Source organism: Marinobacter sp. CH_CUG1437-1 (genome assembly GCF_037029655.1).
Lineage (GTDB): Bacteria > Pseudomonadota > Gammaproteobacteria > Pseudomonadales > Oleiphilaceae > Marinobacter > Marinobacter salsuginis.
In genome coordinates this window covers 1-55,412 of the sequence record NZ_JAYMEW010000005.1, presented here as the reverse complement: position 1 = coordinate 55,412, position 55,412 = coordinate 1, and the positions used below count along the sequence as shown (strand labels likewise).

General features: G+C 56.9%; 57 protein-coding genes (1 of these 57 running past the window's edge). 36 read left to right on the top strand and 21 right to left on the bottom strand.

What is annotated here, in order from left to right:
- The 5 genes from WA411_RS13885 to WA411_RS13865 all read right to left on the bottom strand — a co-directional run.
- Positions 1–273, bottom strand: the 5' portion of a protein-coding gene (locus WA411_RS13885; RefSeq protein WP_291909616.1) for a glutamine amidotransferase. Its footprint begins 474 nt before the window's first position; the window shows 273 of its 747 coding nt (coding positions 1–273); it begins with the start codon at positions 271–273; its stop codon lies off the left edge, out of view.
- Positions 274–309: 36 nt separating this feature from the next.
- Positions 310–1,035, bottom strand: a complete 726-nt coding sequence (locus WA411_RS13880) for a YebC/PmpR family DNA-binding transcriptional regulator (protein WP_209398551.1) — start codon at positions 1,033–1,035, stop codon at positions 310–312.
- Positions 1,036–1,122: 87 nt separating this feature from the next.
- Positions 1,123–1,923, bottom strand: a complete 801-nt coding sequence (locus WA411_RS13875) for an MBL fold metallo-hydrolase (protein ID WP_291909611.1) — start codon at positions 1,921–1,923, stop codon at positions 1,123–1,125.
- Between the two features lie 147 nt (positions 1,924–2,070).
- Positions 2,071–2,499 carry an SRPBCC family protein gene (locus WA411_RS13870; protein ID WP_069184223.1) on the bottom strand — a complete coding sequence of 143 codons (429 nt, stop codon included), beginning with the start codon at positions 2,497–2,499 and terminating at the stop codon, positions 2,071–2,073.
- Positions 2,500–2,602: 103 nt separating this feature from the next.
- Positions 2,603–3,478: an AraC family transcriptional regulator gene (locus WA411_RS13865; RefSeq protein ID WP_136631625.1), complete on the bottom strand. Its 876-nt coding sequence runs from the start codon at positions 3,476–3,478 to the stop codon at positions 2,603–2,605.
- A 161-nt stretch (positions 3,479–3,639) separates the two neighbouring features.
- On the opposite strand from WA411_RS13865, the gene WA411_RS13860 reads away from it, so the two are divergent.
- From WA411_RS13860 to WA411_RS13825, 8 genes are all read left to right on the top strand, one after another.
- A complete protein-coding gene (locus WA411_RS13860) occupies positions 3,640–5,133 on the top strand; it encodes a CoA-acylating methylmalonate-semialdehyde dehydrogenase (RefSeq protein ID WP_069184225.1) in 1,494 nt (497 codons plus the stop codon).
- 93 nt (positions 5,134–5,226) lie between these two features.
- Entirely contained in the window at positions 5,227–6,393 is a 1,167-nt protein-coding gene (locus WA411_RS13855) for an acyl-CoA dehydrogenase family protein (RefSeq protein ID WP_291909602.1), read from the top strand.
- A gap of 62 nt (positions 6,394–6,455) precedes the next feature.
- A complete protein-coding gene (locus WA411_RS13850) occupies positions 6,456–7,235 on the top strand; it encodes an enoyl-CoA hydratase (protein ID WP_069184227.1) in 780 nt (259 codons plus the stop codon).
- A 34-nt stretch (positions 7,236–7,269) separates the two neighbouring features.
- Positions 7,270–8,340: an enoyl-CoA hydratase/isomerase family protein gene (locus WA411_RS13845; RefSeq protein ID WP_136631622.1), complete on the top strand. Its 1,071-nt coding sequence runs from the start codon at positions 7,270–7,272 to the stop codon at positions 8,338–8,340.
- Between the two features lie 27 nt (positions 8,341–8,367).
- Complete coding sequence (mmsB, locus tag WA411_RS13840) at positions 8,368–9,255, top strand: 3-hydroxyisobutyrate dehydrogenase (protein WP_136631621.1); 888 nt, start codon at positions 8,368–8,370, stop codon at positions 9,253–9,255.
- 237 nt (positions 9,256–9,492) lie between these two features.
- Positions 9,493–11,607, top strand: a complete 2,115-nt coding sequence (locus WA411_RS13835) for a type VI secretion system Vgr family protein (RefSeq protein WP_291909589.1) — start codon at positions 9,493–9,495, stop codon at positions 11,605–11,607.
- Positions 11,576–12,436, top strand: coding sequence for a DUF4123 domain-containing protein (locus tag WA411_RS13830; protein ID WP_291909586.1), 861 nt, complete (start codon positions 11,576–11,578; stop codon positions 12,434–12,436). The genes WA411_RS13835 and WA411_RS13830 overlap by 32 nt, the downstream gene beginning before the upstream one ends.
- Entirely contained in the window at positions 12,423–15,092 is a 2,670-nt protein-coding gene (locus WA411_RS13825) for a LysM peptidoglycan-binding domain-containing protein (RefSeq protein WP_291909583.1), read from the top strand. The genes WA411_RS13830 and WA411_RS13825 overlap by 14 nt, the downstream gene beginning before the upstream one ends.
- Here WA411_RS13825 and WA411_RS13820 read toward each other — a convergent pair.
- Positions 15,089–15,940: a formylglycine-generating enzyme family protein gene (locus WA411_RS13820; protein ID WP_291909580.1), complete on the bottom strand. Its 852-nt coding sequence runs from the start codon at positions 15,938–15,940 to the stop codon at positions 15,089–15,091. The two genes, WA411_RS13825 and WA411_RS13820, sit on opposite strands and share 4 nt — an antisense overlap.
- Before the next feature lie 212 nt (positions 15,941–16,152).
- On the opposite strand from WA411_RS13820, the gene WA411_RS13815 reads away from it, so the two are divergent.
- The 12 genes from WA411_RS13815 to WA411_RS13760 all read left to right on the top strand — a co-directional run bounded on the left by WA411_RS13815 (position 16,153) and on the right by WA411_RS13760 (position 28,320).
- The gene (locus WA411_RS13815) at positions 16,153–16,851 is read left to right on the top strand and encodes a DUF3592 domain-containing protein (protein ID WP_291909577.1); all 699 of its coding nucleotides are present in this window, start codon (positions 16,153–16,155) and stop codon (positions 16,849–16,851) included.
- A gap of 141 nt (positions 16,852–16,992) precedes the next feature.
- Positions 16,993–18,096 (top strand): AI-2E family transporter, encoded by a 1,104-nt coding sequence (locus WA411_RS13810; protein WP_291909574.1) that lies wholly within the window; start codon positions 16,993–16,995, stop codon positions 18,094–18,096.
- Positions 18,097–18,196: 100 nt separating this feature from the next.
- The gene (locus WA411_RS13805; RefSeq protein ID WP_291909571.1) at positions 18,197–19,339 is read left to right on the top strand and encodes a zinc-binding dehydrogenase; all 1,143 of its coding nucleotides are present in this window, start codon (positions 18,197–18,199) and stop codon (positions 19,337–19,339) included.
- The gene (locus WA411_RS13800; protein WP_291909568.1) at positions 19,339–20,379 is read left to right on the top strand and encodes a proline racemase family protein; all 1,041 of its coding nucleotides are present in this window, start codon (positions 19,339–19,341) and stop codon (positions 20,377–20,379) included. The genes WA411_RS13805 and WA411_RS13800 overlap by 1 nt, the downstream gene beginning before the upstream one ends.
- 194 nt (positions 20,380–20,573) lie before the next feature.
- On the top strand, positions 20,574–22,223 hold the full coding sequence (locus WA411_RS13795; protein ID WP_288944621.1) for an AMP-binding protein: 1,650 nt from the start codon (positions 20,574–20,576) through the stop codon (positions 22,221–22,223).
- Positions 22,220–22,636, top strand: coding sequence for a PaaI family thioesterase (locus tag WA411_RS13790; RefSeq protein ID WP_136631801.1), 417 nt, complete (start codon positions 22,220–22,222; stop codon positions 22,634–22,636). Before WA411_RS13795 ends, WA411_RS13790 begins: the two co-directional genes overlap by 4 nt.
- Positions 22,637–22,640: 4 nt before the next feature.
- Complete coding sequence (locus WA411_RS13785; protein WP_291909559.1) at positions 22,641–23,444, top strand: alpha/beta fold hydrolase; 804 nt, start codon at positions 22,641–22,643, stop codon at positions 23,442–23,444.
- Between the two features lie 78 nt (positions 23,445–23,522).
- Positions 23,523–24,326 carry an ABC transporter ATP-binding protein gene (locus WA411_RS13780; protein WP_222466346.1) on the top strand — a complete coding sequence of 268 codons (804 nt, stop codon included), beginning with the start codon at positions 23,523–23,525 and terminating at the stop codon, positions 24,324–24,326.
- A complete protein-coding gene (locus WA411_RS13775; protein ID WP_069184245.1) occupies positions 24,323–25,045 on the top strand; it encodes an ABC transporter ATP-binding protein in 723 nt (240 codons plus the stop codon). The genes WA411_RS13780 and WA411_RS13775 overlap by 4 nt, the downstream gene beginning before the upstream one ends.
- Before the next feature lie 72 nt (positions 25,046–25,117).
- A complete protein-coding gene (locus tag WA411_RS13770) occupies positions 25,118–26,329 on the top strand; it encodes an ABC transporter substrate-binding protein (protein ID WP_069184246.1) in 1,212 nt (403 codons plus the stop codon).
- 105 nt (positions 26,330–26,434) lie between these two features.
- Positions 26,435–27,322 (top strand): branched-chain amino acid ABC transporter permease, encoded by an 888-nt coding sequence (locus WA411_RS13765; RefSeq protein ID WP_069184247.1) that lies wholly within the window; start codon positions 26,435–26,437, stop codon positions 27,320–27,322.
- Positions 27,323–27,324: 2 nt separating this feature from the next.
- Positions 27,325–28,320 carry a branched-chain amino acid ABC transporter permease gene (locus tag WA411_RS13760; RefSeq protein ID WP_136632273.1) on the top strand — a complete coding sequence of 332 codons (996 nt, stop codon included), beginning with the start codon at positions 27,325–27,327 and terminating at the stop codon, positions 28,318–28,320.
- 84 nt (positions 28,321–28,404) lie between these two features.
- On the opposite strand, the gene WA411_RS13755 is transcribed toward WA411_RS13760, so the two are convergent.
- Positions 28,405–29,178, bottom strand: a complete 774-nt coding sequence (locus WA411_RS13755; RefSeq protein ID WP_291909552.1) for a DODA-type extradiol aromatic ring-opening family dioxygenase — start codon at positions 29,176–29,178, stop codon at positions 28,405–28,407.
- A gap of 24 nt (positions 29,179–29,202) precedes the next feature.
- A complete protein-coding gene (locus WA411_RS13750; protein ID WP_291909547.1) occupies positions 29,203–29,643 on the bottom strand; it encodes a DoxX family protein in 441 nt (146 codons plus the stop codon).
- Between the two features lie 104 nt (positions 29,644–29,747).
- Between WA411_RS13750 and WA411_RS13745 the strand changes: the two genes are divergently transcribed.
- Positions 29,748–30,638, top strand: a complete 891-nt coding sequence (locus WA411_RS13745) for a LysR family transcriptional regulator (RefSeq protein ID WP_291909543.1) — start codon at positions 29,748–29,750, stop codon at positions 30,636–30,638.
- Between the two features lie 9 nt (positions 30,639–30,647).
- Here WA411_RS13745 and WA411_RS13740 read toward each other — a convergent pair whose 3' ends face one another.
- The 4 genes from WA411_RS13740 to WA411_RS13725 are packed head-to-tail and all read right to left on the bottom strand — an operon-like array spanning position 30,648 to position 34,630.
- A complete protein-coding gene (locus tag WA411_RS13740; protein ID WP_069184252.1) occupies positions 30,648–31,475 on the bottom strand; it encodes an ABC transporter permease subunit in 828 nt (275 codons plus the stop codon).
- The gene (locus WA411_RS13735) at positions 31,468–32,397 is read right to left on the bottom strand and encodes an ABC transporter permease subunit (protein WP_136631691.1); all 930 of its coding nucleotides are present in this window, start codon (positions 32,395–32,397) and stop codon (positions 31,468–31,470) included. Before WA411_RS13735 ends, WA411_RS13740 begins: the two co-directional genes overlap by 8 nt.
- A 4-nt stretch (positions 32,398–32,401) precedes the next feature.
- Entirely contained in the window at positions 32,402–33,520 is a 1,119-nt protein-coding gene (gene potA, locus WA411_RS13730) for a polyamine ABC transporter ATP-binding protein (RefSeq protein WP_069184254.1), read from the bottom strand.
- 3 nt (positions 33,521–33,523) lie between these two features.
- Entirely contained in the window at positions 33,524–34,630 is a 1,107-nt protein-coding gene (locus tag WA411_RS13725; protein ID WP_136631689.1) for a polyamine ABC transporter substrate-binding protein, read from the bottom strand.
- A gap of 345 nt (positions 34,631–34,975) precedes the next feature.
- Here WA411_RS13725 and WA411_RS13720 point away from each other — a divergent pair, with 345 nt between their 5' ends.
- Positions 34,976–36,340: a glutamine synthetase family protein gene (locus tag WA411_RS13720; protein WP_291909535.1), complete on the top strand. Its 1,365-nt coding sequence runs from the start codon at positions 34,976–34,978 to the stop codon at positions 36,338–36,340.
- A 67-nt stretch (positions 36,341–36,407) separates the two neighbouring features.
- On the opposite strand, the gene WA411_RS13715 is transcribed toward WA411_RS13720, so the two are convergent.
- Positions 36,408–37,925: an aldehyde dehydrogenase gene (locus tag WA411_RS13715; protein ID WP_291909532.1), complete on the bottom strand. Its 1,518-nt coding sequence runs from the start codon at positions 37,923–37,925 to the stop codon at positions 36,408–36,410.
- Between the two features lie 181 nt (positions 37,926–38,106).
- Between WA411_RS13715 and WA411_RS13710 the strand changes: the two genes are divergently transcribed.
- The 3 genes from WA411_RS13710 to WA411_RS13700 all read left to right on the top strand — a co-directional run bounded on the left by WA411_RS13710 (position 38,107) and on the right by WA411_RS13700 (position 41,507).
- Positions 38,107–39,390, top strand: coding sequence for an NAD(P)/FAD-dependent oxidoreductase (locus WA411_RS13710; RefSeq protein WP_291909530.1), 1,284 nt, complete (start codon positions 38,107–38,109; stop codon positions 39,388–39,390).
- A gap of 345 nt (positions 39,391–39,735) precedes the next feature.
- A complete protein-coding gene (locus WA411_RS13705) occupies positions 39,736–41,181 on the top strand; it encodes a fibronectin type III domain-containing protein (RefSeq protein ID WP_291909528.1) in 1,446 nt (481 codons plus the stop codon).
- Between the two features lie 89 nt (positions 41,182–41,270).
- On the top strand, positions 41,271–41,507 hold the full coding sequence (locus WA411_RS13700; RefSeq protein WP_136629370.1) for a hypothetical protein: 237 nt from the start codon (positions 41,271–41,273) through the stop codon (positions 41,505–41,507).
- Positions 41,508–41,575: 68 nt separating this feature from the next.
- Here WA411_RS13700 and WA411_RS13695 read toward each other — a convergent pair whose 3' ends face one another.
- The 4 genes from WA411_RS13695 to WA411_RS13680 all read right to left on the bottom strand — a co-directional run bounded on the left by WA411_RS13695 (position 41,576) and on the right by WA411_RS13680 (position 44,565).
- Complete coding sequence (locus tag WA411_RS13695) at positions 41,576–42,004, bottom strand: DUF7282 domain-containing protein (RefSeq protein WP_291909523.1); 429 nt, start codon at positions 42,002–42,004, stop codon at positions 41,576–41,578.
- A 118-nt stretch (positions 42,005–42,122) separates the two neighbouring features.
- On the bottom strand, positions 42,123–42,854 hold the full coding sequence (locus tag WA411_RS13690; RefSeq protein ID WP_291909520.1) for an anti-sigma factor: 732 nt from the start codon (positions 42,852–42,854) through the stop codon (positions 42,123–42,125).
- Entirely contained in the window at positions 42,851–43,447 is a 597-nt protein-coding gene (locus WA411_RS13685) for a sigma-70 family RNA polymerase sigma factor (RefSeq protein ID WP_291909517.1), read from the bottom strand. The genes WA411_RS13690 and WA411_RS13685 overlap by 4 nt, the downstream gene beginning before the upstream one ends.
- Positions 43,448–43,554: 107 nt before the next feature.
- Positions 43,555–44,565, bottom strand: a complete 1,011-nt coding sequence (locus WA411_RS13680) for an AraC family transcriptional regulator (protein ID WP_291909514.1) — start codon at positions 44,563–44,565, stop codon at positions 43,555–43,557.
- Positions 44,566–44,653: 88 nt separating this feature from the next.
- Here WA411_RS13680 and WA411_RS13675 point away from each other — a divergent pair, with 88 nt between their 5' ends.
- Positions 44,654–46,267 (top strand): FAD-dependent oxidoreductase, encoded by a 1,614-nt coding sequence (locus WA411_RS13675; RefSeq protein WP_291909512.1) that lies wholly within the window; start codon positions 44,654–44,656, stop codon positions 46,265–46,267.
- Positions 46,268–46,325: 58 nt separating this feature from the next.
- Complete coding sequence (locus WA411_RS13670; RefSeq protein ID WP_291909510.1) at positions 46,326–47,984, top strand: acetolactate synthase large subunit; 1,659 nt, start codon at positions 46,326–46,328, stop codon at positions 47,982–47,984.
- A gap of 15 nt (positions 47,985–47,999) precedes the next feature.
- On the opposite strand, the gene WA411_RS13665 is transcribed toward WA411_RS13670, so the two are convergent.
- From WA411_RS13665 to WA411_RS13655, 3 genes are all read right to left on the bottom strand, one after another.
- Positions 48,000–48,725, bottom strand: coding sequence for an SGNH/GDSL hydrolase family protein (locus WA411_RS13665; protein WP_286810339.1), 726 nt, complete (start codon positions 48,723–48,725; stop codon positions 48,000–48,002).
- A gap of 26 nt (positions 48,726–48,751) precedes the next feature.
- Positions 48,752–49,084, bottom strand: a complete 333-nt coding sequence (locus tag WA411_RS13660; protein WP_291909504.1) for a DMT family transporter — start codon at positions 49,082–49,084, stop codon at positions 48,752–48,754.
- A 97-nt stretch (positions 49,085–49,181) separates the two neighbouring features.
- The gene (locus WA411_RS13655; protein ID WP_291909502.1) at positions 49,182–50,207 is read right to left on the bottom strand and encodes a DUF2235 domain-containing protein; all 1,026 of its coding nucleotides are present in this window, start codon (positions 50,205–50,207) and stop codon (positions 49,182–49,184) included.
- A gap of 457 nt (positions 50,208–50,664) precedes the next feature.
- Between WA411_RS13655 and WA411_RS13650 the strand changes: the two genes are divergently transcribed.
- From WA411_RS13650 to WA411_RS13610, 9 genes are all read left to right on the top strand, one after another.
- Positions 50,665–51,024 (top strand): hypothetical protein, encoded by a 360-nt coding sequence (locus WA411_RS13650; protein WP_291909500.1) that lies wholly within the window; start codon positions 50,665–50,667, stop codon positions 51,022–51,024.
- A gap of 117 nt (positions 51,025–51,141) precedes the next feature.
- Positions 51,142–51,462, top strand: coding sequence for a hypothetical protein (locus WA411_RS13645; RefSeq protein WP_291909497.1), 321 nt, complete (start codon positions 51,142–51,144; stop codon positions 51,460–51,462).
- Positions 51,360–51,824, top strand: a complete 465-nt coding sequence (locus WA411_RS13640; RefSeq protein ID WP_336064763.1) for a DUF2314 domain-containing protein — start codon at positions 51,360–51,362, stop codon at positions 51,822–51,824. The genes WA411_RS13645 and WA411_RS13640 overlap by 103 nt, the downstream gene beginning before the upstream one ends.
- Before the next feature lie 144 nt (positions 51,825–51,968).
- The gene (locus WA411_RS13635; RefSeq protein ID WP_291909495.1) at positions 51,969–52,211 is read left to right on the top strand and encodes a type II toxin-antitoxin system Phd/YefM family antitoxin; all 243 of its coding nucleotides are present in this window, start codon (positions 51,969–51,971) and stop codon (positions 52,209–52,211) included.
- The gene (locus tag WA411_RS13630) at positions 52,208–52,471 is read left to right on the top strand and encodes a Txe/YoeB family addiction module toxin (RefSeq protein WP_072822502.1); all 264 of its coding nucleotides are present in this window, start codon (positions 52,208–52,210) and stop codon (positions 52,469–52,471) included. Before WA411_RS13635 ends, WA411_RS13630 begins: the two co-directional genes overlap by 4 nt.
- 95 nt (positions 52,472–52,566) lie before the next feature.
- Complete coding sequence (locus tag WA411_RS13625; protein ID WP_291909487.1) at positions 52,567–52,977, top strand: hypothetical protein; 411 nt, start codon at positions 52,567–52,569, stop codon at positions 52,975–52,977.
- Between the two features lie 132 nt (positions 52,978–53,109).
- A complete protein-coding gene (locus WA411_RS13620) occupies positions 53,110–53,502 on the top strand; it encodes a hypothetical protein (RefSeq protein ID WP_291909484.1) in 393 nt (130 codons plus the stop codon).
- Positions 53,503–53,616: 114 nt separating this feature from the next.
- Positions 53,617–54,255: a hypothetical protein gene (locus tag WA411_RS13615; RefSeq protein ID WP_044630829.1), complete on the top strand. Its 639-nt coding sequence runs from the start codon at positions 53,617–53,619 to the stop codon at positions 54,253–54,255.
- A 78-nt stretch (positions 54,256–54,333) separates the two neighbouring features.
- On the top strand, positions 54,334–54,855 hold the full coding sequence (locus tag WA411_RS13610) for a hypothetical protein (protein ID WP_291909481.1): 522 nt from the start codon (positions 54,334–54,336) through the stop codon (positions 54,853–54,855).
- Between the two features lie 100 nt (positions 54,856–54,955).
- Here WA411_RS13610 and WA411_RS13605 read toward each other — a convergent pair whose 3' ends face one another.
- Entirely contained in the window at positions 54,956–55,348 is a 393-nt protein-coding gene (locus WA411_RS13605) for a helix-turn-helix domain-containing protein (protein WP_291909478.1), read from the bottom strand.
- Positions 55,349–55,412: the final 64 nt, after the last annotated feature.

Here is a 55,412-nt window from a genome sequence, read left to right as displayed (position 1 = left end):
CTTTGCCAGCCAACGACCCGCGTTTTCGCTCCATTCGGCCCGGTCGCTGACCATGGCAGGCGAGCCTGTCACCACAATGCCGTCCCAGTCCTCCGGGTTGCCCGGCAGTTCGCCGGCTTCGGCGTTGGCTACAGTGATCTCCAGCTCCTTTGAAAGCCCCCGCAGGAACCATTCGTCAAAATCGCCAAACTCTGCCCGAAGGTCCGGGTAGGTGGTTCCTGTTTTCAGGACCACTATACGCGCTTTGCGGATTGCGGGAGCGTTCTTCTGCATGGTGTTATCTTCCTGCATGGCCGGAGGCCGGGCTGTTTACTGGTCTGGCAGCTCGGCATTGTGGAATACGTTCTGTACGTCGTCCAGCTCGTTCAACATGTCCAGGAATTTCTCGAACAGGGGGATATCATCACCTTCCACCAGCGTGGTGGTTTTGGGCAGGAACTGGATTTCATCCACCTCAAAATCGATGTCTTCAATGGCGTCCACCAGCGCCTGACGGGCTTTAGCGTATTCGGTGTTCGGCGTGAACACGGTGATCAGACCGTCTTCATTTTCGATGTCGGTGACATCCACATCCGCTTCCATCAGCGCCTCGAGAACGGCCTCTTCATCCTCGCCCTTGAACGCAAAGATAGCGCTGTGGTCGAACATGTGAGACACCGCACCGGGCGTTCCGATCTTGCACTTGGTTTTGGTGAAGGCCAGACGCACATCGCCAAAAGTGCGGTTCGGGTTATCGGTCAGGCAGTCGACAATTACCATGCAGTTGCCCGGTCCATAGCCTTCGTAGCGAGCGGGGGAATAGTCCTCGCCAGCGCCACCCTTGGCTTTGTCGATGGCTTTCTCGATCACGTGGGAGGGCACTTGGTCTTTCTTGGCCCGCTCGATCAACCCGCGCAGGGACAGGTTGGCCTGGGGGTCGGGGCCTCCGGACTTGGCGCTCATGTAAATCTCGCGGCCGTACTTGCTGTAGACCTTGGTTTTTGCCGCAGCCGTCTTGGCCATGGATTCTTTGCGGTTCTGGTAGGCTCTGCCCATCTGCGCTGCCTCTTGGTTCTCTGGAAAAGGCCGGATTTTACTCAACATTGCCGGTTTGGGACAGGCTTATTTGGCAACCGTTCTGGCCTAGACGTAATCAACCGGTCGGCGATAGTTATCCTGTGTCATCAGGTCGATACCGCACTCGATGTCGCTGACCCAGTTCAGGAAGCGATCAACCATTACTGGCCCTTCAAAGCGTTTGCCATGCTGGGGCACGATCATCGAAACGTCCACGTCGCGGACCATGTTGGCCCACAGTCTGCAGACCTTCTGAGACGCGATGTAGCGCCGATGGAAGCCAATCATGCTCGGTATGTGCTTGTCGAAGTCTTTCACTGGCAGATGATCGTCCTCACCACCCAGCGAAGCTCCAAGGTCGCCGGAGAAGAGGATCTTGGAGACCGGATCGTAAAACTGAAGATTGCCTACCGAATGCATGAAGTGGGCTGGCAGGCACTGCAAATAGGACTCGCCAAACTTCACATTGGCACCGGCATCCGGAATGCTGACGATGCGGTCGTACACGCTGCCACTGAGCTGATTGGTCACGTAGCTGGAAACCAGGTGCGGAAGGAACCGTGCCCATAGTTTCGAGGTGACGATTTTCGCGCGGGTATGAACAATCCAGCGGTCGATGGCGCCAATGATGTCCGGGTCCTGGTGAGAGGCGAACACGTAGTCCATATCGCGAATGTTCATATAACGAGACGCGGCCACCGACAGGGGAGTGTAGGTCAGGTCACCGCCCGGATCGATGAGCGCTTCGTGTTTTCCGTCGACAATCAGGAACTGGTTGGACTGGACGCCCTCGCCGGTCACCAGGGAATCGAACATCAGGCATTTGTGGTGTCCATTATCGAACAGGACAATCGGCTCGGCTGCCATTTCGGTCTCCCGCTGAATACAGTGTGGTCCGGCCGGAATGGCCGGATATTGCAAGCTGCGCGGAGATTACAAAATTGACAAAAGCCAACTATTGCCTCAGGTCAATTCTCTGATATTCCTCAAGTAACGATTTGTTGTTGCCGACCATCAGGCCAGCCGGGGCACCCGTTTGATCCCGCGGCGAATGCCCTGCTCCAGGGCGCTGCTGACCACCTTGCCGGTAAACGGCACGATGTCTTCGAAGGTGATGGTGTAGTTCACCCGGGTATGACCTTCAGGCGTGTCCTCGAACCGGATACGGCCAAGGTGATTGCGGATCGGACTCATGCTGGTGATGGTGTACTCGATCAGTGAATCCGGCTCGAAGTTGGTCACGGTTTCTTCCAGGCCCACCGGCCCAATGCCGATCTTGCGAACGGAACCAATCCCGTTCGGGTCGGCCTGGTCGCTGTCCTTGATGCGTTTGACGGGCGCACCCAGCAGTTTTCCAAAACGGTGGTGGTCGGCGAACAGGGCAAACACCCTTCGTCGCGGTACATCGAAGGTTTCATCAATTTCTATGGTGTACATGGCCATCAGCTCACTCTTTTTGTCGTTTGATATACCAAGCCTAAACCCTTGGCTCCTACAACAAAAGTCGTAGAAAGCGGCAGGTTTCAATCTGGCCCGGTCTGACCGTTCAGTGCCGCGCAGTATGCCGGTAGTCCCGGGGCGACTGGCCCATTACCTTTTTGAAAAGCCGTGAAAAATAGTAGGCGTCGTCGTAGCCCAGCCGTCGGCTGATGTCCGCAAAACTCAGGCTGCTGGTATCCAGCATCTGGCAAGCCCGCTCTACCTTGAGGTGCAGGAAGTGCTGGATCGGGGAGGTTCCGGTCTGCTCCCGATAGCGGGTGGCGAAATGGGCGGGGGACAGGCCGGCAAGGTCAGCCAATTGCTCCAGGCTGATACGCTCATCCAGGTGCTCCCGCATATAGTTGTGGATGGTTTCCAGCTCGGCCTGCCGTTCATGCCCGGTCTCGTCGGCGTTGATCGGAACCGCCGCTAACAGTTGCCGTAGCCGGTTGGCCGCGTGGATAAGGCCGCGGGCCCGGAAACCGGTCTGCCGCACCGACAGCAGACCATTGAAGTCAACCAGAAGCCGGGGTTGGCGGCCCAGGTGGCGAATGCGGGTCGGGCCGTCAAAACCCATATAGTGTCGGAAATCCTCAGCCAATGGTCCGGTGTAGTGCACCCAGTGAATGGTCCATGGATTGTCCGGATCGGCGGTATAGCGGTGGTTGGCGCCGGCCGGCAAAAGCAGCAGGTCGCCAGCCTCCACCGTGTAGGGCTCACCGCCGACGTTCAGGAACGCCCGGCCCTCGGTACAGTAGATCAAAAGATTGTCGTGATGGTGCTCCCGGTGCATATGGTGGCCCACGGCGCGCCGATAGTGGCCGAACGCCAGCGGGTAAAGATCCCGGGTGAGCGGATGGCTCGCCAGCAGTCGGATGATTGGTTCAGGCACGACGTAGCGAATGCTGTCTTTGGGCACCGGCCACTGTGAGGTTTGGGTCATTTCAGGTCTTTTGTTTTTAGGCTTAATCGAAAGATAGTCCATTACGGGCGAAATTTAGTCAATCACCCCTTGGTCGATCCCGTGCTAGCCTTTGGTTAAACGTGGCCGCAACCCTTTGGTTCTGGCCGGCTTCCCGCACAACAACAAACAGGGACATCAACATGAAAAATGTACCGCTGTATCTCGCAGGTGAGTTCGTCGATAGCCAAACCAGTGAATGGATCGACGTTACCAACCCCGCCACCAACGAAGTGATCGCCAAGGCGCCGTGCACCACCGATGCGGAAATGCGTAAGGCCATCGAAAGCGCTGGCGAAATGTTCAAGACCTGGAAGGAAGTGCCTGTCTCAGAGCGCGCCCGGGTTATGCTCCGTTACCAGGCTCTGCTGAAAGAGCATCATGATGAGATCGCCGAAATCCTGGCGCAGGAAACCGGCAAGACCTTTGATGATGCCAAAGGTGATGTCTGGCGTGGCATTGAAGTGGTCGAGCACGCTGCCAACGTCGCTTCAATGATGATGGGCGAAACCGTTGAAAACGTGGCCCGCGAGGTGGATACCCATTCCTGGATCCAGCCGCTGGGCGTATGCGCGGGTATCACCCCGTTCAACTTCCCGGCCATGATTCCGCTGTGGATGTTCCCGATGGCCATTGCCTGCGGCAACACCTTTATCCTGAAACCGTCCGAACAGGATCCGCTGACCCCTATGCGCCTGGCAGAGCTGTTTGAAGAAGCCGGTGCGCCCAAGGGCGTTTTGCAGGTGGTTCACGGTGGCAAGGAGCAGGTTGACGTACTGCTGACTGATCCCGCCATCAAGGCCGTTTCTTTTGTAGGTTCTGTGCCAGTCGGCCGTTACATTTACGAAACCGGCACCCGCAACATGAAGCGTGTACAGAGCTTTGCCGGCGCCAAGAACCATATGGTGATCCTGCCGGACGCTGACAAGCAGCAGGTGATCAATGCCCTGGTTGGTGCTTCAGTAGGTGCTGCCGGCCAGCGCTGCATGGCAATTTCCGTCGCCGTTTTCGTGGGCGAAGCCCAGCAGTGGATCCCCGAGCTGAAAGAAGCCATGGCTAAAGTGCGTCCCGGCGCGTGGAACGACTCCGGTGCCAGCTATGGCCCGATCATCTCCGCCAAGGCGAAGGACCGCATTGAATCTCTTATTGCGACTGGCGAAGCCCAGGGCGCCAAGCTCCTGCTGGACGGCCGTGGTTGCACAGTAGATGGTTTGCCGGACGGCAACTGGGTTGGTCCGACGCTGTTCTCCGGTGTAACCACCGACATGGACATCTACAACGAAGAGATCTTCGGCCCCGTGCTGTCCTGCGTCGAAACCGACACCCTCGGTGATGCCATCGAACTGGTCAACAAGAGCCCGTACGGCAACGGTGTGTCCATCTTTACCAGCTCCGGCGGTGCCGCACGTCGCTTCCAGCATGAAATCGATGTAGGACAGGTGGGCGTGAATATACCCATTCCGGTGCCCCTGCCGTTCTTCTCGTTCACCGGCTGGAAAGGTTCCTTCTACGGTGACCAGCATGCCTACGGCAAGCAGGCGGTTCGCTTCTACACTGAGACCAAGACGGTTACCTCCCGCTGGTTCTCCAGTGAAGCAACCAGCACCGAAGCTAACTTCTCTATCCAGTTGCGTTAATTGCGTTGAAGGTGGGGTATTTGGGCCGGAACCTGTTTCCGGCCCCTTGTTTTCCCTGCCCAATGCCAAGCCTTCTCTATCTGGAGCGTAACGATGGACTTTAACCTCACCGAAGATCAGCTGGCGTTTCGCGAAGCGGCTCGGGCGTTCGCTGAAAAATCCATGGCTCCCCATGCGGCGAAGTGGGATGACGAGCATATCTTTCCGGTCGATGTGATGAAGGAAGCCGGAGAGATGGGTTTCATGGGTATGTACACGCCCGAAGCACTCGGCGGCATGGGCCTTTCCCGTCTGGATACGTCGGTTATCGTGGAGGAACTCGCCGCTGCGTGTCCTTCAACCGCTGCGTTTATCACCATCCACAATATGGCTACCTGGATGGTCGCCAGCTTTGCGTCTGATGATCTCAAGCAGGAAATCGTGCCTAAGCTCGCCAGTGGCGAATGGCTCGCCTCCTACTGCCTGACCGAGCCGGGTGCCGGTTCAGACGCGGCCAGCCTTCGCACCAAGGCCGTGCGGGATGGCGACAGCTATGTGATCACCGGCAGCAAGGTATTTATTTCCGGCGCCGGTGCCACCGATATTCTGGTGCTGATGGCCCGGACCGGAGCGCCGGATTCTGGTTATAAAGGCATTTCCACCTTTGTGATTCCCGCAGATGCCGATGGCATTTCCTACGGCAAGAACGAAGAAAAAATGGGCTGGCACAGTCAACCGACCCGGATGATCAGCCTCGAGAATGTCCGCATTCCGGCCAGCAACCGGGTGGGTGACGAAGGTGATGGGTTTGCCATCGCCATGAAAGGCCTCGATGGCGGCCGGCTGAACATTGCTACCTGCTCCCTAGGCGGTGCTCAGGCGGCTCTTCTCCGCGCCCGAAACTACATGCATGAGCGCGAACAGTTCGGCAAACCGCTGGCGGCTTTTCAGGCCTTGCAGTTCAAGCTGGCCGACATGGCCACCAATCTGGTTGCCGCGCGGCAGATGGTTCGCCTTGGCGCGTTCAAGCTCGACAACGCCGATCCGGAAGCGACACTGCACTGTGCCATGGCCAAGCGTTTCGCCACCGATGCCTGTTTCGAGGTAGTCAACGAAGCGCTGCAGCTTCACGGCGGCTATGGCTACATTCGCGAATATCCGCTTGAGCGTTACCTGCGCGACCTGCGAGTGCACCAGATTCTGGAAGGCACCAACGAAATCATGCGTCTGATTGTTGCCCGTCGCCTACTCGATGACGGCGTGGCTGAGGCAATTCAATAATCATAGAAATGGGGCCAGATGACGATTTCGTCTGGCCCCATTTTCAGGATGAGGAATAAGAAATGAGTGACCTGATTCAGCTCGAAAAACGCGGACACATCGCGGTACTGACTATCAATAATCCACCGGCTAACACCTGGACAAAGGATTCCCTGATTGCCCTGACGAAAATCGTCAATGAACTGAACGAAGACCGGGACATCTTTGCTCTGGTGATGACCGGGCAAGGCGAGAAGTTCTATTCCGCCGGCGCCGATCTGAAAACCTTCGCCGATGGCGACAAGGCACGGGCCAATGAGATGGCTCAGTTGTTCGGCGAGGCGTTTTCCACGCTGGGCCGCTTCCGGGGTGTCTCCATCGCTGCAGTGAACGGGTATGCGATGGGTGGTGGCCTGGAATGCGCCATGGCTTGCGACATCCGCATTGCCGAAGAGCACGCCCAGATGGCGCTGCCCGAGGCCGGCGTTGGCTTGCTACCCTGCGCCGGTGGTACCCAGAACCTGCCCTGGTTGGTAGGTGAGGGCTGGGCCAAGCGGATGATTCTGTGCGGTGAGCGGGTAAAAGCTGATACCGCACTGCGGATCGGCCTGGTTGAGGAAGTGGTGCCGAGCGGACAGAGCCTTGATAAGGCGCTGGAGCTGGCGGAAATGGCGTGCCAGCAGAGCCCGTCGTCTACCGCCCGGTGCAAGACCCTGGTAATGAGCGCCCGTGATGGCCGCAGCCACGACGACGGCTGGCGCATGGAGCGGGAACTGTTTGTCGAGCTGTTCTCCACCGAAGACCAGAAAGAAGGCGTAAACGCATTTCTCGACAAGCGCAAACCGGAATGGAAAAACCGCTGAAGCCGGCTGGAAAAGGCTGGCTCAAGGACCTGTTATGAGTGATCAACCCATTGTCTTTGAAGAATGGAAAACGGGCGACGGCACGCTGATCGCCGTGGCCCGATTGAATACGCCGAAGGCGCTGAACTCGCTTTCTCTGGAGATGATCCGGTTACTGACGCCACAACTGAAGCGCTGGGCGGAAGATCCCGCAATCCAGGCTGTCTGGTTGGAATCCGAAGGCGACAAGGCGTTCTGCGCCGGTGGAGACATCGTCGCGCTGTATCGCAGCATGACTGAACCGCAGGGTGCAAGCGAGGGCGAGGCGTTCTTCAACGAGGAATATGAGCTGGATTACCTGATCCATACTTTCCAGAAACCGATCGTATGCTGGGGACATGGCATCGTGATGGGTGGCGGCATGGGCATTATGGAGGGCGCTTCCCACCGGGTGGTGACCGAAGGCTCGAAACTCGCCATGCCCGAGATCACTATCGGCCTGTACCCCGATGTCGCCGCCGGCTGGTTCCTTAACCGGACCCCCGGCCGCACAGGCCTGTTTCTGGGGCTGACCGGCGCCCGCCTCAACGGTGCCGATGCAGTTTTCACGGGGCTGGCAGATCGCTTCATCCGGCATGATCTGAAGGCCGATGTTGTTGCTGCACTCTGCAAGCGTGACTGGCAGGGCGAGGATCCTCACGCCGTGGTTGGCAGCGTGCTCCGCCAATTCGAGCGTGAGAGCATCGATGCCATGCCGGAATCACCGGTTCGTACGCATTTCGATGAGATCAACCGGGTAACCGATGCGGACTCCCTGGAAGCAACGGTTAGCCAGTTGAAAGAACTGTCCGGAGGCGACGGATGGGTGGCAAAAGCAACCCGCTCCCTGGCGAGTGCGTCACCCACATCTCTGGCTCTGGTCTGGCGGCACCTGCACGGTTGCAAACACAACAGCCTGAAAGAGGTGCTCGATAAGGAACTGGTACTTTCCACCAAGTGCCTCACCAAGGGCGAATTCGCCGAAGGTATCCGCGCGCTTCTGATCGACAAGGATCAGCAGCCCCGCTGGCGCTATGCGTCTCTTGCGGAAATGGATAGTGCGTGGATCGACGACTTTTTTAGCTGATCTATTACAAGAACAAGGAGAAAAGACATGGCAAAAATTACCTTCATCGGCCTCGGTAATATGGGCGGCCCCATGGCCAGCAACCTGGTCAAAGCCGGCCACGAGGTCACCGTATTCGATCTGTCCAAAAACGCTGTTGCCGCCCTGGTGTCCGAGGGCGCCAAAACGGCAGACACCGCCCACGAAGCAGCCAACGGCGCAGAGTGCGTCATCACCATGCTGCCGGCCGGCCAGCATGTGGAAGCGGTATACCTGGGGGACGATGGTCTGCTGGCAAAACTGCCGGCCGGCACCCTGGTGATTGATTCTTCCACCATCGCACCGGAAACAGCCCGTGGCGTTGCCGAAGTTGCACGAGCCAAGGATATCCCGTTCCTTGATGCGCCAGTCTCCGGCGGTGTTGGTGGTGCCAAGGCCGGCACCTTGACCTTCATTTGTGGCGGCTCGGAAGAGGCTTTCAACAAGGCCAAGCCGATTCTCGACGCCATGGGCAAGAACATCTTCCACGCCGGTGATCATGGTTCCGGCCAGGTGGCCAAGATCTGCAACAACATGCTGCTGGCCATCCTTATGTCCGGTACCAGCGAAGCGCTGGCATTGGGTGTGAAGAATGGGCTTGATCCGGCGGTGCTCTCGGAAATCATGAAGCAGAGCTCCGGTGGCAACTGGGCGTTGAACGTCTATAACCCCTGGCCGGGAGTGATGGAAGGTGTACCCGCGTCCCGTAACTACGAAGGCGGTTTCCTGGTGAACCTGATGACCAAGGATCTGGGTTTGGCCTTCGACAACGCTGTGAAGAACCAGGCCTCTATTCCCATGGGCTCTCTGGCCCGTAACCTGTTCCAGCTGCACGCCGGGCAGGGTAATGGCAGCCTGGATTTCTCCAGCATCCAGCGGCTTTACAAGCCTGAATAAAGATTGGGTAAGGACACGATCAAAACGCCGGACGGGCGCTACCTTGTAGTTAAGGGGCGCCTGTGGCGTTGTTCGAATCCCGGTCTTCCATAGGCAAGGGATTAACCTTCGGTCTTTTCGTTGAATAACCACGACGACGCTGTTAATGTTTCACCCGCTACGATGGAAGAGCTGCCAGGGATAGTGCAGTTTCTGTAGCAGAATCATCCGGATTGATGACTTCAAAGGATTGAAGACATGCCCCAGGCAAATGGATTGCAGTTCACCGTCCGTGTTGGCGGTCTCCCCTCTGATATTTTTTCACTTGTTGGCTTTACCCTGACCGAACGCCTGTCCGAGGTTTTTTACGGTCGGCTTGAGCTGGCCAGCACCGATCCGTCAATTCAGGCCGCGGAAATTCTTGAACAACCGGTGGATCTTGTGGTCTGGCAGGATGGCGAGCCGCTCAGGCGCTTCACCGGTGTGGTCAACGAATTCGTTCGGGGCGATGCTGGCCACCGGCGTACCCGCTATGAACTGAACATCCAGTCGCCGCTCTGGCGCCTTGGGATGATGCACAACAGCAGGATGTTCCAGACCCAGGGCTCCGACACCATTGTGCGAACTCTGCTTGAAGAACGCGGCATTATCGACACGGTTTTCGACCTGAAGCGCACGACGGAGCAGCGGGAATATTGTGTTCAGCATCGAGAAAGTGACCTGGACTTTCTTGAGCGCCTCGCCGCCGAAGAGGGCTGGCACTATCGCTATGAACACGGGAGCGTGGACGCGGACACGCAGCCGGCGCTTGTAATCGCCGACCATCATGGCGATGCGCCGAAGCTGGAACCGGCGGAATATAACGCCAAAGCCGGCGGCAACACCAAGCGCCCCTCGGTTTTTCGGTTCCGGTATGAAGAGCGGGTGCGGGTCGCTTCCGTAGCGATGAAGGATTACACCTTCCGGAACCCTGCCTATGCCCTGATGCATGAGCGGGCCAGCGGCGATTTGAAACACCGGGAAGACTACCAGCACTACGATTACCCCGGCCGCTTCAAGGCCGACGCCAGTGGCCAGCCGTTTACCGAAGCCAGGCTCCAGTCCCTGCGCAATGATGCCAGTACAGCATCCGGTGAGAGCAATCGCCCTGATTTCAGCGCCGGCGCCAAGGTTGAACTGAAAGAGCATGACAGCGCCGCCCTGAACCGGGAATGGCTGCTAACCGCAGTTACCCATACTGGTTCCCAGCCCCAGGCGTTGGAAGAAGAGGGCGGCAGCGAACCCACCACGTACCACAACCAGTTCAATGCCATACCTGCCGATTTGATCTGGGTACCGCAGACGCACCACCGTCCTCTTATGGACGGCCCGCAAATCGCGATTGTCACCGGCCCGGAAGGCGAGGAGATCCACTGCGACGAATATGGTCGGGTGAAAGTGAGGTTCCCCTGGGATCGCTATTCAAAGAATGGTGAGCATAGCAGTGCCTGGCTCCGAGTCAGCCAGGGCTGGGCCGGCGGCCAGTACGGTTTCATGGCCTTGCCACGAATCGGTCACGAAGTAATTGTTTCCTTCCTGGATGGCGACCCGGACCAGCCGATCATCACCGGCAGAACCCATCACATTACCAACACGACGCCCTATGGGCTGCCGGAGCACAAAACCCGCACCACCCTGAAAACCAAAACCCACAAAGGCGAGGGAAGTAATGAGTTGCGGTTTGAGGATGAGGCGGACCAGGAACAGATTTACGTTCACGCCCAGAAAGACCTTGACCTGCTCACCGAGAACAACCGCACGGAGGTGATTCGGAACGACAGTCATCGCACCGTGGAGAATCATGATTTCAGTCATGTGAAAGGCAACGAGCACCGCACGGTCGATGGCGAACAGCGCGAGTCGGTCGGAAGTGATTACAGTCTCTCCATCGGTGGCAGTCTTCACAGCAAACAGGGCAAAAGTCAGCTCGTTGAAGCTGGCACCGAGATTCACCACAAGGCGGGCATGAAAGTCGTGATTGAGGCAGGCGCCGAACTCACGCTCAAAGCCGGTGGCAGCTTTCTGAAGCTGGATCCCAGCGGTGTAACGGTCTCCGGGCCTTCGGTGCGTATGAATTCCGGTGGTGGGCCTGGGAGTGGGAGTGGGGTGGCAGATAAAGCCCCGGAGCTGCCTGCCGGCATTGTTGCTCAAGCCGGACGTTCGGGCGCTGTGCATCTGGAAGAAACCGGCCAACGTGACACAGGAAAGAGTGCTCCGCAGGTTTTGGCAGATCACTCAACATTGCTGAAGGAATCAGCCAACCAGGGAGCGCCTGTCGTTTCCGATTGTGAGTTTGATGAGAATGGACGCTGCAAACTACATCAGCACGCTTGATAGTCTGGATTTACTAGCCCAGGAACCCTCCCGCGCGAACTTTGCCGTCATTGACCTCGCGGTCGATGATCGCTTTCTCAGATTTCTGTACGAAGCTGATCAGCATGGCTCGGTCCAGTGGTGGAGCCTTCTGGAGAATACCCGATGGCAGGCCTCATGGAATCAGGGGCCTATACTCCTGGCATTTAATGGAGACACCCAGTTCCAAAAAAAGATTAAAGAGCGATTGAGCTCCTTGCCGCTTGGAATCGTTATTGATTCGCCGGAAAGCTCGACGTGTGTTTTTAATTGGGCTCAGGGATGGTTGCTAGCACCTGCAAAGTCGGATGAGCGACTGTTTCGATTTTACGATCCAAGGTCTTTTCGTCCATTACTGGCAGCTTTTGCAGGGCGAGCAAAACCGATCGTGAGTGCCGGAGTAACAATATACTGGCATAGCGGGTCGGATTGGCAAGCATACCAGTCGCCCGATAAAGCCGGAACGAGTGAACTCCGCGAACAACCCTCGTTGGTTCAGTCTGAACTCTCCGTGTTGCCGCTCTATAGATCGGCTGATCGTGCAATGGTCTATGAACAAGTCTATCGGGATTATTTGCCTGAAACCGGAGACCGAAGAGTCTGGGTTTTGGAGCAGCTTCAGAGAGCCTCGAGACTTGGTTTTGAAACTGTTTCTTTACAGGAGCGTTGGTTAAGACTTTGCATCCGCATTGGCTCTGATCCGATTGCTAGGGCAGATGTTCAGGAAGTGATTAGAAGGTCGGAGATGACGCCGGCGGACCGTTTGAATGCGATGGAGAGCATATTGGAGGGCAAGGATGCCACAGCATGAAGTTCAGTCAGGAGAGACACTCTCAGCTATTGCTTCGAAATATCAAGTCTCGTTAGATGCGATCAAAAGTGAGAACCCGATTATCAAGGATGTGAACCACATAGAGGCTGGCTGGAATCTAACTGTCCCTGAAAACTCCGCTGATCGGGGTGTACTTCCGGCAGCGCAGTCGGCTAACGATGATACAAAAGATGATCTCGAGTGCTCTCAGTGCTCGATCGAGTGCGAAGCGCTTGTTCATGTCACTGGTGAGGAGGACACGGTTTATGCGCTTAGCCGCACTCAGCTGCAGGATCTGTATAGGGAGATTGAGACTCTCAACAAGCCTTTGGCTGAGTTGAAAAGGGCCGAGGCGGGGCCTGAAGAGGATATACCTGCTGCGCGCGAAAAGGCTTGGGGCAGCCTTCGAAAGTTGGGGGCACTCCCCGAAACTGAGCAAAGTTCTACAGCAAAGGAGCTGCTCAATGACTACGAGGCCCGCTGGAAACGAGAGCGACAACGACTCGAGCATCAGCGCCGTAGAGAAAAACGGATTGAATATGAGATCAACCAGATCCGAAGCCAGATTCTGTTGCCCGCGAGTCAAGCCAACCTCACTGAAAGGAAAGATCTGCTCTCAGTAAGAGTTTTCACAACGCTCTGTGCCGAACTGGAAGCGACACTGCCCGGCGTGAAGGCAAAGGTTGAGGCCCACGAGCTAATAACCGAAGCCAGCAAGCAAGATCTGGATGAAATGGACGAGAGGCTCAGATTCCTCAGGGCGGCTTTGGAGGCTGAGCTTCAGTATCGGATGGTTCAGAACGATCAGGACGCAGATAGCCATCAAGTGCAAAGGCTCAAACATGAAACCCAGGAGCTGAAGAAATACACGCGTTGGCCGGATTTCATTGCTGAGGCTGATCTTCAGTCTTTGGTAGACAAAAAGAAGCGACTGAACGAGCTCGATGATGAGCTGATTCCCTACATGGATTACGTCAACGAATATGCAGCGAGAGTGTCCTGGGTCGTCCGGCTTTGGAACGTAATCCACCATGAAGAAGTCGAAAAGCACCGTAACGAACAGCAGGAACGAAGGGATCTTATCGTAGATATAGAGAAAACCCTTAGGCGTTTGGTGGAAACCAGTCCGCCTTCGGCCGTCGATGTTCTCGCCAAGCCGAACACCGGCTCGATGAAGTCTCGCCCACTGGTTGAACTTAAGCATACCGGTGGCGCGGGTTATCGCTACGCCCGCCAGGAGGTTCTGAATCAATTGCGCGGTAACTGGAAGGCGCTCAAGACTTCGGATGTTCGTGCAGTGATGAGTGCTTCCGACTTTGAACGAGCCTGGGACGAGGCGAAAAACGGCCTTAAGAACGACCGGTCGCTCAAGGTGAAGTTTGCAGAGTGGAAGAGCAAAGAGGACAACTTCTTTAACCAGTTGGAAATTGAATTACTTAAAAAAGAAGCTTCAACCGAAGATGGTCGTTTCGCCGCAAGTGCCGAAGCCCAGATGTTCCGGTTTGCGGCTCAGTGCAGTCTGGAGTCTCGCTACGATCCACAAAAGGGTGAGGTTTACGTCGGTACCCAGATGCAGAGCGCATACAGCCTGCTGCAGGGTGAAGCGACCTTTGCCGCCCGGATTCCTGATGAGACCGGAGCCAAGATTGTTCTTGAGTACGAGAACCACGAGGGTGATCCGATACGGGTTCATTGTGGTTACTTCAGGGCAGATGCAGAGTATCGGATTCAGGGCTTTGCGGGTGCCTGTCTTTCTCTCGCCTCAAACGCGAAGTTATCCAGCGCACCCGGGAATGTTGGTATCTCTGGAGAGGCAAATGGTGAAGCTTTCGCTGGCGCAACTGTAAGTAATGAAGCCAGATTTGGGATTAAGTGGAAGGCTGTCTATAGGGGAGTTGATGAAGCCACTGATGACCTAACAAGAGGGGATTCCGAGTTTGAATTGCTGGCTGAGGTAAAGCCAGAAATTGCGGTTTCATCCGGAATCGGTTTAGGTTTTGACTACAAAATTGAGCTTGTTGAAGGCAGGCTCGTTGCCTACTTCAAGGGGAGTTTGGTTCTTGGCCCCGGTGGGAGCGGTGGCATTGCTGCTGAGCTGAATGCTGGGCAGGTGTGGGAGCTGATTAAGTTCATTAGGTGGTCGCTCGAGCAGAGCGATTTTCGCTTTTTAGACTGGATTTCTGAAGAGGCCTTCGACAGTTTATCTCGCCTCTTGAGTATATTTGCTTGCAGTGAGGAGGCTTTTTCGGCGTTAGTTGCGAAGGGAGCAGATACTTTATTGGAACTCTGGCGCTCGCTTTACCGAGCAGATGAAGAGGTACGAAAGGTTGCGGAGGGGGTGCTGAAAAATAATCGACTGAGGTTACTGACTCCGTCTGCCAAAGCGCAATTGCTGACGATAATGGTTCGGGATAGTGGGCCGATTCTGGGTCGAGGAGATCCGCATCGTGACATCGCAACGAAAGCTATGATTGAAGTTTTTGAAACAATTCGCAGCCATCGAGAACTCATAGAAGTTCTGAAAAGAATTGGGAATGATTCAGGGAAGGGCTCGCTCCAAGATTTAATGAGCAACTATTACAAGCTCTTCCCGCGTCGATTGTTCCAATCGACGCAATCTGAAAGGGTTGAGAATTGGCTTTCTTCAGTAGTTTAATCTTCTGAGAAGGAACAACGAAAGCCAGTGGATTCGTTTGTTACCCGCTCTATGGCTTTGCGCCTTGTGACGGTTGTGTTGCCAGAGAAATCTCTAAAATCGCCGCCTCGGAGGACTCGGAATGGCTCGTTGCTCCAGCTTTCTATGATTGGAGTCTCGGGTCCCTCTGGGTTATTGATCGGGGAGCGCTCATAGTAATCGGCGCGATAATAATCGCTCACCCATTCAGCGGCATTGCCCGACATGTCGTAAAGGCCAAGTGGGTTCGCCGGGAAGGTTCCTGGCGGCTTTGGGAGCGTTTTTTTCTGCTCTCGATACTGAGATGGGCGTGGCGCCATGGTTATGCCTTCTTCCGCATTTCCGTTCTCTGTTGCATAGCGCAACATTTTCCCTCCGCTTCGGGCCGCATATTCCCACTGCGCCTCGGTTGGAAGTTGAATACTCGTATCAGTTTGAGACCCTAGCCACCTGCAAAACTCCGATGCATCCGTCCACGACACCACCGCTGGTAGGTTCGGCTGGAAACGTTCTGGATGTTTTTCCCTGAGAATTTCATAAGAGTTGTTCGAGTGTTTGTAGTTAGTCACATCCATGAACAACTCGAAATCCCCTTGTGTCACTTCGTATTTCTGAATATAAAAATCATCAACGATGACACGATGAGCCGGGATGGTGTCGCTACGAACACTCCACCCCCCAGGATTCCCCATCATAAACTCCCCACCTTCGACAAAAACCATGGCGTCCATCTGGCGCTGAACCATGTCTTTTGCCTGGGATTCGTAGTAGAGGCTGCATCCGGAAAGGGCAGAAGTGACAACAAGTGAAGAAAAAACGAGGTAACGCATGCTTGCTCCGTGCAATGGGGTTAACACTCCATGTGTTAGCAGCATTCTATCAACTTGCTTGAAGCAACAGAATTACCAGAGAGACAGTTTGTGCCCATTGGCGGAACCGCGTCTCATCTCATGACTTCCAAGCCCTGTTGAATCAAGTATAATTTCGACGTTCGAAAACAGGGTGTTTTCGAAATAAGGAAGCAAACTTCAAAGGAACTGATATGAAAACCTTCAATACGCTGCGGGTGATCTTTGCACTCGTGGGTGTCGGCATGCTTGTCGGCGCCTTTTTCTCTTTCCAGAGCACTTCCACGTTTCTTGAAACCGCGACAGCCAAACCGGGTGTTGTAACCGACCTGATTCGATCACGATCCAGTGATTCCAATGCCTACTATCCTCTCGTCCGTTTTGAAGACGAAAAAGGCAGGCTTACAGAGTTCCTCTCATCCAGCGGCAGCAACCCTCCGAGTTATAGTCGCGGTGAGACGGTTCGTGTGTTGTTCATGCCCGGCAATGCTGAGTCTGCCAGAATCGATGGATTCTTTTCGCTGTGGGGAGTAACCCTGATCGTAGGCGGTTTGGGCGGCGTTTTCTTTATGGTTGGAGCCGGTATGTTTGTTGTGCCGGCTGTCAGGAACAGTGGGGCTTCCAAACTTCGCAAAACCGGGCAACGGGTTCAGGGTATGTTTCAGGGTGTCGAAAAGAACCAGATGATCGTCATGAACGGCAAGAGCCCCTATCAGATCGTCTGCCAGTGGCAAAATCCAGTCACTTCCGATGTCCATGTCTTCAGGAGTGGCAACCTCTGGTTCGATCCCTCCGACCATATCCAGAGCGAGTCAATTCCCGTTTACATCAACCCCACGAACCCCAAGCGGTACTGGGTGGATACCTCCTTTTTGCCAAAGATGGCGAGCTAATCGCGCTGAAATACGACTCATGTGAACCTCACGTAACTCTCTCTTGGGTGCGCCCGGTCAATGGTGAATGTAGACTGACCGTTTTTAACGCTGGCCTGGATTTACCAGGCCAGCTTTTTTCCACGGTATACAGGGTTCACCATGGACGACCAATCCACAGATAAGGAACCGGTTGGCGAGAACAAGCGCCCGCTGATTTCATCAGATCTCGCCACGCCAATTTACGGGTTGTTTGGCCTGGGCATCCTGTACACCCTGTACGTCGCTCACCAGATCGTCCTGCCCATCATTCTCGCGGTGATGACGAGCCTTCTACTCTCGCCTCTGGTCAAGAAGGCTTACGTTAAGTGGCGGATTCCCCGGATGATCAGCTCTCTGGTTCTGGTCCTGTTGGTACTGGCCGGAATCGTTGGCATAACTTTGGCCGTGGCAACTCCGGCGCTGAAGTGGGCGGAAGAGGTCCCGCAGGGCATCTCGCGCTTGCTGGTCGGTGAAAGTGAAATCAGTCGCCAGATCGCCCGGGTTACCGAATCTGCTGAGCAAGTTGAAAAGTCGGTGGAGGAGCTCTCAGAGTCAGAACAGCAACAGCCAACGGCGGTGGTTCTGCAAACGGACTCCTGGCGCAGCCAGTTGATGACCAAGGCTCGAAACGGCATTGCCGGCCTGGCATTGGCACTGGCATTGACCTATTTCCTGTTGGTCAGTGGAGATAGTCTGATCAAGAACTTTGTCCGTCAGCTCCCGATTGATCAGCGAAAAACCGTACTTCGGATTACTCACGATTCCCAGCATCAGATTGCCCAGTACCTGGGCGTTCTCGGCCTGAGTAATCTGGCCGTCGGCACCACAACGGGGCTGATCTGCTGGGCCGTCGGGCTGCCGGATCCAGCTGTGTGGGGGTTGGTCGCCGGGCTTGCCCGGTTTATTCCCTATCTGGGCGTTATTCTCTCTATCTCTATGTTGACGATTGTCTCTGCCATCAGCCTAGATGAATTCTGGATGATGGCCATTGCGCCGCTGGGGTTCCTCGGCCTGACCACGCTGGTGGGGTTCTTTATCGAACCCTGGATTCACGGCTTTCGTATGGCGATCAATCCGGTGATCATCTTCGTCTCGATCTTCTTCTGGGGCTGGCTCTGGGGGCCGGTGGGTGTGCTTCTGGCAGTGCCTTTGATGACCGTGATTCAGGTGGTTCTCAAGCAGATTCCCAAGCTGCGACCAGTCTATAAAGTGATTGCGAGGTAGTCTGGTAATGGATACCCGCAACACGCACTGACACGCCCGGTAAACTCACCTATCCTCTTTGAATACCCGAAATTCAGCAAACAGGGAGGATCGTCAGCCCATGATCCCGAACACCATGAAAGCCATGGTTCTTACCGGTCACGGTGATGTGGATAAACTGGAGTATCAGGACGTGTCTGTTCCTGCTCCCGGGCCGGGAGAGGTGCTTGTCCGGGTCACAGCCACGGCGAAGAACAACACCGATCGCAAGGCGCGGGAAGGGCTTTATCCCACCAAAAAAGGCGAAATGACATCCTTTCAGATGGGCGGTAAGCCCACGCTGACGTTTCCCCGGATTCAGGGGGCGGATATCGCCGGGCGTGTCGCCGCCGTTGGCGAAGGAGTGGATGAGTCCCGAATCGGTGAACGGGGCCTGCTGGATTTCAACATCTACGCCAATGATCGGCGGGACATCAACCTCACGCCCGATTACTTTGGTCACGGCGCCGACGGCGGCTATGCGGAATATGTAGCGCTCCCGTCGGACCAGTTTCATCACATACCCAATGCCGAATTCTCAGATGCCGAAGTGGCGTCCATGGGGATGTGTTCCTATCAGACTGCCATGCACATGCTTACCTCGGCCAATATCAAGGCCGGGGAACGGGTTTTGGTCACGGGTGCTAGCGGTGGAGTTGGCACCGCGCTGATCCAGCTGTGCCGGATCATGGGGGCTATTCCCTATGCCCTCAGCAAACAGGACAAGGCGGTGGCGCTGCTGGAACTGGGTGCCGAGGCGGTGCTGGATCGCTCGGATATGGACAGCTTCGTGGATCGGGTGAAAGCGGAAACCGGCGGCAAACCCATTGATGCGGTGATGGATCTGGTCGGCGGTGAGATGACCGATGTCTTCATCGACACCATGATCTTTGATATGAACGCCCGCAGCACCTATCCGCGACTCAGTATTGCTGGCGCCAGCGGCGGCAATATCAGCGAAATTCTGTGGACCCGGATCTACCTCTACCAGGTACAGATCTTCGGGGTGTCCCACGGCACCCGGGAGGAGGCCGAACAGTTGATGGCCTGGATCCGGGGAGGGCAGCTGAAACCGGTTCTGCACGGTGCCTTCAGGCTCTCTGATCTGCATCGGGCAGAAGAATACTTTGTGAACCGGGGTAGCAATTATCTCGGCAAGATCGTGATCGTTCCCGACTCACAATGGGAAGAACACGGCCAACCCTGGTCACTGGAGAGTGCCTGATGAAACCCGAGCTAACCATTCAATTGATGGATACCCATGCCGGCGGTGATGTCAGCCGGATCGTGACCGGTGGCATTGATCAATTGCCCGGCGATACGGTTCGTGCGCAGATGGAATACCTGCGCGATGATGCCGATGGCCTGCGTCGGCTTTTGTTGGAAGAGCCATATGGCGTGCCCGAAATGTCCGTGGATTTGCTGGTGCCGCCGACGGATCCCCGAGCGGCAGCCGGTTACATCATCATGGAAGTCATGGGTTATCCGATTTACTCCGGCTCCAACACCATTTGCACGGCCACCGCGGTGCTGGAATCAGGTATCGTGCCGAAGCAGGAAGGCAAACAGAACTTTCTCCTGGAATCTCCTGCTGGCCTGGTTCAGATCGAGGCGACCGTTCAGGACGGCGTGGTGGAAGCCATCACCTGTGAAGGGTTGCCCAGTTATATTCATACCTACAAGGCCAGCATCGACGTGCCCTCGTTGGGTGAGATTACCTACAGCGTGGCCTACAGCGGTGGTTTTTATGCGCTGGTGGATGCGTCCAGTCTGGGCTTTGATCTGACCCTGGATGAAGAGCGCAAGCTGTCAGAAACCGCCCATGTCATTGTTGAGGCCATCCAGGCCGAACGGGGCTTTTCCCATTACACCCTTGGCGACGTCGGGCCACTGCCGTTCCTTCACTTCATGGGCCCAGTGGAGCATGTGGCCGAGGGCTATTACCGCTCCCGGTCTGCAACCTATGTGCATCCGGGTGTGATTTGCCGGAGCACCACCGGCACTGGCACCTCCGCCCGCCTGGCGTTGATGAACTACGAAGGCAGCATTAAGCCGGGCGACAAGCTCGAAACCGTTTCCCTGAGAGAGACCGGCTTTATCGGAGAATTTACCTCTGTTGAAGAGGAGGGTGAATACCAGGTGATCAAGAACAGCATCACCGGTAAGGGTTATGTCATCGCCCGCTCCGACATTGTGGTCAACTGTGACGACCCCATGGTTGAGTGCGGATCCCTCCACCACATCCTGTCCAGCCGCCATTCCTGAAAAACTCCCCCTCAATCCTGGGGGCTGTTCGGGAACTCTTTTCCTGGCGCGGCATGCCCGCCGCGCCTGGTTTTCCACCTCATAAAACCACGCAGATTTCTTCCTTTTTGGTCTAAAGTTTACCTTTACGTAAAGTGAAGCCTGTGCTAAACCTTGACCCGTGCTTTCAATGATAAAAACAACAGGAGTTGAGAATGAGCCTTCCGGAATATACCGACGTTTACAACAACTTCGATCCTGCTGCTCTGGAAGCGGACATCCTGGATGGACGTCTGGATAGCGGGCTCAACGTATGTCACGAAATCTGCGACAAGTGGGCGGATGATCCCAGTCGCGTTGCCCTTTACTACGAAACCGAGGATGGCGGTGACGGCACCCTGACTTTCGCCGAACTGAAAGAGGCCTCCGCGCGTTTTGCCAATTATCTGAAATCCAAAGGCATCGGGAAGGGCGACCGGGTGGCTGCACTCCTGCCGCGCACGCCTGAGCTGCTGATCGTTATCGCCGGAACCCTGCGTGCCGGCGCCGTGTATCAGCCACTGTTCACTGCCTTCGGTTCCGGGGCCATCGAATACCGTTTTGAACGAGCCAGTACCAAGCTGGTAGTGACCAACCCTGAAAACTACCCCAAGCTGAACGACGTCAAGGTGTGCCCGCCAGTTGTTGGCGTCAACGCCAGTGAGATTGGTGCGGACATTCCCGATTTCGAACAAACTCTGGCCGCCCAGTCCAGCGAGTTTGAGCCAGTCATGATCAAGGGCGATGATCCGTTCCTTCAGATGTTCACCTCCGGAACCGTCGGTAAATCCAAGGGCGTCGCGGTTCCCGCCAAAGCACTGCTGGCGTTCTACGTCTACATGAAGTATGCCATTGATCTGCAGGACGGCGACAAGTTCTGGAACGTGGCCGATCCTGGCTGGGCCTACGGTCTTTACTACGCGGTGGTAGGGCCCCTGCTGATGGGCCACGCGACCCATTTCAACCCGGGCGGTTTCACGCCGGAATCCACCTACGACATGATCCGCAAATACAAGATCACCAACCTGGCAGCGGCGCCTACGGCTTACCGCCTGCTCAAGGCCAACGATCACGTTCTGCCGGAAGGCGAAAACCTGGGCCTGCGGGTTGCCAGCAGTGCCGGTGAACCTCTGAACCCGGAAGTGGTGAACTGGATTCGCAATCGCCACTTCTGCCCCGTGAAAGACCACTACGGCCAGACCGAAACCGGCATGACCTGTTGCAACTTCCACGGTCTTGCGCATCCGGTCCGCGAAGGTTCCATGGGCTATGCGTCCCCGGGCCACAAGGTGGTTGCCCTGAATGAGAAGAACGAAGTTGTGGGCGAGGGCGAAGTCGGGCAGCTGGCTGTCGACGTGAAGGCCTCCCCGCTCTTCCATTTCGACGGTTACACCTGGGGTGAGAAAGATCCGTTTGTGAACGGTTACTACCTCACCGGCGACATGGTCATCAATCACGGCAACGGCAACTTCTCCTTCAGCGGCCGGGACGATGACATCATCACCACCGCCGGCTACCGCGTGGGCCCCGCCGACGTGGAAAGCACCTTGCTGGAGCACGCCGCTGTGGCGGAGTCAGGTGTTGTCGGCAAGCCCGATGAGAAGCGCGGCTCCATTATCAAGGCCTATGTGGTGATCAAGGGCGATTATGCCGTCGGAGATGAACAGGCCCTGAAAGATGAGCTTCAGGAACTGGTGCGTCGCAGACTCTCCACCCACGCCTTCCCCCGGGAAATCGAGTTTGTTGATGAACTGCCCAAGACGCCCAGTGGCAAAATCCAGCGGTTCGTTCTGCGTAATCAGGCCAAGGAAGAAATCGGCGCATGATCATTACGTTTGAAGAGCTGCAGGCCTTCCTCGACGAGCAGTTTCCGCAGGGGGCCGCCTACGGCACCCTTCAGAAGCTCGGGGACGGTTGGGCAGAGATGAAGCTGGAAGTGGATGAGGAGCACCTCAGGCCCGGGGGAACTGTCTCCGGGCCGGCCATGATGGGGCTGGCGGACGTCACCCTTTATGCGGCGCTGTTGAGCAAGATTGGCCTGGTTCCCCTGGCGGTAACCACCAACCTGAACATCAACTTTCTCCGCAAGCCGGTGGCCCATCAGCCCATCTGGGCTCGGGCCACCATGCTGAAAGTCGGTCGCACCATGGGTGTGGGCGAAGTGTTCGTCTACTCCGAAGGGGCCGAAGAGCCGGTTGCACACTCCACCATGACCTATTCAATTCCTCCAAACCGGTAGCGCCATGCAGATTCGAGACACGATGGTGCCGGTGGGCGACGGTGTGGAGCTGGAGGTCAGACGAATCCAGCATAAGGAGCCGAAAGGGCCGGTGCTGGTTTTTCTGCATGAATCCCTCGGTAGCATTGCCCTGTGGCGGAAGTTTCCGGAAAAACTGGCTAAAGCCACCGGCTGTGATGCGCTAATCTACAATCGTCAGGGTTATGGCCACTCGTCTGACGAAGAGCTCCCTCGACCGTATGATTATCTGGAAGTTGCCGGTCATCGGTGGTTGCCCAGGTTACTGGACAAGCTCGCAATTCAGGATATCGTGCTGGTAGGGCACAGTGATGGTGGATCCATTGCCCTCGTGACGGCCGGTACCATGGGTGACCGCGTGAAGGCTCTGGTAACCATGGCCGCGCATATCTATGCGGATCATCTTACCCTTGCCGGCATCGGGGAGATGGCTGTTCGTTATCGTGAGACCGATATCCGGGAGCGTTTGGCACGCTATCATGGCGACCGGACTGACGACCTTTTCAACGCCTGGCAGACAATCTGGCGCGATGAAGGCTTTCAGTCAGCCATGGATTTCAGTCGCTGGCTGGCAGCCATCGAATGTCCGGCTATGATCATTCAGGGGGAAAACGACGAATACGGCGTTCCTGAGCAGGTTACAGATATCGTTGCTGGCATCGGGGAGAGCGCCCACGGCGTGATTCTGGAGGATGCGGGGCATTCTCCGCACCTGGAAAAGCAGGACCAGGTAGTAGACCTTCTATACGACTTTTTGCGTAGCGAGAGTGTACTTAAAAACTGCAATTAAGTGTTGACGTTTACGTATACGTCAATCTAATCTGGTAAACAGATAAAACGCACAACAATAACAAAGGTAGATTGGCTCATGAGTGAACAGTACGTTCTGGAGACCCGTAACCTTGTCAAAGAATTCAAGGGCTTTGTTGCGGTCGACGACGTGAACCTGAAGGTCCAGAAAGGCCATATTCACGCCCTGATCGGCCCTAACGGTGCTGGCAAGACCACGGTCTTCAATCTGCTCACCAAATTCCTGATCCCGACTCGTGGTCAGATCCTGTTCAAGGATCAGGACATCACCACCATGAAGTCCGCCGCCATCGCCCGCCAGGGCATTGTCCGCTCGTTTCAGATCTCTGCCGTATTCCCTCACATGACAGCGCTGGAGAACATCCGCGTAGCCCTGCAGACCTTCGAGGGCACCTCCTTCAGTTTCTGGAAATCCGGAAATTCCCTGCACAAGCTGAATGAGCGCTGCATGGAGCTTCTGGATGCCGTTGGCCTTGCAGAGTTTGCCAACACCACCACCGTTGAGTTGGCCTACGGGCGCAAGCGTGCACTGGAATTGGCAACCACGCTGGCCATGGAGCCGGAAATCCTGTTGCTTGACGAGCCAACCCAGGGCATGGGTTCGGAAGACGTGGATCGTGTGGTAGAGCTCGTACGCAAGGCGGCAGCGGGACGAACCGTTCTGATGGTTGAGCACAACCTCAGCGTGGTCAGCAAATTGTGCGATCGCATCACCGTGCTGGCTCAGGGCGCTGTCCTGACCGAGGGGGATTACGCCTCGGTCTCTGCAGATCCAAGGGTGCGCGAGGTATACATGGGTAGTGATGGTAGTGGAGAGCGGGGTACTACCGCTGACAGCGAGCAGTCGGAGGCGGCGCAATGACCAGTAAATCAGATCGCGAATACGAGCAGCTCCGACTCTCGGGATTACACGCATTTTACGGCGAATCCCATATCCTCCATGGCATCGACATGGTGGTGCACCGTGGTGAGCTGGTGACATTGCTGGGCCGCAATGGTGCAGGTCGGAGTACAACCCTCAAAGCCATTATGAATATGGTTGGCAGGCGCACCGGCTCAATCATGATTAACGGTGAGGAAACCATGTCTTGTGCGCCTCACCACATTGCCAGGTTGGGTGTCGGGTATTGCCCCGAACATCGGGGCATTTTTTCCTCGCTCAGTGTCCAGGAGAACCTGACGCTGCCGCCCGTCGTGCGCAGTGGCGGCATGAGCCTGGAAGAAATCTACAACATGTTCCCTAACCTGTATGAACGACGTTTCAGCCAGGGCACCAAGCTGTCCGGTGGCGAGCAGCAGATGCTGGCTATGGCGCGCATTCTGCGCACTGGCGCCAATATGCTGCTGCTGGACGAAATCACCGAGGGTTTGGCCCCGGTTATTGTAGAAAAGCTGGGTGAGGTCCTGATTGCCCTGAAAAACAAGGGGCTGACCATTGTCCTGGTTGAGCAGAATTTCCACTTCGCAGCACCGTTAGCCGACCGTCATTACGTTGTTGAGCACGGTCAGATTGTGGAAGAAATCAGCGCCAACGAACTGAGTTCCAAGCAGTCGGTGCTGGATCGCTATTTGGGGGTCTGATCCCGGATAGGACGAGAGCAAGAAAAGCAACAACAACCCGAACCAACGCAAGACAGTAGCGGAGATACAACAATGACAATGATGAAAAAGCTTCTGACATCAGCCGTTGCATCAGCCATGATGGCAAGCGGAGCCCAAGCGGCTATTTCCAACGACACGGTCAAGATCGGTTACCTGGCAGATATGTCCGGCACCTACCGTGACCTGGCAGGTCCCAACGGGCTTAAGGCCCTGGAAATGGCGATCGCTGATTTTGGTGGTCAGGTAAATGGCGCCAAGATCGAAGTGGTCAGTGCTGATGACCGTAACAGCCCCGATACTTCCTCCAGCACCGTTCGTCGCTGGGTTGAGAACGAGGATGTTGATCTGGTGGCCGGTATGGTGGCTTCTTCCGTTTCCATTGCCGTGAGCAAGATTCTGGAAGAGAACGATCGCCTGGGTATCATCTCCGGTTCAGCCGCTTCCAGTATCACCAACGAGCACTGCACCCCGAACCACATCCACTACGTTTACGACACTTATCCGCTGGCCAACGGTACCGCCAGTGCGGTGGTTAAAGAGGGCGGCAAAACCTGGTACATGCTGACTGCGGATTACGCGTTCGGCCACGCTCTGGAAGGCGACGTTACCCGCGTTGTTGAGGCTAACGGCGGTGAAGTGATCGGCACCGTGCGCCATCCGTTCCCGACCCAGGATTTCTCCTCCTTCATCCTGCAGGCCCAGGCGTCCGGCGCTGATGTAATCGGCCTGGCAAACGCCGGTGCTGACACCACCAACGCCATCACAACAGCCAGTGAGTTCGGTGTCACCCAGTCTGGCCAGACGCTCGCGGCTCTGCTGCTGTTCCTGACTGACGTGCACGCACTGGGTGCGGAAACCGCTCAGGGCATCCAGTTGACCACCGGCTGGTACTGGGACATGAACGACGAGACCCGTGAATGGTCTGATCGCTTCATGGAAGAGACCGGTGTTCGTCCGACCATGGTTCACGCCGGTATCTACTCCAGCACCATGCAGTACCTGAACGCAGTCAAGGCGACCGGGTCTGATGATGCCCAGACAGTGCGCAAACAGATGATGGATACGCCCATCAACGACATGTTTGCCAAGAACGGCAAGATCCGTGTTGATGGCCGCATGGTGCACGATATGTACCTGGCGGAAGTGAAAACCCCGGCTGAGTCCACGAATGAGTGGGATCTGTACAAGATCCTGCGGACTATTCCGGCGGAAGAATCTTACCGTCCGCTCTCCGAGAGCAAGTGCAAGCTGGTTAACAACTAAGACCGGCATCAGGGCTCACCCGGCAACAGGGCAGGGTGAGCCCGCAACTCAGAGAATTGAGTAAGAACAACAACCAACCCCTGTGCTGCTTCTGGAGTTAGCCCAATGTCCATGATTTTCGGCGTCCCTGTAGCTGTGCTCTCCGGCCAGCTCCTGATCGGAATCATCAATGGCGCCTTTTACGCCCTTCTGAGCCTTGGGCTCGCGGTCATCTTCGGTTTGCTGAAGATCATCAACTTCGCCCATGGTGCCATGTACATGCTCGGCGCCATGACCACCGTCCTGATGTTTGACTATCTGGGCGTTAATTACTGGGTCGCGCTCCTGCTGGCCCCCCTGCTGGTCGGCGCTTTCGGCGTCGTCATAGAGTATTTCCTGCTGCGCCGCATCGCGGGGCAAGATCATATTTACAGCCTGCTCCTGACTTTCGGTGTGGCGCTGATCATCACCGGCGTGCTCGTGAACTGGTTTGGTGTGTCTGGCCTTCGCTACACCATGCCCGACATGTTCAAAGGCGGTGTGAATCTCGGCTTTATGTTCATGCCGTATTACCGGGCCTGGGTTATCGTTGCGGCACTGGTCGTGTGCTTCGGAACCTGGTTTGTGATTGAAAAAACCAAGCTGGGTGCCTACCTGCGGGCCGGTACCGAGGATTCCCAGCTTATGCAGGGTTTTGGTATCAACGTGCCCCTCCTGATCAGCCTGACTTACGGCTTTGGTGTGGCGCTGGCAGCGTTTGCCGGCGTCCTGGCCGCGCCGATTTACTCGGTGACCCCGGTCATGGGGTCTGCCACCCTGATTACGGTCTTTGCGGTTGTGGTTATCGGGGGTATGGGTTCCATTGGCGGCGCTATCATCACCGGTATTCTCATGGGTGTTATTGAGGGCCTCACCAAAACCTTCTACCCGCCGGCTTCCTCGGCGGTCATCTTCCTGGTCATGGTTCTGGTTCTGATGTTCCGTCCCAGTGGCTTGTTCGGTAAGGAGGCATAAACATGAATCAGCCAGTCAATTCCGCCGATATTCACAAGTCTATCGTTCAGGAACAGGCCAACCAGGATCGCAAGAAAATGATGCTCAACGGCGTGCTGTTGCTTATCCTGCTCGCTGCGCCGTTTGTGATTTACCCGGTCTTCCTGATGAAAATCCTGTGCTTCGCACTGTTTGCGGTGGCCTTTAACCTCCTGTTCGGGTTCACCGGCCTGCTGTCATTCGGTCATGCGGCCTTCCTGGCCACGGGTGGCTATACCACCGGTTACCTGCTCAGCAATTACTCCGGGCTTACTACGGAGATGGGGATCATCGCCGGAACCCTGGCGGCCACGGCTCTGGGCACCGGCTTTGCCTTGTTGTCGATTCGTCGGCAGGGCATCTATTTCGCCATGGTCACCCTGGCCCTGGCGCAGCTGGTTTTCTTCTTCTTCGTCCAATCCGAATTCACGGGCGGCGAAGATGGTATGCACGGTATCCCCCGGGGTGAGCTGCTGGGATTCATCAATCTCGAAGATAACCTGAACATGTACTATTTCGTGCTGGCGGTGTTTATCGCCTGCTATCTGCTGGTGCAGCGCATTGTCAGTAGTCCGTACGGTCAGGTATTGAAGGCCATCAAACAGAACGAGCCCCGTGCTGTATCGCTTGGCTATAACGTGGATCGTTACAAGGTGCTGGCATTCGTCATTTCCGCAGCGCTGGCCGGTCTTGCAGGTTCCATGAAATCCGTCGTGTTCCAGCTCGCTTCCCTGAACGATGCGCACTGGCACATGTCGGGCGAGGTTATCCTGATGACTCTGGTCGGTGGTATGGGAACCCTGCTTGGCCCGGTGGTGGGTGCCACCTTCGTGGTGAATATCGAGTACAACCTGTCCCAGGGTCCCTTACGGGATTGGGTAGATCCGATTCTTGGCGGTATCTTCGTGATCACGGTTCTGGCTTTCCGAAGCGGTATCGTGGGCGAGATCCAGAAGTTCGTGAAAAAGAATCTGGGCTGACGCACTTTTTTCCCTGAAAACCAAAAGGGCCGCCTCTCGGGGTGGCCCTTTTGCATTGCTCGAGGTTGGGTGATTGTTCCGGCTTCAGGCCGGATGCCTGAAAACAAAGGCATCCATGGCCAAAACACCGTGTTCGATCCCGCCATCAATAAGCACGCCGGGTTGCTGTTCCCCAGCCGCACCGGCCGCCACTAACAGAGGCAGGAAGTGCTCTATGGTGGGGTGCGCACGTTGTGCATGCGGCGCTTTCTCCAGCGTCGCAATCAATTGTTGGTGGTCGCCTGCCGTGACCTTTGCACGCACCCAATCCGTGAATTCCCTAGCATAGCCAGAGGCGTTCTCGTCCCCCCAGCGAACCTCGTAAAGGTTGTGGGTAAGGCTACCCGACCCGACAACAAGCACACCCTCATGCTCGAGTGGCTGCAGGGTCTGGCCCAGCTGCCAGGCCGAAGCAGGGTCAAGATTGGCAGGCATTGAAACCTGAAACACCGGAACCGAGTGATCGGGGAAAAGGTGCATCAGGGGAACCCAGGCCCCGTGATCCAGGCCCCGCTTTTCGTCAGCTCGTGCCTTCCAGCCTCCTGCCTCAAGCAAGGCGAGGGTGGTATGGGCCAGTTCCGGATGCCCGGATGCCGGATATTCAAGTTCATACAGTTCGGATGGGAAGCCGCGAAAATCGTGAATGGTCTCGGGCGTTCCGGAAACGCCCACCCGGACTTCCGGCGTCATCCAGTGGGGTGACACCACCAGCACAGCTTCGGGCCTGCTAAGGCGTTTGCCCAGCTCCGTCAGGGCCGGGCCAGCGAGGCCCGGCTCCAGTGCGAAGGTGGGAGCGCCGTGGGAAACAAACAGACTCATGATGGCTCCTCCGGGTTGCGGTGGTTATCGGGCTGCAATCGCGCGATCAATGGACGCGCGGCCTGCGCCGCTGAATACCAGGGACACCGACACGGCCAGCAAGGCCAGGCCAAACTCATAGCCATTGTTACTCATGAACAGGCCGTTGCCGATATGAACACTGAAAATGGCGACTAGCATGGCAAATGCCAGTACCGCGCTGGCAGGGCGAACCAGCAGGCCGATGATCAGTGCCAGGCCGCCGAAGAATTCCGCGCCACCGGCCAGCAGTGCCATCAGGTAGCCCGGGCTCAACCCGATGGAGTCCATCCATTGCCCAGTTCCTTCCAGGCCGTAGCCGCCGAACCAGCCAAACAGTTTCTGCGCGCCGTGAGCAGCGAATATGATACCGACGGGAATCCGGAGGGCCAATGCGCCCCAGCCTGCGTCAATGCTGATCAGTTTGTTCAGGAATGCGTTGTTCATGATGAATCTCCTTGGGTGTGTTTCGAACATGGGAGTACTTTACAAATATCAATAAACGGGATAAACGTACCTTTATTAAATTAACTGTTCCGGAAATCGAAACAATGGATCGATTGTTGGAGATGCAGACGTTCTGCAACGTGGTTGAAGCCGGCAGCTTCGTCGCTGCATCAGAGAATCTGGGAATGTCCAAGGCCGCTGTCTCACGCTATGTCAGCGAACTGGAAAGTCGTCTCGGGGTTCGGTTGTTGCAGCGGACCACCCGCCGCCTGTCTCTCACGGGGGAGGGCGAGGTGTTCTATGTCCGGTGCCGGGAATTATTGGCCGGGGTTGAGGAGGCCGAAGCAGAAATTACCGCCCGTAATGATGTCGCAAGGGGCACATTACGGGTGAATGCGCCGGTCAGTTTCGGAATCAGCCACCTGGCACCTTTGTGGGGAGAATTTCACGCCCGCTATCCGGATGTCGAGTTGTCGATCGATCTCTCGGACCGGCTGGTGGACATCGTCGAGGAAGGCTTTGATCTGGCCATTCGGATTGCCACCCTGCAAAGCTCTACACTGGTCAGCCGAAGGATTACCTCCACCCGGTTAATAGCCTGCGCCTCGCCTGATTACGTCGCCACCCACGGCGCCCCCGTCAAACCGGATGATCTGGCCAGCCACAGGGTCATCGGCTATAGCAACTTCACCACGGGCAACGACTGGCCCTTTGAGGGCCCGGATGGCAAGACCAGTGTGCGGGTCCGGCCATGGATGTATGCCAACAACGGTGAAACCTGCTGTGCCGCTGCCGTGGCCGGGCAGGGCATCGTGCTGCAGCCCGGTTTTCTGGTGCACAAAGACCTGGAAGCCGGGCGGCTGGTGGAGCTGATGCCTGACTATCGCTCCACCGAACTTGGCGTTTACGCCGTCTATCCCACCCGCAAGTTCGTGACGCCCAAAGTCCGGGCGCTGGTGGATTACCTTGTCTCCGCCTTTCCCGATGCGCTCTAAAGCGGTGGGCTAGGCGTCCGGAGTCTGCAACCGCTTCCGTTCCGCCCGACGCATCAGGTACCAGGCAATGAACGCAATCAGCGAGACTGCCAGAATGATCAGCGTGGCCAGCGCGTTGATCTTCGGCGAAACCCCCATCCGCACGGAGGAAAACACCACCATCGGCAGCGTGGTCGCCCCTGGCCCGGACACGAAGCTGGCAATCACCAGGTCGTCCAGGGACAGTGTGAATGCCAGCAGCCAGCCGGACACCAGCGCCGGAGCAATCACCGGCAGGGTGATCACGAAGAAGGTCTTCAGGGGCGTACAACCCAGGTCCATGGCCGCCTCCTCTATGGAGCGATCCACTTCCTGCAACCGCGCCGATACCACCACCGCCACATAGGCACTGCAGAAGGTGGTGTGGGCAATCCAGATGGTTGCCATGCCGCGGTCAACCGGCCAGCCAATGGTCTGGGCCATCTGCACGAACAGCAGCAACAGTGACAGGCCGGTTATGACCTCGGGCATAACCAGCGGCGCGGTAATCATGCTGGACAGCAGCGTGCGCCCGCGCATCTTCTTGAACCGGGTAATCACAAACGCACACAGCGTGCCCAGGCACACCGCCATGCTGGCGGAGTAGAAGGCAATCCGCAGGCTCATCCAAACCGCCGACAGAATCTGCTCATCCCGGAACAGCTCGCCGTACCAATGGGTGGAAAATCCGGCCCAAACCGATACCAGCCGGGACGCATTGAACGAATACACGATCAGCACGAACATCGGCAGGTACAGGAACAGCAGGCCCAGAATCAGCATGACCTTTGAGAAACTGAACGAGCGTGACTTAACCATGCTTTTCCATCTCCCGGGCCTGGAACCGATGGAACAGCACAATCGGCACCAGCAGTAACAACAGCATCACGATCGCGAGGGCAGACGCCACCGGCCAGTCGCGGTTGTTGAAGAACTCCTCCCACAACACCTTGCCGATCATCAGCGTGTCCGGCCCGCCGAGCAGCTCCGGAATCACGAACTCGCCCACCGCGGGAATAAACACCAGCATCGAGCCGGCGAGGATGCCGGCCTTTGAGAGCGGCAGGGTGATGGCCCAGAAGGTGGTCAGGCTTCGGCAACCCAGGTCTGAGGCTGCTTCCAGCAGGCGCACATCCAGCTTCACCAGATTGGTGTAGATGGGCAGCACCATGAACGGCAGGTAGGCGTAGACGATACCCAGCACCACTGCGAAGTTGGTGTTCAGCATCTTGAGGGGCTGCTCAATCAAACCCAGCCACATCAGGAAACTGTTCAGCAGCCCCTGATTGCCGAGGATGCCCATCCAGGCATAGACCCGGATCAGGAACGAGGTCCAGGAGGGCAGCATCACCATCAACAGCAACACCAGTTGCCAGTGCTTGGGCGCCCTCGCCATGGCGTACGCCATCGGGTAGCCAATCAGCAGGCACACGACGGTGGCCAGGAAGGCGGTTTTCACCGATCCCCAGTAGGCCGCGAAATACAGGCTGTCGGACAGCAGGAACAGGTAGTTCCCGATATTCACCACCACCGAGAAGGTGTTGTCCACCCACCGGAATACGGGCTCGTAAGGGGGAATGGCCATCACCGCCGAGGTCAGGCTGATCTTCAGCACCAGCGCAAACGGCAGGAGGAAGAACAGCAGCAGCCACAGGAAGGGGATACCGAAAACTACCCGCCGATTGAAAAGGACTGCACGCACCCGCTCGGTCAGAGGGGCGGGTAAAAGTTTGCGTCTCATCGGCTCAGTTCCAGAGCAGGATGGGGCTGGAGGCTTCCCAGGATACGAATACCCTGTCGCCCCAGGTTGGCCGCTCACCACGACGTTCGACGTTCGCCATGGTCGCCTGCACCCGTTTGCCGCTGGCCAGCTTCACGTAGTAGGACGTGATGTCGCCCAGGTAGGCAATGTTGTCCACCGTACCGCAGCTCCAGTTGTGCTCGCCGTCCGGTTTGTCGGCGGTCAGATAGATCTTCTCCGGACGCAGGGCGATCAGGGTTTCGGTGGTTTCCGCAGGCGTGGTTACGCCACGGTCGATGAACACCGGCGCATCCAGCAGGGTGCTGGTCAGCGTGATGCTGTCGGCCTCGTCTTCGCGGATGTGCGCCTCGAAAATGTTCACCGAGCCGATGAACTCTGCCGTCATGCGGCTGTTCGGGCTCTCGTAGATATCGATGGGCGAGCCAATCTGGGCAATCCGGCCCTGGGCCATGATCGCAATACGGCTGGCCATGGTCATGGCTTCTTCCTGGTCGTGGGTCACCATCAGGCAGGTGGCGCCAACATTTTCCAGAATTTCCACCAGTTCCAGCTGCATTTCGGTACGCAGCTTCTTGTCCAGGGCACCCATGGGCTCGTCCAGCAACAGCAGCTTGGGACGTTTGGCCAGTGAGCGGGCCAGGGCAACCCGTTGTTGCTGACCACCGGAAAGCTGCTGGGGTTTGCGCCGGGCATAGGGTTCCATCTTGACCAGCTTCAGCATGGCCGCCACACGGTCGCGAATTTCGCTTTTCGGCAGCTTGTCCTGTTTCAGACCCATGGCAATGTTCTGCTCCACCGTCATGTGGGGGAACAGGGCATAGGACTGGAACATCATGTTAGTCGGGCGCAGGAACGGGGGCAGAGCCGTAACGTCCTGGCCGTCGAGCATGATGGTGCCGGCGTTGGGCGTTTCAAAACCTGCGAGCATGCGCAGCAGCGTGGACTTGCCGGAACCCGAGCCACCCAGAAGGGCAAAGATCTCGCCCTTGTGGATGTCCAGATTGACGTTGTCTACGGCCAGCGTGCCATCAAAGCTTTTGGAAATGCCCCGAATGCTGAGTAACACCTCCGCTTGCGCGGAGGTGTTGTTGCCGTTTTCCACCGCTTAACGACCAGACTTCACGTTGGTCCAAGTGCGGGTCATCAGACGCTGGGCGTCCTGAGGCCGGCCTTCCATGATGTACAGCTTCTTCATCACTTCGTCGGTGGGGTAGATGCTGGTATCGCTCAGAATCTCCGGATCAACAAACTCGTTGGCCGGCTTGTTCGGGTTGGCGTACCACACGTAGTTAGTCACATCGGCGATGATTTCCGGGCGCATCAGGAAGTTCATCAGCTTGTGGGCGTTCTCCACGTTCGGCGCACCGGCCGGAATGGTCATCATGTCGAACCACAGCACCGCGCCTTCTTTGGGAATGGTGTAGCGGATCACGTTGCCATTTTCGGCTTCCTCTGCGCGTGCGGCGGCCTGCAGGATGTCGCCGGAGTAACCGGCAGCCACGCACAGGTCACCGTTGGCCAGGTCGCCAATGTAACGGGACGAATGGAAGTAGGTGATGTTCGGACGAATGGCCTTGATCACCTCACCGCCTTTCTTGATGTCGTCGGCGTTGTTGCTGTTCGGGTCCAAGCCGATGTAGGCCATGGCCGCACGCACCATCTCTTCGCCGGAATCCAGCATGGCAATACCGCAGCCGCCGGCGGCGAGCTTGCCGGTGACTTCCGGATCGAATACCAGGGCCCAGGAATCGGTAGGAGCGCTGTCGCCCAGGATTTCCTGAATGCGGCCTTCGTTATAGCCATAACCGTTGGTACCCCAGAGGTAGGGCAGGGCAAACTGGCTACCCGGGTCAACCTTTTCCAGGTCGTCCATCAGATCGGGATTCAGATTGCTCATGTTCGGCAGTTTACTGTGGTCCAGAGCCACGAACGCGTTGGCAGATATCTGCTTGGCCACGTAGTGGTTGGAGGGGACAACAAGATCGTAGCCGGAACGACCGGAAAGTAGGGCGGCTTCAAGGATCTCGTTACTGTCGTAGACGTCATAGATGACCTTGATGCCGGTTTCTTCCGTGAACTTCGCCAGGGTGTCCTCGGCGATGTAGTCGGACCAGTTGTAGACGCGCACTTCCTCGGCGGCGAACGCGGAGGAGGCACACAGAGACAACGCAACAGAGGCGGCCAGCGCCTGTGGCTTACACAACTTCAACATTGGATGATGTCCCTCACTCAAAAGGGATTAATACAAAACGTGCAGGACGCACGCAGTGTTGTGCAGGTCTGCTGAGGGTGGCCGCAGTTGGCTGTTGTCCCGGACGGAACCCGTCGCCGCCTTTTGACTCCTTTAAGGCTTGTCCTGGAAACGGCAGTTGGGAATCCGCCGAATTCTCGCGATATGTATCATGAGATTCCGGGTTGCGCTATAAAAATTTAACTCCGGGATTTGTGGTATGTCCCTATCTTGCCAAACACCCCGGAAACCGGGATAAAGGAGTGTTGAAACTCCTGCGCCGGCTCCTCGGCACCAGGCCTGTTTGCGTTGTGGAAGGCGTTCCCTATGGCTTCTGGTTCTACGAGTGCCGACTCGTTCCTTCTGGCACACCCTGAACTGCAGTTCGTTGATCTGCTGATCCCGGATATCAATGGCATTGTTCGCGGCAAGCGGGTGGATCCGTCTGCGCTGGCGAAAGTATTTGAGCGTGGCGTTGCCATGCCGGCTTCCATCTTTGCCCTGAACATTCAGGGCACCACGGTGGAGGAAACCGGTCTGGGGCTCGACATCGGCGAGGCAGACCGCGTCTGCCTGCCCATCGAGAACACCCTCACCATGGAACCCTGGCAGAAGCGGCCCACCGCGCAACTGCTGCTGACCATGTATGAGCTGGACCGTGAGACACCGTTTTTCGCCGACCCGCGGGTGGTATTGCAGAACATTATTAAGCGGTTTGAGGAACTGGGGCTGACCCCGGTGGCTGCCTTTGAGCTGGAGTTTTACCTGATCGACCAGGAGAACCTCTCCGGTCGCCCGCAGCCGCCGAAATCGCCGCTTTCGGGTAAACGCCCGGCGGGCACCCAGGCCTACTCCATTGATGATCTGGACGAGTACGCGGAATTCCTGGCGGACGTGCTGGATGCCGCCCACGAGCAGGAGCTGCCGGCGGATGCGCTGGTGGCCGAATCGGCGCCCGGCCAGTTCGAAGTCAACCTGCATTACGTGGATGACGCAGTGCAAGCCTGCGACCACGCCACCCTGCTCAAGCGCCTGATCAAGAACATGGCCTACGACCATGAAATGGACACCACCTTCATGGCCAAGCCGTATCACAACCAGGCCGGCAGTGGCATGCACCTGCACGTGAGCCTGGTGGATAGTGAGGGCCGCAACGTATTCGCCGGCGACGCCGAGCAGCCAAACGACATGCTGCGCTGGGCCGTGGGCGGGTTGGTGGCGACCATGAACGATGCCATGGCGTTGTTCTGCCCGAACATCAATTCCTACCGTCGGTTCAGCCCGGAGTACTATGTGCCCAGTGCGGCTACCTGGGGCGTGGACAACCGTACCGCGTCACTGCGTTTGCCGGGCGGTGACCCTGAAGCTCTGCGAATTGAACACCGTGTGGCCGGCGCCGATGCCAATCCGTACTTGCTGATGGCCGCGGTGCTGGCGGGCATCCATTACGGCATCTCCAACCGGATCGAGCCGCCACCGGTTACGGTGGGTAATGCCCACGAGCAGCACGAGGCCTCATTGGTGAATAACCTGCGGGACGCCTTGCGGGAGCTGGGCCAATCCAAAGTGATGGCCGACTATCTGGGCAGCCAGTTCCTGGATGTATTCGTTGCCTGCAAGGAGCATGAGCTGAATGAGTTCGAGATGACCATCTCGGATCTTGAGTATCTCTGGTACCTGCACACGGTCTAGCGGCTTGTGAATCATAAAAAAACGGCGCCTTGAAGGCGCCGTTTTTCGTTTGCCGGACTGCGCCGAACTATTCCAGCACCAGCCAGGTGGCCTTCAGTTCCGTGTACTTGTCGAAGGCGTGGACCGACTTGTCGCGGCCGTTGCCGGACTGCTTGAAGCCACCGAAAGGCGCTGTCATGTCGCCGCCGTCATAGTGGTTGATCCACACGCTGCCGGCCCGCAGGGCCTTGGCCACCCTGTGGGCGGTATTGATATTAGAGGTCCAAACCGCAGCGGCCAGGCCGTAGATGGTATCGTTGGCAATCGCGACAGCTTCGTCTGGGGTGTCGAATCCGATCACAGAGAGCACCGGCCCGAAGATTTCCTCCGAGGCGATGCGCATCTGGTTGTTCACCCCGTTAAACACCGTGGGCTGAACGAACAGTCCGCCGGTTTCTTCCATGATCCGCTGGCCACCTTCCACCAGGCGTGCGCCCTCAGACTGGCCGATGCCAATGTAGTCGATAATACGATCCAGCTGTCCCTGGTCGACGATTGCGCCACAAGTGGTGGCCGGGTCCAGCGGGTGGCCGGGGCGCCAGGTTTTCAGGGCCTCGCGAATCAGCCCGACAAACTCGCCACGAATGCTGTTTTCCACCAGAAGGCGACTGCCGGCGGTGCACACCTCGCCCTGGTTGAAGGCAATGGCACTGGCTGCCTCGGCAGCGGCCTTTTTCAGGTCTGGCGCATCAGCGAAGACAATGTTGGGGCTCTTGCCACCGGCTTCCAGCCACACCCGTTTCATGTTGGATTGGCCGGCGTAAACCATCAGCTGCTTGGCCACATTCGTAGAGCCGGTAAACACCAGGCAATCCACGTCCATGTGCAGGGCCAAAGCCTTACCCACGGTGTGGCCATAGCCTGGAAGCACATTAAAAACGCCCGCGGGAACGCCTGCTTCTTCGGCAAGGGCGGCCAGGCGGATGGCGCTCAGGGGCGATTTCTCGGAGGGTTTGAGTATTACCGAATTGCCTGTGGCCAGGGCCGGCGCGATTTTCCAGGCCGCCATGATCATCGGAAAGTTCCAGGGCACGATGGCCGCCACCACACCCATGGGCTCCCGGGAAATCATGCCGATCTGGTTGTGGGGGGTAGGCGCAAGTTCACCGTACACCTTGTCGATGGCCTCGGCGGTCCAGCGGATTGCCCGGGCGGTGGCCGGTACGTCCACGGTCCTGGCGTGGCTGATGGGCTTGCCCATGTCCAGGGTTTCCAGCAGGGCAAGCTCGTCGCCGTGGGCTTCGATAAGATCAGCAAACCGCAGCAGAACCGCCTTGCGTTTGGCAGGGGCCAGTTGCCTCCAGATGCCCGCCTCGAAGGCGTTCCTGGCGGCTACAACGGCCTGGTCCGCATCGCGCTGGTCACAGCTGGCAACGACAGACAATTCCCGACTGTCAATCGGACTGATTGAAGCAAACGTTCCACCATCAACGGCCCACTGATAGGCGCCGTTCAGGTAAGCGCGGCCCTCGATTGTGAGGTTGTCTGCCAGTGCTTGCCATTCGGACTGGCTGGTAGGAGTAGAAGAGCTGACGGATTGATTCATGGGCGCCTCGCAGGCTTTAGAGTTGAGCAATCATAGCAGCACTTTCATGCCCGGGCGCCGCCCTCGATATAGGTATAAGAACGTGTCTTTCCGAACGCCCGGCGCTGGCATAGACTTTCTGCGGCGCGCAGCATCGCCGCCGGCTTCTGAACGTCTCTTTAACTCTCTCTGGCGTCACATCATGATCGAGTATCCCCCGGTTCTCTCGTATTACGCAGCTTCAGCCAACCCGGCCCCTGTGCGCCCGGCTCTGCGCGGGTCCTGCGAGGCGGATGTGTGTGTCGTAGGTGCCGGTTATACCGGCCTGTCCACGGCACTGTTCCTGGCAGAGGCCGGGTTCAGGGTGGTGGTTCTGGAGGCCGCAACCGTTGGCTGGGGTGCGTCGGGTCGCAATGGCGGGCAGATAGTCAACAGCTTCAGCCGCGACCTGGACAGCATCGAGCGCCAGACCTCTAAAGAGCACCTGGGTTTGCTGGCTGAAATGGCCTTCGAGGGCAGTCAGATTATCCGCCAGAGGGTGAAGAGCTACGGCATACACTGCGACCTGAAAGAGGGCGGTATCTTTGCCGCGCTCAACTCAAAGCAGCTTAAGCATCTGGAATCCCAGCAGGCGCTGTGGCGCCGGTACGGGTATGACCAGCTGGAATTGCTGGATCGCAACGCTATCCGTTCCCGGGTTGGTACAGAACGGTATGTCGGCGGCGCTATTGATCATACCGGCGGGCACATTCATCCCCTAAACCTGGCTCTTGGCGAAGCCGCGGCCCTCGAGTCGCGTGGCGGCGTGATTCACGAGCACTCAACGGTAATGAGCATCGTCCCCGGTAAAACCGTAACCGTAAAAACCGACATTGGAGAAGTGAAGGCCCAGGCTGTCGTACTGGCGGGCAACGCCTATCTTGGTGGCCTGGTGCCGGAACTCGGGGCCAAATCCATGCCATGCGGCTCGCAGATCATTGCCACCGAGCCGTTGGATGAAGCCGTTGCCAGAGAATTGCTTCCTAAGGACAACTGCGTTGAGGACTGCAACTATCTGCTGGACTATTTCCGGCTGTCTGGCGACAAGCGTCTGATCTATGGCGGGGGCGTGGTCTACGGCGCCCGCGATCCGGCTAATATCGAGCGGCTGATCCGCCCCAATATGCTGAAGACCTTCCCGCAACTGGCGAAAGTGAAGATTGATTACGCCTGGACCGGGAATTTTCTCCTCACCCTGTCGCGCCTGCCCCAGCTCGGCCGGTTGCACGAGAACGTGTTCTATTCCCAGGGCTGCTCTGGCCATGGGGTCACTTTCACACATGTGGCTGGGAAGGCATTGGCACTGGCAATCCAGGACCAGGCGGAAAGGTTTGATGCCTTCGCCAGCCTGCCGCATTACCCGTTCCCGGGTGGCCGTGCCTTCCGGGTGCCTTTGACGGCAATGGGCGCCTGGTATTACGCGTTGCGCGACAGGTTGGGCGTTTGATTCTCCGGAAAACTGTGAAATCGCTCTCGTTCTGTCAACGTTTAAATTTGTAATCGGGGAGTCCGCCGATCCTTATAAGCTCAAAGCCTGAAAAAGAGCGTCGCACACAAAATCACGATTAAACAACACCTTATGTATCCTGATTCGGGCGCCAGGCTGTAACCTTCCATCACAACGTGTATCCCTCCGTAACCGCCAAATTCCTGACGGACTTGCCCCGGTAAATCCGGAACTGCGCCGCATATAACCGAAAAGTGCCGCTGTAAGATTCGCTCAAATTCGTCAATTAATTGGTGTGAAACGATGTCATATTGCGGCAAAAAACTAACGAAGCAAGGACTGCTGATGTTACCTGCGGCGGTCTTGCTATCGGGCTGCGGTCTGGACATTTCCAGTGAAGACGACAATGCCTCGACACAGGCTTCGGTCGCGGCCGAGCCAACGGTCCAGATTGCTGGCGCAGCGATGAAAGGTGTCATCCAGCAGGGGCTGGTTGTTGCCAACCGTCTGATTGCGGACAAAGATGGCTATTACGCCCCCCAGCGCCAGGCAGCAAAACCGGTGTTGACGGCAGACGACGGCAGTTACGAGTGGCAGCTTCGCGGTAAGGCCGAAGGCTGGGCCCTGGTTGAACTGACGGCTGATGGCGGCACCCGTATGATCTGCGATGTGGTGCCCCAGTGTGATCAGGCGGGTAGTGCGCCGGTGGCATTTGGTCAGCCCATGCCGCTGGATAGCAGTTTCAGCCTCCTTGGTGCCGGCGATCTGCGCATGGAAACCGTCAACCTTACTCCGCTGACCCACTTGGCCGTGAAATTGGCCGAGCGCAGCGGCGACGGCCTTTCACCGGTTGCCATTTCCAATGCCTATTCCACGGTCGAAAACTGGTTCGGGCTCCCGGCCGGCGCTCTTCGCCTGACCCCGCCGGATCTGACCAGCCTGGATGAAATGACTGACGTATCCGCTGACGCCATTCAGGTGGCGATTGCCAACGCGGCTTTTCTGGCTCTGGTTAACGACAACACCCAGTGGGATTCGATCTCTGATGTGCTGGCGGATGTTACCTCACAGGTCAGTGCCAGCGGCCAGATCAGCGTGATGGGTGACGGCACCAATGTGGCGCTGGCGGATCTAGTCAGTGCCGCTGCCCTGCAGTCATCTGAGCTTCAGAATATGGTGGATTCGAGCGTCATCAGCCAGAAGCTGGTGGTTGTCGAGTACCGCAACGTGCAGCGTTTTAAAACCATTGCCGATGTAAACGAAGAGACTGACACCGGTGTTGCCGACTCGGGCGAGACCACCACTGACACCTCAACGGATACCAGTACGGATACCTCTACCGATACCTCGACTGGTTCAACAGACGAGCAGGTTGCCGGTACAACCGAGCCCGATACGTCAGGCGATGTCACCTCAGGCGGTGATACAACCACTGATACCACGACTGACGAAACCGTCGCAGATACCGGGACAGACACTGAAACCAGTGGGCCAGTCACCGAACCCACGCCCGAGGAAACCGTCCCGGTAAATACAGCACTGCTGAGCTGGACCGCGCCGCTGACCCGGGAGAATGGCGAGAGCCTGGCCATGGGCGAAATCGCAGGCTTCGAGGTGGTTTACGGCACCAGCGCTGAAAACCTGGACCAGAGCCTGGCCATTGGTGATGCCTCTGTGGATGAGTTGCTGGTAAACGAGCTGACTGAGGGCACCTGGTACTTCGCTATCCGCACCCTGGATACCGATGGCAACCGCAGCCGGCTGTCTGAGGTGGTCTTCAAACAGATCTGATAAGGCACGAAAAGGCAGCGCTGTCCTCTGTGGGCTTCGCTGCCGGCCTGCTACCATATACTGGAACGAGGCCCCATTCCGAGTACATGATGGAATTTTCAGACGATCATCAAGCCCTCCTTGAAGTCATCCCCGATGTGCGCGATGGCCTGACGCGTACCGAGCGAATCATTCTTTACGTTCTGCAGGAAACACAGCGCGAGCTGGAAGGCCGCAACGTGCCGACTGCCATGCTGTATGGCCGGGTGCTCGAATACGTGGATATGAGCGAGGCGGAGCTTCATCTGTATCTGGACAGGTTGGGCGTGAAGGGAGATGGCAGGTAGGTTTGTTTGCGGTTCGTGTTGCCGGCCGCTTTCGCCAGTCAGCCTAGCAGCCGGCAATTCCGCAGCGATTATTTCGCGGTAATGGTCGACATCACCAGCTTTCCGTCCCGCTTGATCGGGCCGTCTTCCTTGGCACCCAGGGTGTACTCGAAAATTCCGGTTTTCATGCCACCGTCTTCGCTGTGAACCATCAGCATCAGCATGTCACCGGATTGCACCTCTTCGGTCAGGATAGCCGCGACATCCATGTTCATGCCTTTGCGCAATGGTGCATGGGCAACGACAGGGCCGGGCTTCATGGATTCGTCGGTGCGGTGAACCACCAGCCAGCCATTCTGTTCGGCAACCACTTTCCTGGCGGATACTACACCGTTGGCAACGGACTGATCATTGGTCCAGACTCCCGCTTTGTGCTCAGCGGCCAGTGCCGAGCCGGTTGCGAATGCGCCGGAAACCAGGGCTGCCAGAAGTGTGGATGTTTTTGCGTGCTTGGTCATTGCGTTCTCCTTAGTCTCAGTATTTCCCGCCCGTTGGGTTGTTGTTGGGCGGGTTAACTGCAGCTACGGGAGCGGATGCGCAAAGTTTCAGGCACCGGTGATTTTTTTGTGATGCTGACTAAGGATTGTTCCCATCGGTGGGGTAGAGGTAGCCATGAATCGCCGGCCCGGTGGGTTGACCTGTCGGTGAGCCGCCCTCGGGCTCGACACTGATGCCAAACGTGGCTTCCTTGAGAAGGGCCGGTTCGTAACCGCTCAATGCTCCCTCATCAAGCCTGAAATCGTTGCCCAGAACGCCCACTGAACGCGGGTTTGGTCCCAGCTCGTCCGCCTTGATCCACAACTGATAGGATTTTCCGGGCCTTGGCTCGGCGGTCACCGGCCGGATATTGAGCCGTTGCGCCTCCAGGTCCACTGTAAGCAGGAAGGCCGGCTGTTCATCATTATGCTGGAACACCGCCACGAACGACTGAGTTTGTGGCGTGGGTTGTGGCTGGAATAACAGAATGGACACCAACACCAGGGCCGCCGCCGAAGCAATCGCCGTACTCCAGCGCCAGCGGTTCAGCTGGCTGCGCAAAGCAACCACTTTGAGGGTTTCGGAAGGCTGCCGGGGTGTCGATTCGATGCGGTCCAGCGCCTTCTCGATTTTTGCAAACAGCGCAGGCGAGGGCTGAACGGGCTCGGCTTCATCTGCCAGCCTGCCCAGTCGCTCTTCCCACTGCAGGATTAGAGTTTCTACCTTGGGATCCTCGCGGCGTCGGGTTTCAACATACTCCCGCTCCGGGGCCGGCAAGGTGCCCAGAACGTACTCTGCAACCAGCATGTCCAGGTCGTCGCGTTCCGTCATGATTCCAGGCACCTTTTGATCTGTTTCAGGGCGCGGTGCAGCCAGGTCTTTATGGTATTTACTGGCTGCTCGAACTGGCTTGCCAGTTCTTCCCGGGACCAGCCGTTGAGGTAGGCCAGGCGTACCATGTCCTGTCGGTCTTTCTCCAGTTGGTCGATGCAGTGATTCAGTTTATTTGCCGCCCGCTGGTCTTCCAACTGTTCCTGGGCCGTTGACTGTCTTCCCGGCATCTCGTCCAGCTCATCGCTGTTCGTGGTGCGACCGGCAGGGTGTTTGCGCAGCTCATCAATTGCGCTGTTACGGGCGATCGAAACCAGCCAGGTGATGGGCGAGGATTTGCCGTCCTGAAACTGTTCGGCCCTTTGCCAGATCTTGAGGTAAGTGTCCTGGATAACATCGTCTGCCCATGCCCTGTCTCTGAGGATACGCAACACGGTGCCCAGAAGTTTCGGGGCCGTTGCCTTGTAGAGGAGGGCGAAAGCCTGGCGGTCTTTCTGAGCCACATGGTGAATCAGCTCAGCGACGCGCTCGGGCGAATGCGAACTCTGTGCGTCGATGGCATTGCCTGGGAGCTGATGGGAGTCGGGCTTCATGAGGCCTCGGGCTGTGGTGTCTGTTCAGCAGGGTACTTGCTGGTTCGCTGCTGCTCAACAGGAATTTGCCCTTGGGCGGCAACCCATCCTGAGAGGTAAAGCTCTCGTTAGCCCAGATGCTTCTGCTTGCGCCACCGCACTGGCGGCATGCCTGTCCAGCGCCGGAACGCGCGGTAAAACGTGCTTACCTCGGCAAAGCCCAGCGCCTCGGCGATTTCGGGTAGGGAAGAGCTGGAATCGGCCACCGCCTGCAGAGCCTTTTCGCGGCGAACGTCGTCAACAAGCCCATCGAAGGTCTGGCCTTGTTTTCGAAGCCGCCGGGCCAGGCTGCGTTCGCTGATGCCCAAGGCTTCCGCGGCGTCTGCACGGCGGGGCAGCACCGGCCCAATGCGTGTGGTTAGCCACCTTCGTATCTCCGGCGCCGACGCACTGTTGATGGAGAGGGCGGCGAGGCGAGCGGTTGTGTAGCGCTCGTGCACTTGCGCAAGCTGAGGGTCGGCCTGGGGTAGGGGCTGGTCCAGAACGCTGTTATCGATCAGTACCCCGCTGAACGCCTGCTCGAACTCCACCGGGCAATTGAATACGGTCTGGTACCCGGCCAAGGGCCCTAGCCGGGGTTGGCTGAATTGCACCCGGGCCGGTTGCATCCGGATTCCCGTAACCCAGCTCCCGAAGCCCACCACCGACGCCAGCACCGCCTCGATCTGATGGGGACTGAATGCCAGCCGGCCCTGCCGTGGATGGTAAACCAGCCAGGTCGCGGAGTTGCCGGCGACAACCTGAAAGCGTCCGCCATCGGAGATCAGCCGCTGGAAACGCTGAACCATCACAATGGCCTCCCGAAGAGTGGCGGCGGACTGCAGCGCGAACCCGACACCACTGATGCTCATCGGCGAGAACTCCGCGCCCACTTTCAGGCCGAAGCCCGGGTCGCCAGTGCACCGTTCGGCGGCGTGCCAGAGCCGGGTAATGTCGTCGATCGGCCAGCGTTCCAGTTCGCAGGCGGAGTGCGGAATACCTGCGGCGGCCAACAGCTGGTCCGCCGAAACAGATAGCCTCTCGGCAGCACCGATCACCGTGTTTATCCAGCCAATGGAAACCGTGGCCTCTAAAGTCAATTTTTCTGGCCTCTGAAGTCAATTTTAAAGCCATGGTACCGGTATATCTTTAAACCTGACAACTCATTGCAATCGGGTCGGATGCGATATGGCCAAGGTAATTACCTCGGATATTCTGGTGGTCGGCGGCGGGCTGGCAGGCATTGTCGCGGCTCTTGAAGGCTTGCGTGCTGGTAAGTCCGTAACCCTGGCGGACCGTGACACGGAAGAACGGATGGGCGGCCTGGCGCTGTGGGCCTTTGGCGGCATGATGCTGGTGGGCACGCCGCTGCAGAAACGCATGAAGATTGCCGACACACCGGAAATCGCCCTGGAAGACTGGCTCAGTTTTGGCGAGTTGGCACCCGAGGATGATTTGCCCCTGCAATGGGCCAAATATTACGTGGAACACTCACGCTCCGAGGTCTACGACTGGCTCAGCAACGAAGGCATCAAGTTCCTGCCCGCCGTGAACTGGGTTGAGCGCGGCCGTTTCGGCGATGGCAACCGTATGCCCCGCTACCATGTGGTCTGGGGCACCGCCAGAGAACTGGTGCGTTGCCTGATGACGGCGCTACACCGGGAGAACACCAGCGGCAAGCTCACACTGCTGCACCAGCACCGCATTACCGAATTGGATCACGAGGCAGGAAACGTCAGCGGCGCTCTGGCCATTAACGAAGCCACCGGTGAAGAAGTCCGCTTCGCGGCTTCGGCGGTGGTGCTGGCCACCGGCGGCATCAACGGTAGCCACAAGGAGTGCCGCGCCAACTGGCCGGTGGATCGCCCGCAACCCACCCGCATGCTGAACGGTGCCCATCCCTATGCCGATGGCCGCATGCATCACTGGGTGGCCGATGCCCTCGGGGGGCAGATTACCCACGCCGGCGAAATGTGGAATTACGCCGCCGGCTTCCCGCATCCGTACCCCCATTTCCCCGGCCACGGCCTGTCCACTATACCCTGCAAATCCGCGCTGTGGCTGAACCACCGGGGGGAGCGGATTGGCCCGGAGCCCCTGGTAACCGGCTTTGACACCCACTGGCTATGCCAGAGGGTGGCGGAACAGGAAAAGCCCTGGACCTGGCACCTGCTGAACTGGCGCATTGCCGCCAAGGAATTTGCCATCTCCGGCGCCGAGCACAACGCCCGCATCCGGGATAAACAGTTCCCACTGTTCGTGAAAGAACTGTTGCTGGGCAATCACGCCCTGATACGACAAATGCAGCACGAAAGCCGGGATTTCCTGGTGGCGGACAGCCTGACGGAACTGGCCGGCAAGATGAACGCGCTCACCTGTTCCAACGACATCAACCCGGCCACACTCAAGGCCACCGCCGATGCCTTTGATGCCAACTTCGCCGCAGGCACCAGCCTTCACGACGATCCCCAGATCCGCATGATCCAGCACGCCCGGGAATGGAAGCCGGACCGCCTGCGCACCTGCAAGCCGGCCCCGCTGCAGAAACCGGGCGCCGGCCCCTTCATCGCTATTCGCATGCAACTGATCACCCGCAAAAGCCTGGGTGGCCTGCAGACCGATTTGCATAGTCGCGTTCTCAATGCCCATGGCCACCCTGTTGCCGGCCTTTATTGCGTGGGCGAGGCGGCCGGCTTCGGTGGCGGTGGTGCCAATGGTAAGCGATCTCTGGAAGGCACCTTCCTGCCTGGTTGCATCATGACCGCCCGCGCAGCGGTGCGCTCTATTGTGGCCGGAGGCTGAACCCCGTGGGCAAATCATTCAACCGAAACCCTGAACCCGGAAAGCTTGGAGAACAACAATGACAAACGGCGCTCAAGCCCTGATGAAAACCCTGGTGGACGCCGGTGTTGAGGTTTGCTTCAGCAACCCCGGCACCAGTGAAATGCACTTTGTGGCGGCCCTGGACGACGAGCCCAAAATGCGGGCGGTGCTTGCCCTGTTCGAGGGTGTCGCCACCGGCGCCGCCGACGGCTACGCGCGCATGGCCGACAAGCCTGCCGCCACCCTGTTGCACCTGGGCTGCGGGCTGGGCAACGGCCTGGCCAACCTGCACAACGCCCGCAAGGGCAAGGTACCGGTGCTGAACATTGTGGGCGACCACGCCACCTACCACGTGAAATACGATGCCCAGCTACAGTCTGATATCGAGACCGTTGCCCGCAACGTGTCCCCGGGGTTTGTACGCACCGCCAAGAGCACGGAAACCCTGTGCCAGGATGCCGCCGAAGCCATTGCCGCTGCCCAGACCGCGCCCGGGCAAGTCGCCACACTGATACTTCCTGCGGATGTGTCCTGGGGAGAGGGCGGTGTGCCCAGTGCACCCATGGCGCCGCCGACACCGGAGCCGGCAGACGACGCCACGGTGGAAGCTATTGCCAAGGCCATCCGTTCGGGCAAGAAGACTGCTTTGTTGATGGGCGGTCATTCCCTGCGTGAACCCAGCATGCTGTCGGCCGCCAAACTGGCTGCGCACAGCGGCGTTACCCTACTGGCGGAAACCTTCCCCACCCGCATGGAGCGGGGTGCCGGCCTGCCCTATATCGAACGGATCGCCTACCTGGCCGAACTGGCCACGGTGCAGCTTACCGACATCGAACAACTGATCCTCGTGGATTCAAAAGCGCCGGTGTCCTTCTTCGCCTACCCCGGCAAGAAGAGCTACCTGGTGCCGGACACCTGTGAGGTTCATACCCTGGTGGCCCCCGATCAGGACATCCTGGCCAGCCTGAACAAGCTCAACGAGGCCGTTGGCGCCAGCCAGGCCGAGCCGAAGCTGCAGCCGGCGAAACGCCCAGGCCGGCCACGGGGCAAGCTCACTGCCGAGAAAGTCTGTAAAGCGGTGGGTGAGCTGATGCCCGAGAACGCGATCATTGTGGACGAGGGCATTACCTCCAGCCTGATGCTCTCGGTGATGACCGCCGGAGCGCCCCGCCACGACATGCTTACCCTCACCGGTGGTGCCATCGGCCAGGGCCTGCCCAATGCCGTGGGTGCCGCCGTGGCCTGTCCGGATCGCCCGGTGATCGCCCTGATTGGCGACGGCACCGCCATGTACACCATCCAGGCCCTGTGGACCATGGCCCGGGAACAACTGAATGTAACGTCCATCATCTTCAACAACGCTTCCTACTCAGTGCTAAATATCGAGCTGGAGCGTGTAGGTGCGGAAGAAGCCGGCGACAAAGCCAAATCCCAGTTGGACCTGCGGGGCCCGGTGATCAACTTTGCGGAAATGGCCAACGGAATGGGTGTTCACGGTGTGCGAGTACACACCGCCGAGGAAATGGCAAAAGCCCTTGAATACGCCCAGAGAATGCCAGGGCCTCACCTTATCGAAGCCGTGATCCCGGAATCCCTGAGCGGGGTAAAGCGCCGGATACTGCCCTGGATGCTGCGCTCATTGCCCAGCCTGCCGCTGTCGGTTTCCAAGGCATTGAAGCGCAAGCTCGCCCCCTGACAAGGGAAGAACCGTTCAGCCCAGTCGCTTGGCCGGGCTCACTCTCTCTGCCAGCGCCTCGGCAATGTACCGGTAGCCCCTCTGGCCGGGGTGATAGCCATCAGCGGCCAGAAGCGCCGGGTCGGTCACCACTGGATAGTCCAGGTAGGTGAAGTCTTCCGGAAATTGTTGCGCCAGTTGGATGTAGAGGTTATCCAGCTGCCGGGCCCGCCATCCCATCACATACCGAAGCGGCGAGGGTAGCGCGGTGAACAGGTGCATGGGTGGCACGCTAAGGAGCAGAATGGGCCCTGAATATCGCGTCGCAAGCAATCGACGCAATGCCCGCAGCTGCTGGCGGAAACGAAAGCGGGGCGTGAACCCCGTGGTGTCGTTTACGCCCATACTCAGCAGCACCACATCCGCCTCTGGCAGTTCGGCGGTTTCCAGCTCACTCAGCAATGCACCCAGGCGAATACCGTTTACCCCGAAGGTGCGCCAGGCAATGGTCTGGCTGGTGCGCTCATGGATCTGCCTCGCCAACTGGCTGGCCAGGCCCTGATCGTGCGTCTCCACGCCAACCCCGGCCGCTGTGGATTCGCCAATCACCAGGATTCGCCTCGCCGGAGCGCCTTCACCGTATTGACCGGAAGGAGAGCCACCGGCTTCCGGCAACCTGGGCGTTGTGCGGCGGGCCTTCTTGCCCTGGTAGAGCAGTACCGGAAAGAGCAGGGCGGTGGTCAGCCAGAATGGGAGGTGCATCGGAAGGCTCCTGTTTTACCGGCAGGTTAGTGAGCGACTGAATTGGAAAACAGATTTATCACCGCAACACCGGTGATGATCAACGCCATACCAATCACAGTGGCGGCATTCAGAGCCTGCCCGTAAATCAGCCAGCCGATAAGTGCCACCAGCACAACCCCCATCCCCGCCCAGATGGCATAGGCCACGCCTACGGGAATTTCCTTCAGGGTCAGCGACAGGAAGTAAAAGGCAATCGTATAGCCGGCAATCACCAGCAGGCTGGGCCAGAGTTTGGTAAAGCCTTCACTGGCTTTCAGGCCGGTGGTGGCAATCACTTCCGCAACGATGGCAACGCCCAGAAAAATCCAGCTCTTCACAACTGACACACTCCTGTTGGTTAAAACCGCCCTGCGATTACACGGGTACTCTTTGGGCGGTGGAGTCTATCAAAAACCAGGCTGAACGCGCGCGGGCTTAGCCCGGCCAGAGCGGTGGCCATTGGCCGTGGGTCTTCTCGAATTGCTCGATCGGCTCGCTGCGGTAACCACTGGCGTAGCGTTCTTTCACGCTCGGATGAACCCAGGTGCGATTGGTGTCTGGCTGCGGTATCTTGCGCACCAACTTTCCCAGCAGCTTGTACTTGCCCTTGTATTCGTTGTGCTGGGCGGCGTTGGGGTGGGTTATGGTGGGCAGGGAATCGTTGAACACCAGGGACTGCTTTTGCGCTTCCGCCTTCAGCCACAGCAGGGGAATATCGGCCAGGGTGCGACCCTGCTTGTCTGGGCCATAACCGCCGCCGACGTCCGAGTGCACGCCAGCAAACCACACCTGCTCCATATCCGTTCCATCGCGCGGGTCCCAGAGCGTGGGCTCGAAATCCTCCCGCTGCTCGTCCAGCGAGAGCGCGTGGCGGGCGACGCGAATGTTGCTACCGATCTTGCGATCGTAGAACAGGTCCTGATCCTTGATCAGACCGAAGAACGTGAAGGGCAGGCCCAGTGCGCCCACGGTATCCCACACCCCGACAAACCGGATCGGCGTGCGCTGCTCCAGCGAATACTTCGCCTTCCAGGCCATGGAGTGGTCGCCATTGGCTTTGTGCTTCTTGGTTTTGTAGAGCTTGAAGGCCTCCTCGATCCGGCTGCCATGTTCCTTTCGCACAATGCTGCAGTTATTGATCATCCCGCACAGGCTGCGGGCCGTGTAGGCACCGCGACTGAACCCGAACAGGAAAATTTCGTCGCCCGGCTCGTAGTTGTGCACCAGAAACCGATAGCCGTCCATGACGTTCTTCTCCAGCCCGTACCCGGTGGCACCGGCCCGAAGTGAATCGTGGTAGGAGCCAATGCCCCAGTCGTAAAACACCACCTGCTCCACCCCGTTACCGTCGGTAGGCCGGATGGCGCGGGCAAATTGCAGAACGTTGGTGGGATAGTCCTCGCCCAGGATTTCCTCCGGGCGATTCCAGGTGCCATCAAGGCAGACAGCGATGCGTTTCATGGGAGTGACCTCCTGTCGTTATTGTTCCCCGTCGCTCCGCCAGTAAACCAGGGAGCAACTTTGCCCACGCTCTGGCGAATCGAAACGGCCGGTACATCCTGTTTGGTGGGTATAGATGAGTATCTCAGGTATGTGGCTGGGAGGGTAGTGCCACGACCCAGAGTGCCGGAGTTATACGAACGCGTTCGCAAAACTCCGGAAACCGCATGAGAAATGTCGGTAACTATCTGATAGGGTTAAAAAGTTGGAAAAGGATGGGCGGAATTATACGCCCACGGTAGGAGCAGGAGTGGCTCAAACAAGGGCGTATAACTCCGGCGGTAGCCGTGGTAAGTGGTGCTCAAGAGCTTGTTTTTATTCAGCAAACTCATGTTTTTGTGATGGTTTTTAAATGGGGTTTTACGAACGGGTGATATACGAACGCGTTCGTATAATTAGCTGTTATGTTTCGTGAGATATGTACGAGCTACCTGAAGAGTCGCACTGGCAAGACCTAATCGGGCAAGAGGTTAACCAACTTTCCGTTGGCCCTTATGATGCCCAAGTTGCCTTTGAGAAAGGGGTTGTGATCCAAGCCCTTCATAGGTTAGAGGGCGAGGTTTCTGGTGTCCGTGGTCTGTGGTTTGACGGCGACTGGGTAACTACGGAAGGGATTATCCATGTTCCAAGGAAAAAAGTCGTATCAATCAGCAATGAATCACCGCTGATTCTGAAGGTGGCTCTAACAGGTGATGTTTCGCTCTTCTTCCATACAGAGGTTTCGCAATACGAGAGCATCAACGTTTCTCACCCAGATGGTTCCTTGGAGGTGATATGAACATTCGGGCATCAAAACATAACCAGTGCAGGCACGGCGACGCCCACTACATTGCGCCTTCGGCTCCATTTCGTGGGCGCGCATGCTGCAAGCGTTATGCGGAAGAAGGAGGGAAAGGTGCCGGAGGATTCAAATAATTTGATTCCGTATTTCATACCTGCGTTATCTGCAATTCTTTTTAATGCGGAAGATAAAAAGGGTTCACCTCTGGATTATGAAGAGGTCATCTCTATTCGCGATGGTGCGTCCTGCATGATGATGGAAGTAGATGATGCGAAGAAGATGGACGAAAGTCGCGGATACGTGGATCTTGACCCCGAGAATGTTTGGTATGAATGGCAAATGCTTCGACGAGATCTCGGGCGAAAGCCGGACATAGATCCAGGCCCATCCTTTCCCAAATGGATAGTCAAAGTGCCGAGTATCAAAATGCGATAAGTCAGGCTCATGAGACGCTTTCGAAGTTTAGGGCCATGTTGCCGGAAGATGGGTCGCCAATGTTTGAGGCCATGGTTAAGCTGAAGCTCAGGGATGGCGACAATTCTGCCTTCATGTGGTTGGCAAACACTCGCCTTGATGGAAACGGCTTTATAGCTGAGATATTTGAGGTCCCAGAGTTTTTTCCTCATGTCGAGGTGGGACAACAGTTCTCTGTCGGTGCTACCGATCTCGTGGATTGGATGGTGAATGAAGGTGGCGTTCTGCACGGCGGATTCTCACTCAGATTGCATCGGTCTAAATTATCTGAGACTGAACAAAAGCAGTTTGATCAGCATGTTGGTGTCACAAAGTACGCATAACCAGGGGCTGCAGCGGACCGCTTTTCCGGCGCGGTGCGCCTCCAAATCGGCCGCTGAGCCCGGGCGTTATGCAATGCGTTCGTCTTGACGTACGTACCCAAAAGCGTACACTTGATTAAAAGTTAAACACGCAAGAGGTGCGTCATGACCGGAATCACAGCAACTGAGGCGCGCAGCAACCTTTATCGGTTGATTGATGAAACTGCCGAGTCCCACCAACCAATCGTCATCATGGGTAAGCGGAACAAGGCTGTTCTGGTATCCGAAGAAGACTGGTCTGCTATTCAGGAAACACTTTATCTGCTCTCCGTACCCGGTATGCGGGAGTCTATTCGGGAAGGGATGGATACCCCCGTGGATGAATGCGATGAGGAGCTGAACTGGTGACATGGAAGTTGGTTTACACCAAGCAAGCTCAGAAAGATGCAAAAAAGTTGGCCTCCAGCGGCCTCAAACCAAAAGCTCAGGAACTGTTAGCGCTGATAGCGGAAGATCCATACCGCAAGCCGCCCCCGTTTGAGAAGCTCATTGGTGATCTCGCGGGGGCCTATTCACGCCGCATCAATATTCAGCATCGTCTGGTCTACCAAGTGCTCGAGGACGAGCGAGTGGTGAAGGTCCTCAGGCTCTGGAGCCACTACGAATAATGCATAACCAGCCGCTGTTGCCGGACAATTTTTCCACCGCTTCGCGGCTCCAAAATTGCCGCAAAGCTCCGCGTTATATTTTTCGAGGGTAGTGCATGAGCGAAAGTGTAGTTGCCGCATTGGTCGGAGCCATCGTAGGTGGGGTGATCGCATATTTTTCTGCGCTTTTCATGTATCGCCGCTCTGCCCTCAGCCAAGCTGCAGCTAAATTCCGCTCCCAATTTGTTGACGAAATCCTGCTGCTTGAGAAAGGCTCTCTTGATGTCCCGCGAGTGCTCACCGATGAGGCTTACACGAAACACCTGAAAGCGAAGATTGAATTTGAGCCCTACTTGGGTGCCGGAGAGCGAAAATCATTCTCCGAAGCATGGAACCGGTATTTTGAGTACCGGGGATTTTTCATTGGCCAGAATGTAGCTCCCGGCAGTGTAGATATCAGGAAAAACGAAATCCCAAAAGCGCTGGGAGTAATTCAGGACCTTTTGTTCCATGCCCAGCACAAGTAAATATAACAATTCGCAGCAGTACGCGGCCGATGGCCGCCGGACGCCCTTTCCGTGGCTCCTTCGTAGCCACTCCAAGGTCGCCGCTGTGCTTCGGCGTTAGGCACAAATTGAATTCAGAAATGGCGCATCAGGATGAAGCGAGTTGCACAAATATCGTATGCGGTGGCCGGTGCCTGCTTTGCAGTCACTCTTGCCATGGCAACAACACCGGAGTGGTGGGATGAGCACTCTGGTATCGCGCTCATGCTGGGACTCAGCATGCCATTATGTATTGTGGGAGCTTGGCTTTCGGAGTTTCGGATAGAACCGCGAAAGATATTTGGTATTCGTCTCATTTCGCATTCTCCGGAAGCAATGGCGATTGCGGCGATGGAAGGTGTAGGTTTGGGGATGGTCACGATCACACTATTCCTGTTTAGCCTGTCCTTGAGTTTGGCATTGGGCTTCATTATTGGTGCCGGCATTTTGAGCATTTTTACCGGCATTACCGAGGTACCTGTCCAAGACTCGGAATCGCCGGAGTAGTCTATGCCTAACCATTCATTCAAGTTCGTTCCCGGCCTGGCGGCCGTCCACCGGACGCCCTAGTCGGGCGCTGCTTAATATTGGCGTTAAGGCGAGTCATGGAACTGATCGATTGTGCTTGAAATTCTGAAGACAAAATTACAAGCGATTGATAGCGAGTCTGAGTCTACGGCCCGCACGGAGATAGATGCTTATTATCAGTCTGCTAAATATGATGGAAATCGGTTTGTTGTTCCTTCATTTCAAAAGGTCAGCGCTGTTTGGTTAAAGCTGATCGCGGATAAGGAAAAATTGTCAAAGGATGAGCTTGCGAAGGTTCTGAGCCACCAGAATTCTGAAATTAGTTCCAAGGAAATAGCTGAGCTTAATGGTCTGATCTCAGAGCTCTTTGATGATTCGAGATATCTTGATCGGCTCAGCGGTTTTTCGGAGGGCATCGGTAGAAAGGCTGCGTCCTACGGAATTCAGTTCGATCCAAGTGTGTATCGGTTTGATTTACATGAGAGTGCTTATCGAGTGGGGGTCAAAAACTCACTACGGAAAGCCCGTCGTGTACTTACCGCTGAAGTCTCTTTGCATAGCCTGCCGAGTACTCCTGAGTCGGTAAAAAGGATAAAGGTATGGCTTTCATTCATGCGGGCCAGGCCATGGCAGTTCTTAATTTTCGCATTCGCTTTGCTGGGTTTTGCCTTACTGTCCAGTATAGGGCTGCCAGATATCTTAGGATGGCTCAGCGAATCGCCAAAGCCTTAACAATCGGCTGCACGGCGACCGATTTTCCGCCGCTTCGCGGCTCCAAACCGGCGTGTGAGCCGGGCGTTAGGTGATTGAATGGGATTCTTCAGCATCTTCAAGAAGAAAAGGCCAAAGGCCGATCAAGAGTTTGATGATTACGCAAAAAACGCCATGGCTGACTTCCATCAAAATGATTTTCTGGGAAAAGCGGCGGAAGCGGGTCATAAAGCTAAAGCTGCCGTCAAAGCTAAGCAGTACGATGAGGCTTGGGGCTTCTATCATGATCAGAAATCTTTCTACATGCAGCACGCCAACCGATCAGGCTTTACTGCTAGGCAAGCAGTCGCGCTTGATGCCAGTGTTCATGAAGACATGGCCAACATTCTCAGGCTAGAAAATAAGCACGAGGATGCTCTTGTTCATATCGTGTATTGGATTTTGGCTGGTTCTGATCGGCCATTAAAGCGCCACCAGCAAAAGCTACAAAGCTATTTCAATAGGTGCAAGTTTAAAAATACCACGCCATCTGAGGCAGCAAAAACCATTGATGCACAGACCAAAATGCCAGAGTTTAACCTCGCAAAATCGATAGTGACTGACTGGGTATCTCGTGGTTAATCACCTAACAAAGCCAGGCACGGCGACGTCTACTCCATTGCGGCTTCGCCTCCATTCCGTAGCCGCGCATGCTGGCTGGCGTTAGGCTAAAAGCTTAACTTTAATTATTGCGTCTTTGTTGTTGATAGTTCGAAGGTGTCATTTTTATTTTCTGCTTAAAGAGACGACGAAATACGCTATCGTCCGTATAACCCAGGGAAAGGGCGATTTCCTTTACGGACGTATTGGTGGTTGCTAACAATGTGCAAGCATGGCTTATTCTAACCCCGTCAATAAAGGCTTTAGGAGTTTCTCCGGTTAACTCTTTTAACTTACGATTTAGCGTACGTTCAGAAACAGCCATTTTTTTTGCCAAATCACCAGCGCTCATGGTTTGGTAGTGTGCTTTACGAATGGTATATTCCGCTTTTGCCAGGAATGGGTTGTTTAAAGCCTGATACCCCTCCGGCACATACAGGTTTTGAGATTTTGGTATCGCATTGTCAATGGCCATTTATTTTGACCCACCTTTGGCCAATAAAATTGACCCACCTTTCATAGTCTAGCTTGTAACTTTC

What these genes read in the sequence shown, in the direction of transcription:
- WA411_RS13875 (WP_291909611.1), bottom strand. Translation starts at nt 1,923, where the DNA reads ATGGCAGCCGAGCCGATTGTCCTGTTCGATAATGGACACCACAAATGC.
- WA411_RS13750 (WP_291909547.1), bottom strand. Translation starts at nt 29,643, where the DNA reads ATGAACAACGCATTCCTGAACAAACTGATCAGCATTGACGCAGGCTGG.
- WA411_RS13860 (WP_069184225.1), top strand. Translation starts at nt 3,640, where the DNA reads ATGAAAAATGTACCGCTGTATCTCGCAGGTGAGTTCGTCGATAGCCAA.
- WA411_RS13665 (WP_286810339.1), bottom strand. Translation starts at nt 48,725, where the DNA reads ATGCACCTCCCATTCTGGCTGACCACCGCCCTGCTCTTTCCGGTACTG.
- WA411_RS13695 (WP_291909523.1), bottom strand. Translation starts at nt 42,004, where the DNA reads ATGACCAAGCACGCAAAAACATCCACACTTCTGGCAGCCCTGGTTTCC.
- WA411_RS13710 (WP_291909530.1), top strand. Translation starts at nt 38,107, where the DNA reads ATGATCGAGTATCCCCCGGTTCTCTCGTATTACGCAGCTTCAGCCAAC.
- WA411_RS13670 (WP_291909510.1), top strand. Translation starts at nt 46,326, where the DNA reads ATGACAAACGGCGCTCAAGCCCTGATGAAAACCCTGGTGGACGCCGGT.
- WA411_RS13835 (WP_291909589.1), top strand. Translation starts at nt 9,493, where the DNA reads ATGCCCCAGGCAAATGGATTGCAGTTCACCGTCCGTGTTGGCGGTCTC.
- WA411_RS13865 (WP_136631625.1), bottom strand. Translation starts at nt 3,478, where the DNA reads ATGACCCAAACCTCACAGTGGCCGGTGCCCAAAGACAGCATTCGCTAC.
- WA411_RS13655 (WP_291909502.1), bottom strand. Translation starts at nt 50,207, where the DNA reads ATGAAACGCATCGCTGTCTGCCTTGATGGCACCTGGAATCGCCCGGAG.
- WA411_RS13705 (WP_291909528.1), top strand. Translation starts at nt 39,736, where the DNA reads ATGTTACCTGCGGCGGTCTTGCTATCGGGCTGCGGTCTGGACATTTCC.
- WA411_RS13650 (WP_291909500.1), top strand. Translation starts at nt 50,665, where the DNA reads ATGTACGAGCTACCTGAAGAGTCGCACTGGCAAGACCTAATCGGGCAA.
- WA411_RS13620 (WP_291909484.1), top strand. Translation starts at nt 53,110, where the DNA reads ATGAAGCGAGTTGCACAAATATCGTATGCGGTGGCCGGTGCCTGCTTT.
- WA411_RS13810 (WP_291909574.1), top strand. Translation starts at nt 16,993, where the DNA reads ATGGACGACCAATCCACAGATAAGGAACCGGTTGGCGAGAACAAGCGC.
- WA411_RS13725 (WP_136631689.1), bottom strand. Translation starts at nt 34,630, where the DNA reads ATGTTGAAGTTGTGTAAGCCACAGGCGCTGGCCGCCTCTGTTGCGTTG.
- WA411_RS13640 (WP_336064763.1), top strand. Translation starts at nt 51,360, where the DNA reads ATGGCAAATGCTTCGACGAGATCTCGGGCGAAAGCCGGACATAGATCC.
- WA411_RS13610 (WP_291909481.1), top strand. Translation starts at nt 54,334, where the DNA reads ATGGGATTCTTCAGCATCTTCAAGAAGAAAAGGCCAAAGGCCGATCAA.
- WA411_RS13820 (WP_291909580.1), bottom strand. Translation starts at nt 15,940, where the DNA reads ATGCGTTACCTCGTTTTTTCTTCACTTGTTGTCACTTCTGCCCTTTCC.
- WA411_RS13795 (WP_288944621.1), top strand. Translation starts at nt 20,574, where the DNA reads ATGAGCCTTCCGGAATATACCGACGTTTACAACAACTTCGATCCTGCT.
- WA411_RS13675 (WP_291909512.1), top strand. Translation starts at nt 44,654, where the DNA reads ATGGCCAAGGTAATTACCTCGGATATTCTGGTGGTCGGCGGCGGGCTG.
- WA411_RS13740 (WP_069184252.1), bottom strand. Translation starts at nt 31,475, where the DNA reads ATGGTTAAGTCACGCTCGTTCAGTTTCTCAAAGGTCATGCTGATTCTG.
- WA411_RS13830 (WP_291909586.1), top strand. Translation starts at nt 11,576, where the DNA reads ATGGACGCTGCAAACTACATCAGCACGCTTGATAGTCTGGATTTACTA.
- WA411_RS13825 (WP_291909583.1), top strand. Translation starts at nt 12,423, where the DNA reads ATGCCACAGCATGAAGTTCAGTCAGGAGAGACACTCTCAGCTATTGCT.
- WA411_RS13880 (WP_209398551.1), bottom strand. Translation starts at nt 1,035, where the DNA reads ATGGGCAGAGCCTACCAGAACCGCAAAGAATCCATGGCCAAGACGGCT.
- WA411_RS13790 (WP_136631801.1), top strand. Translation starts at nt 22,220, where the DNA reads ATGATCATTACGTTTGAAGAGCTGCAGGCCTTCCTCGACGAGCAGTTT.
- WA411_RS13780 (WP_222466346.1), top strand. Translation starts at nt 23,523, where the DNA reads ATGAGTGAACAGTACGTTCTGGAGACCCGTAACCTTGTCAAAGAATTC.
- WA411_RS13855 (WP_291909602.1), top strand. Translation starts at nt 5,227, where the DNA reads ATGGACTTTAACCTCACCGAAGATCAGCTGGCGTTTCGCGAAGCGGCT.
- WA411_RS13770 (WP_069184246.1), top strand. Translation starts at nt 25,118, where the DNA reads ATGACAATGATGAAAAAGCTTCTGACATCAGCCGTTGCATCAGCCATG.
- WA411_RS13690 (WP_291909520.1), bottom strand. Translation starts at nt 42,854, where the DNA reads ATGACGGAACGCGACGACCTGGACATGCTGGTTGCAGAGTACGTTCTG.
- WA411_RS13785 (WP_291909559.1), top strand. Translation starts at nt 22,641, where the DNA reads ATGCAGATTCGAGACACGATGGTGCCGGTGGGCGACGGTGTGGAGCTG.
- WA411_RS13715 (WP_291909532.1), bottom strand. Translation starts at nt 37,925, where the DNA reads ATGAATCAATCCGTCAGCTCTTCTACTCCTACCAGCCAGTCCGAATGG.
- WA411_RS13755 (WP_291909552.1), bottom strand. Translation starts at nt 29,178, where the DNA reads ATGAGTCTGTTTGTTTCCCACGGCGCTCCCACCTTCGCACTGGAGCCG.
- WA411_RS13815 (WP_291909577.1), top strand. Translation starts at nt 16,153, where the DNA reads ATGAAAACCTTCAATACGCTGCGGGTGATCTTTGCACTCGTGGGTGTC.
- WA411_RS13760 (WP_136632273.1), top strand. Translation starts at nt 27,325, where the DNA reads ATGAATCAGCCAGTCAATTCCGCCGATATTCACAAGTCTATCGTTCAG.
- WA411_RS13605 (WP_291909478.1), bottom strand. Translation starts at nt 55,348, where the DNA reads ATGGCCATTGACAATGCGATACCAAAATCTCAAAACCTGTATGTGCCG.
- WA411_RS13765 (WP_069184247.1), top strand. Translation starts at nt 26,435, where the DNA reads ATGTCCATGATTTTCGGCGTCCCTGTAGCTGTGCTCTCCGGCCAGCTC.
- WA411_RS13845 (WP_136631622.1), top strand. Translation starts at nt 7,270, where the DNA reads ATGAGTGATCAACCCATTGTCTTTGAAGAATGGAAAACGGGCGACGGC.
- WA411_RS13805 (WP_291909571.1), top strand. Translation starts at nt 18,197, where the DNA reads ATGATCCCGAACACCATGAAAGCCATGGTTCTTACCGGTCACGGTGAT.
- mmsB (WP_136631621.1), top strand. Translation starts at nt 8,368, where the DNA reads ATGGCAAAAATTACCTTCATCGGCCTCGGTAATATGGGCGGCCCCATG.
- WA411_RS13870 (WP_069184223.1), bottom strand. Translation starts at nt 2,499, where the DNA reads ATGGCCATGTACACCATAGAAATTGATGAAACCTTCGATGTACCGCGA.
- WA411_RS13775 (WP_069184245.1), top strand. Translation starts at nt 24,323, where the DNA reads ATGACCAGTAAATCAGATCGCGAATACGAGCAGCTCCGACTCTCGGGA.
- WA411_RS13685 (WP_291909517.1), bottom strand. Translation starts at nt 43,447, where the DNA reads ATGAAGCCCGACTCCCATCAGCTCCCAGGCAATGCCATCGACGCACAG.
- WA411_RS13700 (WP_136629370.1), top strand. Translation starts at nt 41,271, where the DNA reads ATGGAATTTTCAGACGATCATCAAGCCCTCCTTGAAGTCATCCCCGAT.
- WA411_RS13800 (WP_291909568.1), top strand. Translation starts at nt 19,339, where the DNA reads ATGAAACCCGAGCTAACCATTCAATTGATGGATACCCATGCCGGCGGT.
- WA411_RS13745 (WP_291909543.1), top strand. Translation starts at nt 29,748, where the DNA reads ATGGATCGATTGTTGGAGATGCAGACGTTCTGCAACGTGGTTGAAGCC.
- WA411_RS13625 (WP_291909487.1), top strand. Translation starts at nt 52,567, where the DNA reads ATGAGCGAAAGTGTAGTTGCCGCATTGGTCGGAGCCATCGTAGGTGGG.
- WA411_RS13635 (WP_291909495.1), top strand. Translation starts at nt 51,969, where the DNA reads ATGACCGGAATCACAGCAACTGAGGCGCGCAGCAACCTTTATCGGTTG.
- WA411_RS13735 (WP_136631691.1), bottom strand. Translation starts at nt 32,397, where the DNA reads ATGAGACGCAAACTTTTACCCGCCCCTCTGACCGAGCGGGTGCGTGCA.
- WA411_RS13850 (WP_069184227.1), top strand. Translation starts at nt 6,456, where the DNA reads ATGAGTGACCTGATTCAGCTCGAAAAACGCGGACACATCGCGGTACTG.
- WA411_RS13720 (WP_291909535.1), top strand. Translation starts at nt 34,976, where the DNA reads ATGGCTTCTGGTTCTACGAGTGCCGACTCGTTCCTTCTGGCACACCCT.